This window comes from Tamlana crocina (genome assembly GCA_040429635.1).
Lineage (GTDB): Bacteria > Bacteroidota > Bacteroidia > Flavobacteriales > Flavobacteriaceae > Flavisericum > Flavisericum crocinum.
Genome location: CP158972.1, coordinates 2,670,147 through 2,727,817, shown reverse-complemented (window position 1 = coordinate 2,727,817; position 57,671 = coordinate 2,670,147). Strand labels below are relative to the sequence as shown.

Sequence of the window (57,671 nt, the reverse complement as noted above, 5' to 3'; positions counted from 1 at the left end):
CGCTAACATGTAATTCAAAAACAAACCCTTCAACCATTGAAAGTGAGCAGCCGTTGTTTTCATGGGTGGTTAATGCCGAAGGGTATAACAAATCGCAGACGGCTTATCATATTTTGGTAGCATCTTCTGAAGATAAGCTAAACGAAAATGAGGCTGATATTTGGGACTCCTCAAAGATTGAAAGTGATAAATCCTCCTTTGTTAAATTTCAAGGAAATTCCTTAGAGCCATTAAAAACCTATTATTGGCAGGTTAAGATTTGGGACGAAAATGGAAACGCTTCCAAATGGTCCGATGTCCAAACTTTTCAAATGGGATTAAAGAGCAAAGCCAATTGGGGCGAGGCCAAATGGATAACCCTAAACAAAGATACCCGAACCTCACCTTATCGCTTTAGGGATTACAAAACCGGAAGTATGGAAGAAGCCCAAGCGGTAGAAGGCTTTGCGGCAAGTTATTTTAGAAAGGAATTAGAATTCGATAAAACCATAAAAAATGCACAAGCTTACATTTGCGGATTAGGCTATTATGAACTGTACTTAAACGGAAAAAAAGTGGGCGACCACGTGTTGGATCCCGCGCCATCAAATTACGATAAGCAGGCTTATTATGTGCATTACGATATCACAGAAACCCTTCAATCTGGAAAAAATGCCTTCGGAATAATTTTGGGCAATGGCTTTTACGGACAAAATATTTCATGGAAACGCGACCCAGAGTCTGAAAGGGATTTGGCCTATGGACCGCCTACGGTGAAATTGCTGGTTAAGGTAGCATATGAAGATGGCACTGAAACCGATTTTTATACCGATGGTTCTTGGAAAGAATCCACTGGTCCCATTGTGTTTAACAATATATACGGAGGCGATACTTACGATGCCCGATACGAAATTAATGGTTGGAATACTTTAGGCTATAACGATAGCGAATGGGGCAATGCGAAAGAAGCTTCTCCAAAAATTACGAACATTAGCGCACAGCAAATTCCGCCAATTAAAAAACTGAAAGAATTTCATCCTCAAAGAGTTTTTAAAGGTACTGATGGCGAATGGATTGTAGATTTTGGTCAAAATATAGCGGGTTGGGTTAAGTTAAATGTAAAAGAAAAAGAAGGTCAGTTTATTGAAATTATAACTACCGAGGCCTTGCTTACCAACGGAAATGATATTTATCAAGGTTCTACTGGAGGCGGTGCCAACGGTATGCCACAAATTTATGAGTACATCTGTAAAGGAGATGGTTTGGAATCTTGGGAACCCAAGTTTAGTTACCACGGGTTTCGTTATGCCAAAATAAAAGGGGTGTCTAGAAAACCTGATGCCGACATGATTAAAGCTGTTTTGGTGGCTACCGATATTCAGGAAACAGGTAGTTTTGAATGTTCTGATGAATTGTTCAATAACATGCATAGCATTAGCAAATGGACAATTGTTGATAATATTCACGGTATTCCAGAAGATTGTCCGCATCGCGAAAAATGCGGTTGGTTGGGCGATGCTCATGCGTTTTGCGAATACGCCTTGTACAATTACGATATGTACGATTTCTATAAGAAATATATGGAAGATATCCGCACCCAAATGCGACCTACAAAAGGCTACAATAATCCAGAAATAAAATATCAGGTGCCTACTATGATTGCGCCTGGAAAACGCACGTCTACCTATGCGAAAATTGACTGGGGAGTGGCCACCATGTATTTACCATGGTACAATTACAAGTTTTATGGCGATGATGCCATTGTAAAAGAGTATTACCCAGAAATGAAAGAATTGACCAATTTTTACCTCGATTTTAAAGGCGAAAATGGCATTATGCAAGATGGTATGGGCGATTGGTGTCCGCCACGCTGGGATCGAAGAAAAAATCCAAGTGCGATGGAATGCGACCCTATTATTTCTGCCAATGCTTATTTTTACGATGTGTTGGGTATTATGGAGCGCTTTGCAAAAATGAACGAAGATGCTGATTTTGAAGCAAAAATGAAACAAGAAAAAGAGGCTTTAAAAGAAGCGTTTAACAGAGAATTTTTGGTTGAAGTTTCAGGTACAAAACACAAATGGTATCAAAGCCAAACCGCTATGGTACAAGCCTTGCAATTCGGTATGGTTCCAGATGATGAAATTGAAGCTGTGGTTAATGGCTTGGCTTACGATATTGTTGAGGTTAAGGGAGGTCATCATTCAACGGGTATTCATGGTAACCGATACATTTACACGGTATTGTCTAAATACGGAAAGGCAGATTTAGCATACAATATTTTAACCACTCCAGATTTTCCTAGCCAAACGTATGTGATGAATTCTGGCTTCACTACATGGCCAGAACGTCAGTTTGAATGGGAAAAGATGGAAGGCCCTAGCAATTCATTGAACCACCCGATGCACAGTGGTTTTGCTGCTTACTTTTTTGAGTCTTTAGGCGGAATAAAATCTGCTGAAAATGAGGTGGGCTATAAGCAGATTATTGTTGACCCTGAGTTTCCTTCTGCAATTACCCACACAAAAGTGAGTGTGCCTTCGCCTTATGGAGCTATTAAAAACGACTGGTCAATAAATGAAGGTATATTAACCATGAACCTTGAAGTGCCCTTTAATACTAAAGCTAAACTCGTTTTAAGTCAGAATGAATTGGAAACCCTTAAAGTCAATGGAAAATCTTTTGACGATTTTCAAAAAGAAGGTCGTTCTGAAATTGTAGGGACTACAAATGTACTTTTGGGCTCAGGAGATTATAATATTGAATATAAAAAGTTATAAAGTGAACGATTTATACCTTTTAACCTGAAACAAGAGTAACCAACTAATTTAGAGATAAACAACATTAAAATTATTTCTGAACGATAAAAAAAACGGATGAAAAGCTTAAAGAAATCATTATATGGTTTTATAGCCTTGGCTTTCTTGGCTTGTAAAAACAAACCCTCGGATGCAACTTCCTCTCAAAAAAAACCTAATATATTATTCATTTTGGTAGATGATTTAGGCTACCATGATTTGGGAGTAACGGGAAGTGAATTTTACGAAACCCCCAATGTAGATAAGTTGGCCAACGAGGGTGTCATATTTACCAATGGCTATGCAGCAAGCAGGGTTTGCAGTCCTTCAAGAGCAAGTATCATGACCGGTAAATTCACAGCACGGCATGGCATAACAGATTGGATAGGAGCCAAAACAGGAGAAGACTGGCACAGCCGACAAAGGCACGATAAGTTATTGCCAGCTGATTATGTACATGAGCTACCTCACAAAGACATAACCATAGCCGAAGCGTTCAGGTCGAACGGCTACAAAACGTTTTTTGCAGGAAAATGGCATTTGGGCGGCCAAGGTTCTTTACCTGAAGACCATGGGTTCGATATCAATATAGCAGGGATTGATGCAGGAAGTCCAAGAGGTGGTTTTTTTTCACCATGGAACAATCCTAGGCTAAAAAATAAGCATAAGGGAGAAAACTTAACAATGCGATTGGCAGAGGAAACAGCCCATTTTATTTCCAAACATAAAGATTCTGCATTTTTCGCTTTTCTTTCGTTTTATGCCGTACATGCGCCCATACAAACTACTGAGGATAAATGGCGAAAATACCGTGATAAGGCCGATAGTTTAGGAATAGCCAAAAAGGGTTACGACATGGAGCGTGTATTGCCAATAAGAACAGTTCAGGATAACCCTGTTTATGGTGGTTTGGTTGAAACTATGGACGACGCAGTTGGGGTGGTTTTAAAGGCTTTAAAAGACAACGGTATAGATGATAACACTATTGTCGTTTTTACTTCCGACAATGGGGGGGTGGCTTCTGGTGATAATTACGCAACAAGTAACCTGCCCTTAAGAGGCGGAAAAGGTTACCAATGGGAAGGAGGCATTAAAGAGCCGTTTTTTATAAAAGCACCGGGATTAAAGAATAGTATAAAAACAACAGAAGAGCCTGTGGTAAGTACCGATTTATATCCTACACTGTTAGATTTGGCTAATTTGCCTTTAAGAAAAGAGCAGCATTTAGATGGGGTAAGTTTAAAACCGTTGCTTGAAGGAAAAAGTATGGATATGGATAGACCATTATATTGGCACTATCCACATTATGGCAATCAAGGAGGAGAGCCTGCTTCAATAATACAAAAAGACGGTTGGAAACTTATACACTACTGGGAGGATGGGCATCAAGAACTATATCAATTGCCTTCAGCAGAGCATGATAGCTTAAATTTGGTTAACGTGTACCCCGACAAAGCCAAAATTCTCAGTAAACAGCTTATGGAATGGCTGCAGAGTGTAGGGGCCAAATACCCTATTAAGGATTCAGAGTTTAATCCAGTCAAAGCCCAACAGCGCTATTTAAACACAGTTAATAAGAAGTGGCCTTCGTTGGAACAACAGCGTTTAGAAGTGTTGGGTGAAAACTTCGTGCCAAATGAAACTTGGTGGAAAAGTAAAGTGCTTATCAAAGATTGACAGTATTGACCAGTTGTCAGTAAATGGAAAAACAACCTTGACTACCCAAAAATTCAAATGAATAAAAAAGCTGATAAACCAACCATGAAATTAGATTTGGTAGCCTACACAGTTTTACTGGTTGAATATATTCCTTAATTAACCCTAAATAATAGTTAAGGCTACCATGAGATACAGTTTTTTCTTTTAGGGTTCACTTAAACTTGTTCTTGTTTAGGTTATTGGCTGAGCACATTTTTATAAACTGAACCCTACAAAACAGGACAGGCAAGTATACTACGCTCCTTAAATTTAAAAAATATAAATCAACAAACTAAATATTTATGAATTTAAAAACTAAACTAGAACCACTTTCAGGTTACATGAAAACTTGGATGTGTGCGGTTTTGATTATGTCGTGTATAGCCATGGCAAAAGCTCAAACCGTATCGGGCACAGTTGTTGCTGATGGGCAGCCATTGCCGGGAGCAGCTGTAATTATTAAAGGAACATCTAAGGGTACAACAACCGATTTTGACGGTAACTTTACCATTGAAGCAGGGCCTCAGGCTGTGTTGTCCATTTCCTATGTAGGGTATTCTACTAAAGAGGTTACCGTGGGCAACCAAACACAAATTAACGTTACCTTAGTTGAAGACAATAAACTTGATGAAGTAGTTGTAATTGGATACGGTACGCAACGAAAATCAGATTTAACAGGGTCGGTGTCTTCAGTGAGTTCAGAAGATTTAACCGCTGTGCCAGTTTCTAGGGTGGATCAAGCCTTACAGGGTAGGGCCTCTGGGGTGCAGGTGACTCAAGTAAACGGTGCTCCAGGTGCTGGGACAGTTATAAGGGTAAGAGGGGGAAACTCCATAACAGGTAGTAATGAGCCGCTATGGGTTATAGATGGTATTGTAGTTGGTACTAACTTTAACTTAAACAACATTAATAGTAATGATATCAAATCTATTGAAATCTTAAAGGATGCTTCTTCTATTGCCATCTATGGATCTAGAGGAGCAAATGGTGTGGTGTTGGTAACTACTAAAAATGGTAAAGGTGCAGGAGCAGGTAAGCCAGAAGTAAGTGTAAATCTTTACACAAGTTTACAAAGCGTTCCAGAATTACCAGATATGCTTTCTCAGAGGGAGCAAATAGAGTATACTAACGAAAGTGCTAGATTTAGAGGGGTAACAGAACCGTTTCCAAACGATCCATCAACTTACCCAGATAATGATTGGTTTGATCTTTTAATGCGTACTGCACCAATACATAGTGCAGATGTTTCTATTTCAGGAGCAACAGATAACGTAAACTACTATAATTCTTTGAGTTATTTTAATCAAGAAGGTATCATAAGAAGCTCTGGTATTGAAAAATTTATTTTTAGGTCTAATTTAGACTATAAATTAAGTGAAAAAATAAAGGCAGGTTTTAGAGTGAATTATTCTAGAATTAAGCAAGATAATGGTGTTGTTGGTTTTGGAGATGCTTTTGGTACACTTCCCTCACAGCCTATATTTAATGATGATGGATCTTATAATGGATTTAATGAAGTTGTTGGAGCTCCATTTAATAACCCTTTAGCTGCTATAGATTTGAATACAAATGAGACGTATAGCAATAATTTGTTAGCAACAGTATACTTAGAGTATAGCCCAATAGAGAATTTAATTATTCGTTCAACTTTTAGTCCAGAAATCAACAATTCTAAGCAAAATAGATTTTTTTCCAGTCAATCACCAAGTAATCTTGCAATAGATGTACTTAATGGAGGTTTTGCAAGTGTAGAAACAATAGCTACTAATGGTTGGAATAATGAAAATACAATCCAGTACCAATTCGATGTAAATGAAGATCATAGTATAACAACACTTGCTGGAGCTTCTTTTCAAAAAGTAGAGACAGAAACAACTTTTGCAGAAGCCTTAGGTATTTATAGTGATGCTACTGGTTTTAATAATTTAGGGTTTTCTAATCCTGCTAGGTCTCTAGTTTCTAGTGATTTTAGTGGATTCCAAATTGCCTCTTTTTTCGGAAGGATAAACTACGCTTTTAAAGATAAATACCTATTAACTTTAGTAGGTAGAACAGATGGTAGTTCTCGTTTTGCTCCAGGAAATAAATATGAGTTTTATCCTTCTATAGCAGGTGCTTGGAAAATTTCAGAAGAGTCTTTTATGCAAAATCAAAATGTGTTTCAAGATTTGAAATTAAGAGCAAGTTGGGGTAAATCTGGTAATCAGGCCATTGAAGAGTATAGAACATTAAGTGCCTTAACAGAGGCTAATACAACTTTTGGAGGATCTGAAATACCAGGAATAACAATTGGTAGACCTGCCAACCCTAATTTAAAATGGGAAACCACAAGTTCTTTTGATATTGCTTTAGAAGCTTCACTTTTTGGAGGGAAAGTATTTACAGAGCTAAATTATTATTATAAGAAAACAGAAGATTTGTTATTAGATGTAACAATTCCTAGACAATCAGGTTTCTCAAGTCAATTACAAAATATTGGATCTTTGGAGAATAAAGGTTGGGAGTTATTGATAAATTCAACTAACATAAATAAAGGAGACTTTACTTGGGGGTCTACAGTAACATTATCTGCTAACAGAAACAAAATATTAGATTTAGGAGATGTAGATTTTATCGATGTTACCGTTGATGAGATTTTAGGTTCTGGTAATACACGTTTAATCGTTGGTCAACCTGTTCCAGTATATACAGGTGTTAGATATTTAGGAACTTGGAAAAGCCAAGAAGAAATTGATGCATCAGGTTTTCTTGATAACGCCATTGTGGGAGGTGCAAGATTTGAAGATATAAGTGGACCAAATGGAGTACCAGACGGTAGAATTTCACAAGATGATTATGTGGTGCTAGGAGATCCAACTCCAGACTTAATATTTGGATTTGAAAACAATTTTTCTTACAAAAATTGGGATTTATCATTTTACTTTCAAGGAACTACAGGAAATGAAGTATTCAATTTAACCATGCGTAATAATTATTTTAACCGAGGCGAAACCACTAAATATGCTGATTTAGCTGACCGCTGGATAGAAGGTGTTAATGAAACATCTGATATTCCAAGAGCTGGACAAGATACTGTAACAGGTACACCTCCAAACTCTGAATACGTGGAAGATGGTTCGCACATACGTCTTAAAACATTAAGGTTAGCTTACAATGTACCGGTTAAAGATTGGGGATTAGATGGGATTAAGAATGCCTCTATTTATTTTTCAGGAAATAATTTATTATTATTCTCTGATTTTAGATTGATTGATCCCGAAGCCAGTAGGTTTGGGAGAGATGGAATTGGTAATATAGCCCAAGGGTATCATAATGGTTCATATCCAAACCCACGTGTTATAACACTTGGCCTTAACGTAACATTTTAAAAAAAAATAGATATGAAAACAAAGAATATATTTTTATACATCTTCATGATTATCTCATGTTTTTCATGTGAGAAGTTTTTAGAAGAAGACCCGAGAGCCATTATCTTATCAGATACATTTTTAGCATCTAAAAGTGAGGTTGAGGCATTTAGAACAGGATATTATGCTATTTTAAAGAATAATTCTATTTACGGACAAGTTGGATTAGATGTATTTTATGATAACGGAGCCGATATTATAGAGCCTAATAGACAAGCTGGTTTCTTTGAACCAATGGGAAACTATTCCCTTACCGAAGCATCAGCAGATGTATCCACTCAAAAAATGAGTGTATCTGACACTTGGAAAGATTTATATAGAGTAATAAAAAATGTAAATATTTTAATTAATAGAGTTTCTGTTAATGAGGTGATTTCAGAAGAAGATAAAACAGATTTTATTGCAGATGCTAGATTTGTTAGAGCATTATGTTATTGGCATATTACTAACCTTTGGGGTGATGCACCATATTATACTGAAGAACTTGCACTTGAAGAAGCTGTTGTCTTAGGAAGAACAGATGAAGCAATAATAATAGAAGGTATCTTAGATGATTTAGAATTTGCACAAGCAAATCTAAAAGATGAATATACTGGTGATGCTGCTGGAAGAGCTTCAAAGTGGGCCGCTGCATTAATTGAGGCAAAAATTCTTATGCAGCAGCAAAAATGGCAAGAAGGTCTGGATAAATGTCTAGAGATTATTAATCAATCGCCACATGCATTACTACCAACTTATGCTGAGGTTTTTGACCCAAATAATGAATATAATGCAGAAATTATTTGGTCGTTAGATTTTGCCAAAGACATTATAGGCCAGTTCGAACTTGGTGTTCAAGATGCTGATGGGAACTTACCTAATTTTGCAAGAGATTCCAATGGAAACTGGAGACCAAGTATGTTTAATCCGCGTTTAAGGGATGAACCTAAAAATGCTGAAGATTTAGAACCTTTGAAGGCTGCTTTAGCTGCTAATGGAGAGTCGTTTAATGGTACTGGTTTACAAATAGCATCAAAAGATTTTGCTGAAAAGTTTCCTATGAATGATTTAAGAAGGCCTCTAAATGTTAATGATATGTATGAAGGTATTCAACTAAATCATACCTATATGCCAAAGTTTATGAATTTGAACTTGGCAACGTCACCACGTTTCAACCATTCTGACAACCGATTAGTATTCCGTATGGCTGATGTGCATTTGATGGCTGCTGAATGTGAGAATGAGCGTCCTGGTGGTAATCCAAATGATGCTTTCGAGTATATTAGGCAAATTAGAGAACGTGCTTATGCTACCGTTCCAGAAGCTGAAGCAATTTTAGGCTTAAGTCAGCAACAATTTAGAGAAGCAATCTATGACGAGCGTAAATGGGAATTAGCTGGTGAGGCTTGGAGAAGATATGATTTAATTCGATGGGGTATTTTGTTTGATGTAGTGGAAAATTTAGAATATCGTTTCTGGGACCCAGCAAACAATATTCAACCTTGGCATGTTAAATTGCCAATTCCATTGCAAGAAATTATAAATAATCCAGCATTATTGGAATCGGATCCAACCAATAACGGATATAGATAATAGTGTTTGTTAAAGTCAGTTACTTGTATTAAGGTCGAAATAATTTTATTTCGGCCTTAATGCTTATTACATATAATAAAGTTTTTACCTGTTAAATGATCCTAAAAAAACAAGTTATAAAGTTTGTAATTATAGCCTTTATCTTGCCGTTGGCCTTAAAAGCCCAGATTAAGCATGGTTTAAGGGATGGGCAAGGTAGGCATATAATACCTAGGGGCTTCGTGGTTAATACTAACGACCATAAAGGTGAAGTGTTTTTTAATAGCGACGACTATGCCCGTATGGTTAGAATGGGGGCGAACTATCAAGTTATACGTTTAGAACTTGGTAAACTCAGTGAATTTCCAGGAGGAAAGCTAGAGCCCAATTATTTAAAAAAACTAGATACCCTTGTTGCTTTAGGGAGAAATCATGGTATAAAAACTGTTTTCAAAATGACGGTTTATGGTATCAAAAAATTTGTATGGGAGGAGTTTTGGTTGAATAAAAATAACGAGTATGATACCTATATTGATGCTTGGAAAGTCATTTGGAAGCGCTATGCAAATAATAATGCTGTGGTAGGATATGATGTGGTGAACGAACCGCGAAAACTTACTATGGATATTTCATATAATAAACTCACCGAAAAATACCTGATTCCGTTGTATCAAAAAATTATTGATGAAAGCCAAAAGATTGATGCGAATAAAAAAATACTCATCCAATCTATATTTATGAATAAAGGCGAAGCCATTGATAATAACCAGTATGCCGAAATTACTGCTCCTATAAAACGTGAAAATGTGATTTTTGCTCCCCATATATATCAAGATAACATAGATTTAGTAAAACCTGTAATGGATCGGTTCGATAAAGAGTCTGATTTGTTAAATGCTCCAATACTTATAGGCGAATGGGGCTTTCCTACATTTGCAAAAACAGATACTTTAATTAGTGGTAGGTTGGGGCAATTAAAATACAGAGAACTCTACATTAAAACGGCAGAGGTTTTCGACCAAATGGGTGTAGGGTCAATAAAGGCATGGTTTTTGGGAAATCGAAGTATGCAAAACTTCCTCCCGGGCGGTCCTTCTACTTGGGCTATTTTTAGTGATAGTACTGATGCTGGAACGGTAGAACGTAAGTATATAACCGATGTTATTGCTAGACCATACCCGCAGGTTATAGCCGGAACGATAGAAAATTTTATGTTCAATCATGCCACTCGAACACTAAACTTGAATGTTGAAACCGATAATAGCAAAGGAGCGTCTACTATTTTCGTGGGAGCCAACAGGCATTATCCGGATGGTTTTTCGGTTATTGTAAACGATGATTTGGTGTTGTACTATAACCCATTGAAAAATGTAGGTTTAGAAACCTATAAATGTCCTGAAAACGCAAGTCCAACAGATTTTATTTGGGATGTTCATACCCAAAAATTAACAGTTCTAAAGTGGCCTCAGGATAAGGCCAACTTACAAGTAAAAATAGTTCCTGGAATTCGAAATTTTGAATAATTAATATATAAAGTCCAATGAAAAAGTTATGGTTAGCCGGTTTGATGTTTGCTGCATTGATAAATGTTTATGCACAAACAGATAGCGAACAATTAAAAACAAAAAAAGAGGCAGAGATAGAAAAAAAGGTAGCTGCATTATTAAGCCAAATGACCTTAGAGGAGAAAATTGCCGAAATGACGCAAGATGCTCCTGCCAATGAGCGATTGGGTATTCCTGTTATGAAATACGGTGAAGCATTGCACGGCTTATGGCTTGTTCTTGATTATTATGGTAATACAACAGTTTATCCACAAGCGGTAGCTTGTGCTTCAACTTGGGAGCCTGAGCTCATAAAAAAAATGGCGTCTCAAACAGCACTGGAGGCTCGCGCTTTAGGGGTTACCCATTGTTACTCTCCTAATTTAGATGTTTACGCAGGAGATGCGCGTTATGGTCGTGTTGAAGAATCTTATGGAGAGGACCCTTATTTGGTTTCGCGAATGGGGGTAGCCTTTATTGAAGGATTGCAGGGTACAGGAGAGGAACAATTTGATGAAAATCATGTTATTGCAACGGCAAAACATTTTGTTGGATACCCCGAAAACCGTCGTGGTATAAATGGCGGGTTCAGCGATATGTCTGAGCGTCGCTTACGAGAGGTTTACCTTCCTCCATTCGAGGCCGCAGTAAAGGAAGCAGGCGTAGGCTGTGTGATGCCAGGTCATCAAGATTTTAACGGCGTGCCTTGTCATATGAATACCTGGTTGTTAAAGGATATTTTAAGAGACGAGCTAGGTTTTGATGGTTTTATAGTTTCTGATAATAACGATGTTGGCAGACTGGAAACCATGCATTTTATTGCTGAAAACAGAACTGAAGCCGCTATCTTAGGATTAAAAGCAGGGGTTGATATGGACTTAGTAATTGGGAAAAACGTTGATCTGGCAACGTATCATACCAATATTTTGAAGGATACCGTAATGCAAGACCCTTCATTGGTAAAATACATAGACAAAGCCGTATCACGTAACTTAACCGCGAAATATAAATTAGGCCTATTCGATATAGAGCCTAAAGAGATTGACACGGAAACTGTAGAAGCTGGTAACGATGAACATCGTGAGTTTGCATTGGAAATTGCAGAAAAATCTATTATCATGTTAAAGAATGATAACAATCTCTTACCGCTTGATGTATCAAAAATAAAATCTTTGGCCGTTATTGGGCCCAACGCCCACGAAGAAAGACCTGAAAAAGGAACCTATAAACTATTAGGAGGTTATTCTGGATTGCCACCATATTATGTTTCGGTATTAGATGGATTAAAGAAAAAAGTGGGCGATAACGTAAAGATAAACTACGCCAAAGGCTGTGATATCGATAGTTTTTCAAAAGAAGGATTTCCTGAGGCTATATCTGCAGCAAAAAAATCGGATGCTGTTGTTTTAGTCGTGGGTAGTTCTCATAAAACTTGTGGAGAAGGTGGCGATCGTGCCGATCTTGATTTATACGGTGTCCAAAATGAGTTGGTGGAAGCCATTCATAAAACAGGAAAACCTGTAATTGTGGTTTTAATTAATGGTCGCCCATTGAGCATAAATTATATCGCTGAAAAGATACCATCAGTACTTGAAACGTGGTATGGAGGCATGAGAGCTGGCGATGCGGTTGCCAATGTACTTTTTGGCGATGTGAATCCGGGTGGTAAACTAACCATGTCTTTTCCTCGCGATGTAGGCCAAGTGCCTGTAACGTATTTGGAGCGTCCGGACTTTATTGGGTCTGGAAAAGGGCAATACCGATTTAGTGATAAATCACCTTTGTTTCCATTTGGCTATGGCTTAAGCTACACCTCTTTTCAATACGGTGAACCGACGCTTGAAAATGCTGTTATCAATGCTGGCGAAGCAACAACGGTTTCAATTGAAGTGACCAATACAGGAGAAGTAGAAGGCGATGAGGTTGTACAAATGTACGTACGTGACGATTTTGCTTCAGTAGGCCGCTATCTCAAACTGTTAAAAGGCTTTGAACGCATTACATTAAAGCCCGGTGAAACAAAAACGGTTAGATTTAAATTAGGTTTTGATGAGCTAAATATCTTGAACCAAGATATGAAGAAGGTCGTTGAACCAGGAACTTTTACAATATCGGTTGGGGCGTCTTCTAAAGCAGAGGATTTAAAAACAGTTTTGTTGACTGTAAAATAACAACCTCATGAAAGAAAGAAAAGGTGCTGCTTTACTATTGTTGTTACCATGGTTAGGTTTAATGTTGAATGCGCAAACATTTAATTTAAACCAACCCATAGTTTCCCAAGACCTTGTTTTTGAAGAAAAAAATGGACTTGTAGCTGTTGAAGCAGAGTATTTTTACCAACAAACCCATGCCGAAATTAGGCAATGGTACCGAACAACAAAAGACAGTATAGCTGTTGTGGGGCGGGACGAAGATGCTAATCATTATCTAAATGCCAGTAACAGTAGCTACATCGAAATACTGCCAGATACCCGGGTAGCGCATTCCGATAAGTTAGTTCAGGGAGAAAATTTTTCCAATGAACCCGGTCAAATGGCAGTAGTGAGCTATAAGATTAAATTCAATTCTCCAGGCCGTTATTATGTGTGGGTACGCGCCATGAGCACAGGGAGTGAAGATAATGGTCTTCACGTTGGTCTTAACGGGGTTTGGCCAAAACATGGGCAACGCATGCAGTGGTGTAAAGGGAAAAAATATTGGATGTGGGAAAGCAAGCAACGTACCAAAGAAGAGCACTGTGGTGTGCCATATGCGATTTATTTAGATGTCCCAGAGCCCGGTATTCATGATGTGCAATTTAGCATGCGGGAAGATGGATTTGAGTTCGATAAGTTTGTGTTAACCTCCAATGTTAATTATGTTCCTATTGATAAGGGGCCAAATATGGCATTGGCTGAAGGCAGCTTGCCTAGTTCGTATAATTCCAAAACGGAACTATCATATTTTAATACCATTGCCCGAAAACTTCCGGAAAACAAATTTATAGCTTCACAGGAGTTTCCTATTGATGGAACCAACTTTTACAAGAACGGTAAAAATTGGTTGGCAATAAATCCAGAGAAATACAAACAGGCAAGGACATCAAAAACCTTTGATTTTGAAAGCGGTAAATATGATGTCATTTTTGTTGGTGTTGGTGAAAACGATGGGCGTTCAACGTTTCGCATTTTAATTAATAACAAAGAGTTAGGAACTTATAAGCCGCCCTTAACCCATATGCTTTGGGAAGAAGGAAAAGCATTCAATGGTTTTTGGAACAATGTAAAGCTTAAAACGGGCGATAAAATTACCGTTGAAGTCCATGTGGCTACAGATGGTAATGAATGGACCCGTGGGCGTTGGGCGGGTTTTGTTTTTGCACCTGTGGGCCATGGGAAAGCCTTACAAGAGGCGCCATCAACATACATTTTTGAGAAATAGAACAAAAAGAATTAAAAAAAATAGAAATGAATAAATTAACCTTACTATTACTTACTACCTTAACAACTACTTTGGTAACAGCCCAAGCGATTATTAAACCACCTAAAGGACGCATAGCCATAGTAGCAGATGGCAACTCTCCCGATCCAGATGATTTGGGCGGTACAGCTATTTCTATAGCACTGCTTCGAGCCGCTGGATTAGAAGATAGACTGGTACATTATTCACATAGTTGCGATTTGGTGCGTGTAAATCGAATATCGGAAGCAGCCGAATACGAAAGACATGCCATGATGCAAACGGCCTGTGATGGAACTGCCAGACGTTGGGGAGGTTTTGAAAACCTAACTTTTTTTGATGCCAAATGGCAGCTTGATGAAACGATTAAGGATTTATGCGAAGCCATAAACGCTTCTTCAGAAAACGATCCGCTTTGGATCATTGAAGCGGGCGAGCCCGATATTATTGGTTTTGCCCTAGATGCTACGCCAAAAGAAAAACATCAATTTATAAAAGTTGTAACCCACCACCCGGCAAATGATGATGCTGGCGATTTTTATACTTGGCAGGATATTTTGGATTTTGGCGTAGAAGAAGTGCGTATACCCGACCAAAACATTAATTTAAAGGTTGACGAAGCAGAATGGGACTGGGCAAAAATACACCCAGACCATCGTATGCAATTTGTATGGCTAATGGGTAAAATGGCAGAGATTGATGATGTGGTAAAATTTCAAAAAGGAAAATGGGATTGCTCAGATGCAGGAATGGTACTTTACTGGATGACCGGAGCTACAAATGGAGGTTTAAAGCAAGGCTCAGTAGAACAGGTAAAAGCTATTATGGAAAAGTACATAGCTAATAACCCTTAAAGTTTGAAGAGAGGTTTGCTAGCGATTCTAAGCTTAGAATGTAATCGAGATGATGGTTAAACTAAATTTTATATTGAAATAACTGGCGGTAATAGATTCAATGTTTACCCCGACAAAACAGGACAGAAACATTTTTGTAATGAATTAAGTTTATGAAATCTAACTTGATAACAGTTTAGATTAAATAATTATTAACTAATTAAAACTATTTTATTTATGAAAAAAATTACTTTAAAAATTAGTGTATTCTTACTATTTTTTATGTTTGCACTTCAAGTACAAGCTCAACCATGTCCTGAGCTATATCAAGAAGCTGGTGTTTATAAGATTGCTACTTGTGGGTTGACTCCAGAACTTTACATGACCATTAATGGAGGTACAGGCCAGTTAGAGTGGGCTGCCGAAATAACATCCTCACCAGCTGATGCAACACAACTTTGGACTATACAAGAGCATAGAGAGCCATCTTCAGGTGGTTATGTAGAAATTACAGCAGACCTCTCTGGTCTTGGTGCTGGTCCTTTTACCATGGTTGTAGATCAAGCAAGTTTTAATGGGGGAACCCCAGCAGATGATCAAATTAGAATTACAGCTAGACCTGGTCTTCCAATAAGTGATACAGGTGATGTAAACTACGGTTATGACCAGTTTCAAAGAAGAAAAGCGACAGGTTGGTCAGGTGCTGGAAATAATGCGTTGTTCGCGAAACCACCAGGACAAGGAAATTTAAGATATGGTTTGGTCCCAACTGCTGCAGGAGAGGATGTTATTTTTTGGGATGGTGCGGATCCTAATAATGTTCCACTTTCAATTAACGCACTACGATTAATCTTTGTTTCTACATTAAGTACTACAGACTTTGATACAAGTTCAATTTTTGTTTCTAACCCAGTTAACAATGAATTAAGTGTTAAAGGGCTTGCTGCCAATGTAAACCACCTTTCTGTGTTTTCTTTACTCGGTAAGGAAGTTTTGAGTAGAGATATTAACTCAGAATCAGTAAATATTGATGTTAGTTCTTTAACTAGTGGAATGTATTTAGTTAAACTGAGTAGCGATAAAGGTTCTTTCACTAAAAAGTTTGTGAAGCAATAACAGCTTTCATACATAATATTATTTCTTTCTAAAACATTCTGTCTTGAATAAAGATGGAATGTTTTTTTTACTAATAAATAATTAAACTGCCATACATGCAAAGATTAGCATTTAAAATGAAATTGAATAAAGATCAAAAGGAAGCCTATAAAAAAAGGCATGATCAAATTTGGCCAGAGTTAAAGCAACTGCTTAAAGAAAGTGGTGTGAGTGAATACTCTATTTTCTTAGATGAAGAAACTAGTACACTTTTTGCGTTTCAAAAGGTATCTGGTAAAGGAGGCTCCCAAGATTTGGCTAATAATGAAATAGTAAAAAAATGGTGGGATTTTATGGCAGATATCATGGAGGTAAATCCAGATAATTCACCAGTATCGATACCTCTAGAAGAAGTATTTTACTTAGAGTGACACTGCGATATTATACTAAAATGGGGTTTGACCCCTGCAAAGCAGTATATAGATTTCATGGTATCACTTTACTTTTATAAGTCAACTAAAAACATTAAACTGCTTAAAAATGAAAAAGAACTACATTAGTGGTATAATTGGAGCGTTTAAACCGCTTCAATTATACCTTTTTTTATTATGTGCGTTTTGTTCTCGTGCACAAGTCGTTCTCGAGAATGAAATAAAGATTACCAATTTTGGGTTGCATTTCGATGGAAGCAAGGTAAATGGTGGTGCATCAAATACTGGAGACAATGCACCCTACGATTACTTTTTTGGTCGCAATATTTCTGCTCATGGCGATGCTGTAAAGTCTTTTGGGAATTACGTGTTTTTGACTTGGTATCGGGGTGGGAAGGCAGACCGCCATTTAATGCTTTCACGCTACAATAAAGTAACAGGTGTTGTTGCTACTATTGAATTTCCACATAGGCACACCGGGTATCAAAACCAGTATTGGATTGGCGAATCACATAATACATGCGCCGTTGGTATAAGCCCTAAAGACGGAACCATCCATATGTTATACGATATGCATGCCTATAGCGCATCTAGGCCATCTAATGGAAGTTTAGCCAATGATTATTTTAGATATTCCTATTCGGTTCCAAATGCTGCAACCGTGTCAGATAATGAATTTACATTGGGCCTATTTGTTAAAGACAACGGAGTGGATGGAGATTACAAACATTTGCGAACACCAGGAAGCGTGGCGCAATCTGAATTTGTAGCATTGACCTATCCTAGCTTTTTTCTGAATGACCAAGGAGATCTTCTGTTTTTTATGCGAGAAGGCGGAAATAACAATGGCATGTATAAATTTAGCAAGTATGATGCAACGTCTGGAACTTGGGGGGATTTTATCGATTTTAATAGATTAAATGCTAAAAGTCAACCAGGTATAACATACAACTGGGGGTTATATGGTGATATTAAATATGTAAATGGAAAAATACGTATAGGTTTTCAACGTAGATTATCCAATAATGATGATAAATATCAATATCAAAACGGAATTTATTATGCCTACTCAGATGATCCAAGTGGTGCAACTGGTTGGAAAAATTATAAAGGAGAGTCTTTTGCACTACCTCTAAATGATGCGGATTTTATAAAAGTTATGGAACCCGGAGATTATGTGGCAACAACGCAAACAAGCAAAGTGCATATAGTAGGTGATTTTGATTGGACTGTAACCGCCAATGGAGATGTACATTTTATAAGCCGAGTGAAAGACAATGAAAACAATGTAACGAAGTATTTGCACACGTATCAACCGTCAGGAGAGGGAGATTTTATTACCTCAGAAGATTTTTCTGGAGGTTCAGCGTTGTACACATCTGGTAATGATGTATATATGATAGGCCTGCAGAATGGAAGGGTTTTTGTGGAAAAAACCGAAGGAGGCACTAATAACTTTACAAGAATATACGAAGCAACATCGGGCAAAACATTTGACCATGGCGTGGTACATATTGATGATGGTAAGGTTTACTATTATTTAATGGAAAACAAAACGGGCAATGCCCAACCTCTATACTTGCAAATTATTGATTTAGATATTGAGCCCACAGACCCAACATTACCTAATAATTTTACCATTGAAGCTATTGGAGAAACTTGCACGGGGATGGACAATGGAAAATTGGTTATAAATGGTGCGGCGTCCCATGAATATGTAGCCACAATTGATGGTGTGGATTATGAATTTACAAAAAGCAAAACCATAGAAAGTTTAGCTCCAGGTATTTATAGTTTGTGTATTGATGTTGTTGGGAAAAATTTTCAGCACTGTTACCAAGTAGAAATAGTCGAAGCCGAGTCACTCAGTGCAAAAATAAGTGTAAAGAGCAAACAATCGGCAGAAATAAATGTAGCTTCCGGAACGGCTCCCTACACAGTTATTAAGAATGGAGAAGCTGTTTTACAAACCAATCAAACTACCTTTTCCGTAGATGTTCGGGATGGTGATCTAATTCAAATAAAGAGTAATGAAGCTTGCCAAGGAGAAATGTCAAAAACGATAAATCTGTTTGATAGTGTTAAGGCCTATCCAAACCCGTCCAGCGGTATATTTGAACTAAATATACCTAGTGGCATAGATCAAGTAGATTTAGCGGTATATAATATTCATTCTCAGATGATAAGTGCAAGCACGATTAAGGTGAACGCTGGAAAAGTGAGATTGGATATAGCTAACAAACCCAACGGCATATACTTCGTAAAAATAAACTCAAAAAAGCCAAAATTTATTAAACTAATTAAAAAATAGCATGAAATGAGCCATAACAATTAAGTTGATACCAACCGAAATGTTTAATGGCAAATTGCATCTGACCAATTAAAAACAAATAAAATAAACAGATGAAAAAGTCATATTTATATTTAACCGCGATTTTGTTTACCAGTATTATTTTATCCTGCAGCAGCGGCGGTAACGATGATAATTCGGGTTCAGGTAACGAGACCGAAAACACAGCGCCCACTGTACCAGTGCAGGTTTACCCATTGAGCAACACGTTGTGCATCGACAACAACGTGGTCTTCGAATGGGATACATCAACAGATAAAGAGGGCGATGCGGTAAGCTATCAGGTAGAGGTATCTGAAAAGAGCGATTTTTCAACACTGGCACACGATGTTTCCAGTTCATCGACTTCACGAGTGCTCACTCTAGAAAAAGGGAAGTCTTATTATTGGAGGCTCAAAGCGAAAGATACTAAAGGGGATGAGAGTGCTTATTCTTCTGCCAATCAATTTTTAACCGAAGGAGACGGAGTTTCCAACCATTTGCCCTTTGCTCCAGAATTAGTGTCTCCTGCATTAAATTCAGAAATAGATGGTACGAGTTCCATATTAAGTTGGACAGCCAGTGATGTAGATGGAGATACCCTAAGCTATGATGTGTATTTAGATACTAACAGCGATTTAACAACAAAAGTATCAGAAGATCAATCAGGAACTACTTATGAAGCTACAGGGCTAACCGCGGCATCTACCTATTATTTCAAGATAGTAGCTAAAGATGGTAACGGAGGCGTTACCATTGGACAGGTTTGGAGTTTTACTACGAAATAATTAAATAGATGTTATTTGTACGATATACTAATAGTGGAATTAAATTTATACTAATAAAGGTTTCTTTTTTGAAAAATTGCTTAGGCGTTTTTATTTTACTAGATGTTTATGTTAGTGCTCAAAACACAGAAGCCCTTCATGGATTGACTTTGCAGAGAAAAAGTTAACTGGGAATCTATCCGAAGCAATCTTAAATGATTTCTCTTATACAGGATACCATTTTTCAGAAAAAGAATTACCGGATGTCTCTAATTGGAATACGATAAGCGTAACCGATTATGGAGCAATTCCAGATGATACTGGTTATGACGATGCAGGAATTCAGGCGGCTATTGATGCCGCTGAGGCTAGTAATCAACCAACCGTTGCTTTTTTTCCGGCAGGCAGGTGTATCGTTTCCGGTGAAACCACAAAAACAAAACCTATTACGATTAGTGGGAGCAATATTGTTTTAAAAGGAGCTGGAAAGGGAACTGGAGGAATTGAGATATATGCCGACAAATTCAACGAAAATAAGTTCGGTAGTGGTGCTGCCCATTACCGGTTTATGTTCATACTTTCTAATACGGAGTCCAGCGATATTACTCAAGTTACTTTAGAAATAAAGAAAGGTGATTTTGAAATTCAGGTGGCAAGTACGGCGAATTTAGTCGTAGGGCAATATGTAGATTTGTACCAAAGAACTACGGCTAATTTCGGTTACAGAGGTTGTGTGCACCATTACCGTGTCTTAACAAAAACAATTTTAAAGATAGAACAGGACAGAGTTGTGGTAAAAATAATGCACATTGCCCTTTTAAATTGTTTAATATTTCATTTAACCCATAAACACGGCTTTAAAGCGTTTTTGTATACTATTTAATTTATTATGAAAAAGTTTAAATTACTTTTTGCAGCTTATTTTGTTTTAAGTTTTTTTCTGTACTCATGCGATGAACAAACGGTAGGGGCTCCAGTTTCTTTAACACTTTCTGAGGGCTTCAAAAATCCTTTGGGTTTTTACACTGCCAAACCATCCTTTTCGTGGCAACTTCCTGTTGCTAATGATATCAAGTCGCAATCTGCATATCAAATTATAGTAGCTTCCAGTGAAGAATTATTGCCAAATAATCCTGATTTGTGGGATTCTAAAAAACAAGAAAGTTCACAGTCCAGCTTTGTAAAATACGAGGGAGTCGATTTAAAATCCCGTCAAAAAGTGTATTGGCAGGTTAGATTTTGGAATCAAGATGGTATCCCATCAGCATGGAGTGAAATTAATTCCTTTGAATTAGGATTGTTAAATAACTCTGACTGGAAAGCAAAATGGGCTGGTTTGGATACTGCAAAAGATAGCATAAAAGGGGTACATGATTTTTTAATGCACAGGCCTCAATATTTGCGAAAAGGGTTCGATTTGCCATCAGATATAGCATCAGCAAGATTATACATTACCTCGAAAGGCGTTTTTGATGTGCATTTGAACGGAAAAGATGTTAGTGATGATGTGTTAACACCGGGCTGGACACCCTATAACAAACGTTTTGAAACACTAACCTATGATGTAACCGATATGTTATCTTCAGGAAAAAACGCAATTGCTGTAGAATTGGCATCTGGTTGGCATTCAGGAAGAATTACCAGAGGAACAGCTATTTATGACTTTTTAGCATCTCCAAAAGTGTTATGCCAGTTAGAAATCACTTTAAAAGATGGTTCAAAGAAAACCATTATTTCGGATGAAACTTGGAAAGGCACAACAAATGGGCCAATACGATTAGCAGGTCTGTTCGATGGAGAAGTATATGATGCCAATTTGGAAATGCCCAATTGGACAATGAATACGTTTGATGATGCCTCTTGGAAAAATACAGAAATAGAACCCATAGCTGATACTGTAACCTTAGAACCAAAACGTCATGAAACTGTAAAAACAATGACAGTTATTGAGGATGCAGAAATTGTATCGTCCACAACATCTTCTGTAATTTTCAATTTGAAACAGAATATGGTTGGTGTGCCAAAAGTAACAGTGCCAATGAAAAAAGGCGATACTTTAAAGATTCGCTTTTCAGAAATGTTATTGTCTGATGGTACGTTTTATACAACAAATTACCGCTCAGCAAAATCAACAGATTATTATATCGCATCAAAAGATGGTCTTATCGAGTACACGCCAAAATTCACCTTTCACGGATTTCAATATTTAGAATTGTCAGGATTTGATACCTCGGCAACTCCAAATTCAACTTGGGTAAAAGGATTGGTGCAACATTCTAATTTTGAAAAAAATGGAACGTTTACATCATCACATGATAAATTAAATCAACTGCAAAAAAACATCACTTGGGGTTTAAGAGACAACCTTTTAGATATACCAACCGATTGCCCGCAACGTGATGAGCGTTTGGGTTGGACTGGTGATGCGCAAGTGATTTCGCCAACAGCCATGTTTAATTTTAAAGGGCATGCGTTTTGGACAGCATGGTTGCAAAGTATGCGCGAAACCCAATCTGAACACGATAATGGTTTAGTACCATTTGTTATCCCTGATATATTGCAAAGAAATAGTGCCAGTTCTGGGTGGGGCGATGCCTGTGTTATTATTCCTTGGGATATTTACAATATCACAGGGGATACATCAGTTTTGGAAGAGAATTATGATATGGGAAAAAAATGGGTTGGTTACTATCAATCTAAATCAAAAGATTTTATTCCCAATATTTACTCCTATACAGATTGGTTACAGCCTTACCCATCAAAATCTGGAAAAGAAGGTAATAAAGGCGATACACCAAGATTATTTGTAAATACAGCGTATTTTGCCCATTCGGCGCACTTGGTTTCGAAAATGGCGGGAGTTCTTGGTAAAACTAAAGACGAAAAAAAATACAAGGACTTATATAAAGAAATCGCTCTAGCTTTTGAAAACAAGTTTTTTGATACTAACGGAAAATTTATAAATGAAAAACAAACCCAAACTAGCTATTTATTAGCCATATATTTTGATTTGCTTCAACCAGCAACCAAAGTAAAAGCGCAACAGCATTTATTAGAAGAAATTAAAAAAGCAGACAATCATTTAGGAACTGGATTTTTAGGAACGCCCATTTTGCCTAAGGTGTTGGATGATATGGGAGAAATTGATTTGATGTATGAAATTCTGTTTAAGGAAACCTATCCATCTTGGTTTTACTCCATAAATCAAGGCGCTACCACCATGTGGGAACGCTGGAACAGTTATAGTATAGAAGGAGGCTATAATAAACAACCAATGAATAGTTTAAACCATTACGCCTACGGGGCTATTGGACAATGGATGTACGAACGTATTGCAGGTATTGCACCTTTAGCACCGGGTTATAAAAAAATAAAAATTGCACCTGTGCCCAATGTAAATTTCTTAACATCGACATCGGCCAGCGTAAATACACCTTACGGCAAAGCATCATCTTCTTGGGAAGTAAAGGACAATCTGTTTAATTTAGAGGTAATAATTCCTCCTAACACATCAGCTGAAATTCACCTTCCATATACTTCTAAAAACGAAACCCAAAAACTAAAAAACGTAGGTGCAGGTACCCATAAATTTCAAACGAAACTAAATTAAAATCTAATGAATATTCAATCCAGACAAAAGGCATTTTTACTAACCCTTTTAAGTATTGTTTTTTTAAGTTTTATTTCTTGTGAAGAAAAGAAAACCATAGAAAAAGCAAACGATTTAACGGTTTCTGAAGGGTTTAAAAATCCTTTAGGTTTTTATGATGCTACTCCAACATTTTCTTGGAAACTGCCAGTTGCTGAAGGTGTTAAACATCAGTCAGCCTACCACATTGTGGTGGCCTCCAGTGAAGACTTGTTGCCCGATAATGCCGATTTATGGGATTCTGGTAAACAAATGACAGACCAGTCTGTTTGGGTAAAATATGAGGGCAAACCGCTACAGTCTCGCCAAAAAGTATATTGGCAGGTAAAGTATTGGAATCAAGATGAAGATGTTTCAGCGTGGAGTGCTATAAATCATTTTGAATTAGGATTACTGAATAACAATGATTGGAAAGCAAAGTGGATTGGTTTAGATACTAAAAAAGAAAAAGTATTAGGAAGTCAAGATAATATTATTCATCGTCCGCAATATTTAAGAAAAGGTTTTGAGCTATCTAACGATGTGGAATCTGCAAGATTATATTTAACAGCAAAAGGGGTTTTTGATGTTGCCATTAATGGGGAAGATGTAAGTGATGATGTTATGCCTCCCGGATACACACCTTACAAAGAACGCATAGAAACCATTACTTATGATGTTGGCGATTTAATTGAATCAGGTCAGAATACTATTGGAGTAGAATTAGCTTCAGGTTGGCATTCTAGTAGATTAGGATGGAAAAAAGAATTGTGGGTTGATACAGAAACGCCTAAAATATTATGTCAGCTAGAGTTAACAATGAAAGATGGTTCTAAAGAAGTAATTGTATCTGATGAAAGTTGGAAAGCTACAACCAACGGCCCAATAAGACTTTCAGAAATTTATGATGGCGAAACTTACGATGCTAATTTAGAAATGCCTAATTGGACAACCAATAATTTTAGTGATAAAAATTGGGAAACGGTTAATACATTTCCTGTAACAGATGCTATTCGTTTAGAACCAAAAAGACACACTACTGTAAAATCTAAAATTGAATTAAAAGCGAAGGAAGTTGTAGAAAAAGATGGTGCTTTTATTTTCGATTTTCAGCAAAATATGGTTGGTGTACCATTGCTTAAAGTGCCAATGAAAAAGGGGGAGATACTTAAAATTCGTTTTGCAGAAAAGTTGTCTCCAGATGGTTCGTTTTATACAAAAAACTATAGAACAGCTTTGTCCACAAACTATTATACAGCATCAAAAGATGGCGTTATAGAGTGGATGCCAAAATTTACATTTCATGGATTTCAGTATGTGGAACTAAGCGGATTTGATACCTCAAAAACCCCATCAACTGATTGGGTAACAGGTTTGGTGCAGTATTCAGATTTTGAAGAAAATGGCTCATTTACATCCTCTCACGAAAAATTAAATCAATTACAAAGTAATATTGTTTGGGGCTTAAGAGGAAACTTTTTTGACATCCCCACAGATTGTCCACAACGTGATGAACGCATGGGATGGACTGCTGATGCACAGGTATTTGGTCCAACTTCTATTTTTAATGCCGATGTGTATAAGTTTTGGGCAAGTTGGTTACAAAGTGTTCGTGAATCACAGTATGATAATGGCGGAATTCCTTGGGTAGTGCCAGATGTACTTTTTAACAATAAAGTAAGTGCAGGGTGGGGAGATGCTTGTGCAATAATCCCTTGGGATATATACAACAGAACTGGGGATAAAAGAATTCTTGAAGAAAACTTTGAAACCATGAAGGGTTGGGTAGCATATCATGAGGCTACTACCAAAAATTATATTTCTTCTATGGGATTTTTTGCAGATTGGTTGCAACCGCTTCCTAAAAACGGCAATAATAAAGGGGACACCTCTAAAAGCTTAATTGGAACGGCTTTTTTTGCACATTCAGCTAAATTAACAGCGCAAACTGCTGAGGTATTAGGTAAAAAAGAAGAGCAAGCTAAATATGAGGCTTTATTTAAGACAGTTGCAAATGCTTTTGAAAATAAGTTTTTTGATGAAACGGGAAAAGTAAAAGGCGTTGAAGAAACACAAACCTCATATTTATTAGCATTGGCTTATGATTTATTGTCTGAAGGTAAAAGAGAAAATGCTAAAAAGTATTTATTACAAAAAATTGAGGAAGCCGATAATCATTTAAGAACAGGCTTTTTAGGTACACCACTATTATCACGAGTTTTGGACGAAATGGGGGATACAGATTTAATGTATAAACTACTGTTTAACGAAACCTATCCATCGTGGTTCTATTCCATCAACCAAGGTGCCACAACTATTTGGGAACGTTGGAACAGCTATAGTAAGGCAGAGGGTTTTAACCCTCAAAAAATGAATAGCTTAAATCATTATGCTTACGGAGCGATAGGCGAATGGGTGTATGAACGAATAGGAGGCATTGAACCATTAGAGGCGGGTTATAAAGTCATTCGTATTGCTCCAGAACCTAAAAGTCCATTAACATCAGCATCGGCTGAATTAAATACACCATATGGGAAAGTTGCTTCTTCATGGAAAATTAATGAAGGCACTTTTACTTTAAATGTAACTATTCCACCAAATACAACAGCAAAAGTTATATTACCAGGAACTGCAGAATCGATTGAAGATACAAACGATATAAAAACGATAAGCTCAGACACTGACGATACTGAATTATTGGTACAACCAGGAACCTACACGTTTAAGTCTAAATTATAATGAAACAAGGATTTCAAATAGTTGTTGTTTTGATATTTGGTTTATCCTTGGTAAGCTGTAAAAATGAAAAAAAAGAACAGGGAGCTAATCCAGCGGTTGAAGTAAAATCCTCGGTACACAATGAAGGCAACAATCCTGTAATTCGTCATATTCGAACTGCAGACCCATCGGCTCATATCTGGAACGATGGTAAAGTGTGGATGTACACCTCTCGTGATATGGAGGACGCCACATTTTACGATTCTATGGATGGGTATCGTGCGTTTTCATCAACAGATATGGTAAATTGGATAGACCATGGCGAAGTATTACATTCCAGAGATATTCCTTGGGGTGCAAAAGGCTGGATGTGGGCACCAACTGCCATTTACAAAAACAATAAATACTATTTATTATATCCACATTCTGTAAAAGGTTCAAAAGACGATATGCGATGCGGTGTTGCCGTTAGTGATGTTCCAGAAGGCCCGTTTAAAGACATCGGTTGGATTGAAGGTGTTGAAGGCCAATGGCTAGACCCCTGTGTGTTTGAGGATGATGATGGAAAAGTCTATTTATACTGGGGCGTCAGAACACCTAAAGTTGCACGCTTAAAAGACAATCTTTTAGAGTTAGCGGAAGCACCAAGAACCATTGAATATGGCGCTAAAAATTTCTTTGAAGCCAGTTACATGCACAAACGCAATGGAAAATATTATTTCTCGTATAATACTGGTTTAGGTGGTTTTTATGGGATGGCAGACAATCCTTATGGGCCTTTTGAATACAAAGGTGCTATCAACCCTAAACAAAGACAAGACCATCATTCTATTGTAAACTACAAAGGGCAAGATTACTTTTTTTATCATTGGCAAAATTGGAATGGCGGTTCAAAGTTTAGTAGAAACACTTGTATAGAATATTTGTATTACAATGAAGATGGTACTATACAAGAAATTGTTGCCACAGAGGAAGGCGTGAAAAAAGTAGAATAAAAATATCTAACACCATAAAATGAAAAAAATAGTTTTATTAATCTGTGTTACAATTGCTAACATAAGTTTTATACATTCTCAAGAAAAAGACTCACCAAATATCTTAGTGTTTTACATAGATGATTTAAGAGCAGAATTAGGATGTTACGGAAGTGAAACAGCAATTACTCCGAATATTGATAAGTTGGCATCAGAAGGTATAATGTTTAACAAAGCCTATACCCAACAAGCCATTTGTGCCCCTTCAAGAATGAGCACCTTAACGGGTTTAAGACCCGAAACCTTGGGTATCTATAGCATTTTTACACCTTTACGTAAAGTTCATCAAGAAGTCGTTACGCTTCCGCAATTGTTTAAGCAAAACGGATACAAAACAATTAGCACGGGTAAAGTGTATCATCATTTTGTAGATGATAAAGAAAGTTGGACAGAACTTGTAAAAAGGCCTTCTAATATATATTTAAAACCAGAGAGCCTTGAGGCTATGGCTGGAAAACGTGCCAAAGGTCCAGCTTATGAAGATGCGGACGTAGCTGATGACGGCTATAAAGATGGCATTGTTGCAAACGATGCCATTAGAATGTTGCATCAATATAAGGATGACAAATTTTTAATGTTTGTTGGTTTAATGAAACCGCATTTGCCTTTTAATGCACCAAAAAAATATTGGGATTTGCATGATAAAGGCAAGTTTGAAATTCCATCAAAGGAAAAACCAGAAGGGATGTATCGTTTGGCTTTAAGTAAATGGGGAGAATTAAAAGGATATCACGGTATACCTAAAGAAGACCCTTTAAACGATGACATTACAAGAACTCTAATTCATGGGTATCACGCTTGTGTAAGCTATATGGATGCTCAGGTTGGTAAAGTCATGCAAACGCTTGAAGAATTGGATTTGAAAAAAAGTACTATGATAGTTTTTATGAGCGACCACGGTTATAAAATTGGTGAGTACGGTGCGTGGTGCAAACACTCAAACGTAGAGATTGATGTTCGTGTGCCTTTAATTATCAGTAGGGAAACCAATGATAAAAAACGACAATCAGGAGTCATTTCAAATGCCTTGGTGGAGAATGTCGATATCTTTTCAACACTTATAGATATTTGTGGTTTTGAGGTCCCAAAATCTGACGGGAAAAGTTTAGTGCCCGTTATTGATAATCCTGAAGCATCTTGGGATGAGGTAGCTACAAGCGTTTTTCCTAGAGGAAAAAATATTATGGGGTGTACCGCAACCGACGGGGAGTGGCGATATACCGAATGGCGAGATTCGGTCACCCACGAAATACTAGGCTCAGAGTTATACGAGCATAAAAATAGCTTACTGTCTTTTGAAAACTTATCAGGGCATGAAAAATACCAAGCAGTAGAAAAACGCATGAAGGCCTTGTTGGAATCGCAATTTCCCAGAGATGGAGCGCCTTTTCCACAAAACGATATACCCAGAAAATAATAAACAATTTTAAAAATGTATAAAATGTCAATAAAACATCAACTACAAACTATTTGCAGTATCTTCTTTATAATGGTTTCGGCAACTTGCTTTTCCCAGCGAACGGTGTCAAACTTTAACAACGATTGGCGATTTATTCTAGATGTAGATAAAACAGAGTTTTCACAAAAATCGATGGACGATAGTGCATGGCAGCAATTAGATGTACCCCACGATTGGTCTTTCGAAAAAGGTGTTAGAAAGGGCGGCGACCAAGGTCAAGGCGGAGGTTATCATGATGGAGGTATAGGCTGGTACCGTAAATACTTTCAAGTTTCAAAAGAAAGCCTTTCAAAAGTAACTTACATCAATTTTGATGGTGTTTACATGAACAGTGAGGTTTGGGTAAATGGTAACCGATTGGGCAAAAGGCCTTATGGGTACATAAGTTTTAGATATAATATTTCGAAATATTTAAAAGCAGGCAAAAATACCATTGCTGTTCGTGTAGATAACAGTTTAGAGCCTTCTGCACGTTGGTACCATCCTTGTGGTATTTATGCGGCAGTTTCTTTAATAGAAGTGAACCCAACGCATTTTAAACCGAATACTATTTTTATAAAAACACCTTCAATTCAAAAAGAAAAAGGAATTGTTACGATTGATGCAGAAATTAATGGAGATATAAATGGCTTAAAATATGATGTTAAACTACTGTCTGCCGATGGTAGTGTTTTATCCAATTATAGCCAAAAACTAAAATCAAATTCACCAAGTGTTGAATTGGAGGTTAAGTCGCCCAAGCTTTGGAGTCCTGAAACGCCAAATATGTATAAAGCCGTCACGAAAATACTGGATGGAAAAAAGGTGATAGATGAAAAAATCACCACATTTGGTTTTAGAACCATAGAATGGAAAACCGAAACGGGCTTTTGGTTAAATGGTGAAAATGTGAAACTAAAAGGGGTTTGTGAGCACTGGGAAGGCGGACCTGTTGGTGGTGCTTGGACCAAGCCCATGTTACGTTGGAAGCTGGAACTACTAAAGGGTATGGGCATAAACGCCATTCGTCCGTCACACAACCCAGCACCTCCTATGTTTTATGATATTTGTGATGAAATTGGATTGTTGGTCATGGATGAAATTTTTGATGGTTGGCATAAAAAAGCACCGCAAGATTACGGAAAACAAGCCTTTGATGAATGGTGGCAAGCAGATGTAAAAGAGTGGATTACAAGAGACCGAAACCACCCCAGTATCTTTGTATGGAGTTTAGGTAACGAAACCCATAGTGATGTGGCCCCAGAATTGGTAGCATTCGGAAAAAGCTTAGATCCAACCCGATTATTTACTTCTGGTGCTGGAAACCCAGAAGATATGGATATTCAGGGCGTTAATGGAGGTTCTGAAACCAAATCGTTTATAGACAGACAAAACGAAAATGAACTAGAAAAACCATTCATTTCTACAGAAGCCCCTCATACTTGGCAAACAAGAGGTTATTATAGAACGCATACTTGGTGGAGAGATAACGAATTGCCAGGTACCTATGAATTGCCAAACTTAACAGAAAAAGAAATTTTCTTCTACGAAGGTTTAAACCCAAAAGACTGGAAGAACAGAAAGCAACGTTTTAATTCCTCATACGATAATGCCACAGTGCGTGTTTCGGCAAGAAAATATTGGGAAGTGATGCGCGATACACCTTGGCATAGTGGGCATTTCCGTTGGACAGGTTTCGATTATTACGGAGAAGCCGGTTTAGTACACGGCGGGTTGCCATTTAACTTGTTTATGGGAGGCGCCATAGATGTAGCTGGTTTTGAAAAAGATTTATACTATTTCTATCAGAGTCAATGGACAGAAGAACCCATGATTCACATGCTACCGCATTGGACGCACCCAAGAATGGAAAAAGGTACCGAAATTCCAGTTTGGGTGTATTCTAATACCGATGAGGTTGAGCTGTTTTTAAACGGAAAATCATTAGGTAAAGATAAACCCGGAACCGTTTGGAACGAAATGCAATGCGAGTGGCTCGTGCCGTACGAAGAAGGTACCATAGAAGCAGTTGGTTACATTGATGGAAAAGAGGTAAACAGAACGTCGTTTTCAACAGCCAAACAACCATCAACTTTACAGAATACAGTAACTAAATTAGAGGCAGAAGGCGATTTTAGAGCGAGTTATATTCTAACTTCAGAAGGAATGGATGCCAATAATAATTTGAATCCTTATGCCGAAAACAGGGTGTACTATAACATCGTTGGTGATGTGGATAAAGTGTCCATGGAAAATGGAAATCCCATAGACCCTACCAGCAGAACAAAAGCCGATTACAGAAGTTTGTTTTTCGGTAAAACCAGATTGTTTTTGGAGGAAGGTCAAAACGCAAAAGAGGCCTCTGTAATTGTAGGTTCAATTCTAGGAGATAAAGCTTTATATGTTTCTGATGAAATTACTATTGATGTGCAATCCGTATGGTTATTTGGAAATAATAACTCCAATGATTTTGAAGTGCTTTATACAATAGATGGCAAAAACCCTGAAACGGATGGTGTGGCTTACACCGAGCCTTTTAAAGTTGAAGACGGTACAACTGTAAAAGCTGTCGTAAAACAAAACGGAGTTCTTGTTTTAACTATGGAAGAAACATTTGGTAAAAACGAAGGGCTTTTCTGGGGAGATGAACATTCTGCTGATATGTGGATTGGTAGAGGTGTTAATATTTCTGCGGAAGATGGTCTTTTAACAGGTTCTGCTAAACCTAGTAGAGATGCACACCGTTTTAAAGGTTCTGGTTTTGTTGATTTTAAAGGAGGCGAAGGCTCAATCACTTGGTATCAAGAAAACGATGGCGAGCGCGGTGATTATAGCATTCGTTTTAGATATATGCACAACAATGAGGGTAAATTATACCCCATGAAATTATACGTCAATGACGAGTATGTGCGAGATATGGAGTTTCCTGCAACTGGCGGTTGGGAAAAAGAATGGAAGTTTGTACCGACCATTATTGTACTGCAATCTGGAGCTAATAATATCAGATTAGAAACCACAGGAGAGAGCGCACCTTACATTGACGAGTTGTTTATAGATTAATCTTAAGTAATAGATATGGGGTTTGTATATGTAATTGCAGTTTTATTGGTTTTAAATATTCTGTTATTTAGGTTTAGTTGTAATAGAAATAGTAAATAAATGAACATTGATTTCAGTTTTAGTATAAAACAGGTGGTGTTACTATTCTGTTTGATTTCAATTTTAACGTCTTGCCAAAACCAGAAAGATAACAGCAATTCAGAAAACAAAGTCAGCCTTGAAGCAGGTTTTGAAAGCCCACCAAACCAAGCTAAAGCTAGAACATGGTGGCATTGGATAAGTGGTAACGTCTCTAAATCTGGAATTACCAAAGATTTAGAAGCTATGAAAGCTGTTGGTATTCAGGAGGCACAATTGTTTAATGTGCATTTAGGTTTTCCACAAGGGCCAGTGAAATATTTAAGTGAGGAATGGTTAGACTTGTTTAAGTTTTCTGCAGAAGAAGCACAACGTTTAGGTTTAGAAATGGCATTTCATAACAGTGCAGGTTGGTCCTCTTCTGGAGGGCCTTGGGTGACTGAAGAACATGCGATGCAAACGGTGGTATCTAGTGAGCTTGCAATTCAAGGCGGAAAAACAATAACCCAAAAATTACCACGACCAGAAACCAAATTCGATTACTATAAAGACATCGCGGTTTTAGCTTTCCCTAAGCCTAAACAAACCATAAAAATTGATGGTTTAGACTATAAAATGCTTTCTGAACGTGTTCGAAATCATTTGTTACCCGATATTAAAGCAATTTCAAAAGAGGCTATTATTCAAAAAGGAACCATTATTAATTTAACTTCAAAACTATCTGAAGATGGGGTGTTAAACTGGGAAGTACCTAAAGGCGATTGGGTTATTTTACGTTTAGGACATACACCAATAGGAACAACCAACAGACCGGCACCACCAGAAGCCAAAGGTTTAGAGGTGGATAAAATGAGTAAAAAAGCCCTAGATGCCTATTGGGAAGCCGGTGTACAACCCATTATTGATAAGTTAGGCGATTTAGTAGGCACAACGGTTAACAATTGTTTAATTGATAGTTATGAAGTAGAAACCACAAATTGGACCACTGGATTCGATACGCAATTTGAAAGTTTAAGAGGTTATGATTTAACGGCATATTTACCAACTTTAGCTGGCTATTATGTGGAAAGTGGAGAAGTTTCAGAACGATTTCTTTGGGATTTTAGAAGAACTATTGGCGACTTAATCGCAGAGAATTATTATGGTCACTTTGCAGACTTATGCCATAAAAATGGACTGAAATTTTCTGTAGAACCCTATTGGGGACCTTTTGATAATATGCAAGTAGGAGCTCAAGGCGATATAGTCATGTGCGAATTTTGGAGTGGTGGTTATCCCTTTTTCGATTCGCCAAAATTTGTATCATCCATAGCACACTTAAACGGTAGCACCATTGTTGGAGCAGAATCTTTTACAGGTATTGGTGGTTGGGACAAGCACCCAGCAAACATAAAATCGATTGGAGATAAAGCTTGGGCAGAGGGAATTACACGATTTATTTTCCATACTTATGTGCATCAACCTTGGGATGTGGCGCCAGGTTTGGCCTTAAGTTATCATGGTTTTGATTTTAACCGATTAAACACCTGGTGGTCGCAAAGTAAGGGTTATATGGATTACGTAGCTCGTTCACAATATTTATTGCAACAAGGTAAAAATGTAGCCGATGTTTTGGTATTTACAGGGGAATCATCACCAAATACAGGGTTTATAAAACCTGAAATCAGAGAAATGGGTTTTGATTATGATTTGATTGGAGCAAATAAATTAAAAGACCTAACCGTTAAAAATGGAGCAATATATTCATCCGTAGGCAATACATATAAGCTTTTGGTCTTACCCGAATCAGACTTTATCAAACCAGAAACTCTTCAAAAAGTAAAAGAATTGGTTTATGGTGGCGCAAAAGTAATTGGTAAAAAACCGGTGCAATCACCAAGTTTAAGCAATTATCCAAATTGTGATAAAGAAGTTGAAACCTATGTTGATGATTTATGGGGAAGTGGTTCGATAAAAGATATGACTATTTCAAAAGCTTTGAGTAATAAAACACCAGATTTTAAAATTGAAAGTAGTGACAATACAGATTTGAGTTTTATACACAGAAAGACAGCTGATGCAGATATCTATTTTATAGCGAATGCTAGAAAAGAAGCCAGAGACATTACAGCGCGTTTTCGAGTTTCAGGAAAGCAACCAGAACTTTGGAACTCAGAAAAAGGCACTACAAAAGATGTGGTAGTTTTTAAAGAAAATGATGATGGAACTACAACAATTCCGTTATCCTTAGGAATGGAAGAATCGGTTTTTATAATCTTTAAAAAGCCTTTGAATATTAATCATTTATTAGAAGTTTCAACAGAACTAGAAACTGCTCAAGTAGAACCACTTTCTAATTTAGAAATTGTAAAAGCTGAATATGGTACCTTTTTGCAAGAAGGCTTAATTGATATTACCGATAGAGTAAATAAAGCTATCAAAAATGGCACTTTAGATTTTAAAATGAGTAGAGCTTTTTGCGATTGCGACCCTGCGATGGGCTATAAAAAAGAGTTCAGAATGGAATACCAAATAGGTGATACCAAAAAGCAGATTTATGCTGAAGAACGTGAGCATATTCATATTGACGCTGGAGATAAATCTCTAAAAGTTTTAAAAGCGGTATTTGGAAAATTTAAAGGAGAAACAACGGGTATTCCTCAGCATTATAAAACTTTTGATGTTACCAAAACGATTAAAAAGATAGTAAATTCTGGAACTTATGATATTTTGGTGACTAATAAATTAATAGGTAATCAAATTCCTGAAGGCGATAAAACTGTTTTAAAAATTAGCTATAAAACTGATGGAGAAGAACGCACTCTATTTATTCCGAAAGGACAGTTTTTAAAATTGTCTAAAGACATATCAAAACCAAAATTAGAATTTAAAAATGATGCCATAAGTTGGACAACACCTTATGCAGGAAAGATAAATTACAAGACATCATCAGGAGGAACAAAAACCGCAGAAGTGACATCCGTTTCAAAGCCTATGGAGTTATCAGGTGCTTGGGAAGTTTCTTTTCCAATAAACTCAGAAGCTTCAAAAAAAGAGACGTTTCCTGATTTGATTTCGTGGACCGATGTGCAAGACGAGTCGATTCAACATTTTTCAGGAACAGCATCTTATAAAAAAGAGTTTGTGTTATCCGAAGAGATGATACAGCCGAATAAAAGTGTAACCTTAGATTTAGGCAGTGTATCCGTTATTGCAGAAGTCATAGTTAACGGCAATAATATTGTATCTTTATGGAAGGCCCCTTTTAGAGTAAATATTGATGAATTTGTGAAAGAAGGGAAGAATACTTTAGAAGTTAAGGTGACCAATTTATGGCCCAATCGATTAATTGGTGACGAAAAACTAAAATTGGATTATCCAAGACAAGGTAAACGCGCAAAACCACTTCCAGATTGGTTATTAAACGAAACAGAACGACCATCTAAAAGAACAACATTTGCCAGTTGGAATCATTATAACCAGAATGATGATTTGCTAAAGTCTGGTCTCCTAGGGCCTGTGAAACTTACATTTTTTGAAACTGTAAAGCTAGAGAACTAATGACTAAATATTTTTATGTAAACCTTTTTATTTGTTTTTGTTTGTTGGGTTGTGTCAATAAAGTCAAAGAACAAAAGACAATTAACGCGGGTAGCCAAATGGTAGATTACTTTGCCGATAATGGTTTTGGTAATGCAGTGGCCATTGTGCAACATCCATCAGGTGTATATCATAAAGGCATTACTTATATAGCTTATCAAGGTGCTTTAGAAGATCCTTATGTAGCGTCTTACAATCATACTACTAAAGAATGGAAAGGTCCGTTCAAAGCGGGAGTTAGTGAAATGGGTAAGGACCCTAATAGAAAGAAAAAAATAGACAATCATGGTAAACCGGCATTGCTTATTGACGATGCAGGATATATTCATATTGCGTTTGGAGGTCATGGTGGAACACCCGATGATGGTAAAAACCCATTAGGAAATCATCACTATGGTAAAAATTTACATGCAGTTTCTAAAAACCCATTAGACATTTCTGAGTGGGAGACATTAGATAACATTTCATTATTTGGAACCTACAGTCAGTTTATAAAAATGGATAATGGCGATATGTATCTGTTTTATCGTCATGGAGCACACAGAAGCAATTGGGTGTATCAAAAATCAACCGATAATGGAAAAACATTTGATGAGCCAGTTTCCTTTTTAAAGCATAAAAGAAGAACTGATATAGAAGCCGAAGATTCTTGGTATCCTTGGCTTTCTAAAGGGAATGGAGACGATATTATTGTAGCATTTGATTATCATATTTGTAGAGACAAAAAAAATGCGCAAGACCCACGAGGTCATATCCCAGAACGACATAATTTATATTATATGGTTTTTGATACAAAAACAGGTGTCTGGAAAAATGTTAAAAACGAACCTTTAGCAATGCCTTTAACCAAAGAAATGGCAGACGAAAAAACTTTGGTTAAGCAAATACCCAATGATTGGACATTTCAAGCTATAGCAGATATAGATTCCAATGGGAATCCTCAAGTTGGTGTAATGGTTGGCCCAGATGTAGGAGCTAAAAGAAGTGGTACTAAGCGCATACAGCATTTTAGATGGGATGGACAAGAGTGGTTACAAGGAAATACCGATAATTTACCGAAAGGGGATGCAGATATTGAAGTGAAATCTACCTCTGAAGTAAGCTTATATTTAGAAAGTCAAACTCCAGCAGATGTTGGAGAAATTAGTAGATGGGATAGTTTTGATGGCGGAAAAACATTTAAAAAGAACTCCGTTTATTTAAGTCGAAAGAATTCCGGTTTTATCATATCTGCGCTTATCGATAATCCACATCCAGATGCTAGAATAGTAGTAGCACAAAAAGAAAAAGGTTCAGATTTTAGAAAAATGTACCTTTTAGGAGATAGTGGTCCAATACAACGTTTACAAACAGAAACTAAAGTTTTAAAAAATAATTAAATAACTGAATAAATAAGCAACAACTATGAATAAATTGAACAAACTGGGTTATATCGTATTATTAGTGATATGTTTTTCCTGTGGAAATAAAACCAAAACATCAGAAGCGAAAGCACAAGCCCCTCAGGAGATAAACCAGACCCCGAATATCGTTTTTATTTTGTCTGACGATCAAGCTTGGACAGACTATAGTTTTATGGGTCATGAGCATATTGATACACCTCGTTTAGACCAGTTCGCTTCAGAAAGCTTAACCTTTACTAGAGGCTATGTGCCAACACCGTTGTGTTCACCATCTTTGGCAACAATCATTACAGGCTTATATCCAAAAGATCATGGTATTTTAGGAAATGATAAGGTCTATGATCGTGGAAATATCCGCGGAAAAGAAAGAGCTGAAGCCTATAAACCCGTTATTTCTGCTTTTGAAAAACAAACCACACTTCCCGATATGTTGAAAGAAAAAGGTTATTTATCGTTTCAAACCGGTAAATGGTGGCATGGTAACCACAAAATTGGAGGTTTTGATTATGGTATGACGCACGGTGACCCAGAACGTGGCGGTCGTCATGGTGATTTTGGTTTGCAAATAGGTAGAAAAGGTTTAGACACCATTAATAGCTATTTAAATTTAGCTGCTGAAAAGAAGAATCCCTTCTTTTTATGGTATGCACCATTCTTGCCACATGCACCTCATAACCCGCCACAACGTTTGTTGGATAAATATTTACCAAAAGCACCTACCGAATATGTTGCTAAATACTGGGCAATGTGTGAGTGGTTTGATGAAACTTGCGGACAGTTGTTTGATATGATTGAAGCCAAAGGACAAATGGAAAACACCTTATTTGTTTATGTGTGCGATAATGGCTGGGTACAAGAACCCAATAAAAGTACATACGTGAAAACCTCAAAAAGAGCGCCTTATGATTTAGGTATTAGAACACCAATTATGTACAAATGGAAAGGTAAAATCACACCAAAAATGGATGATTCTACCATTACAAGTAGTATAGATATGGTGCCAACAGTTTTAGATATTTTGGGTATTGAAAAACCTGCAAATTTACCTGGAGTTAGTGTTTTGGATGAAACAGCATTAACCCAGCGTAAAGGTGTTTTTGGAGAAGTGTATGCGCACGATTTTGATACCATAGAAAATAGTATGTTCTACAACATGGCCATTTTTCCTCCTTACAAAATTATCATTCCAGACCCTGAAAGGAAAAAGAATGAGGTAGTACAACTATTCAATATTGAAGAAGACCCATTTGAGCAAAATAATATTGCAGACGCAAATCCTAATATCGTTGAGGATTTAACCGTAAAAATTACAGCATTTAGAGCGGAATAATTCAAATTGTTTCCAAAATAATATTCAGATGAAGCGTAGAGATTTTATTCAATTATCAACAATAACTGGTGTTGGGTTGTCATTATCAGCGACTAGCTTTTTGAATTCATGTGCCAAAGGTGTAAAAGACATACATTCATCTGAATATAGGACCTTAGTTTTTAATTTATTGAAAGAATGGTGTGATGGCATGATTAAAATTCAAATCATAAATCCATCAGACCCAACAGTACATGGGCAATTTAAATGCCCAACTGGATGGATGCACGGTCGTGTTATCGATGCCGTGTATCCATTTTTTTGTATGGCTAAAATTACTGGCGAACAAAAATATTTAGATGCAGGTATTGCCGTTTTTGAATGGGGTAAAAATGTAACCAAACCCAATGGGGCTTGGACTAACGATGTAGACCCTAAATCCTGGGAAGGCACCACCGTTTTTGCGGCCATTGCATTAGCAGATACTTTAAAATTTCATGGCGATTTAATTGATGAAATCAGAAAAAAACGCTGGTATAAGCGTTTGGAACAGGCTATGGAGTTTGTGTATAACAGGTTTCCTGTGGTAGGTAATTCCAATATCAATTATAGTGCTACTACAATTTATGCTTTGCATTTAATAGGCAACATGCTCAACAATACAAAGTATTTAGAAAGAAGTAAGGATATGGCTAATCAGATTAAAAGCCATTTCTCTGAACCCAATGCTTTACTTTTTGGCGAAATTCAAAATAAAAATAAAAAAGCACTAAGTCCTAAAGGCTTACCGGGTATAGATTTGGGTTACAATATAGAAGAATCTCTTAATAATTTGGTACTATATGCTTTGGAGGCAAAAGATGAGGAGCTTTTGCAAATCCTAAAAAAATCATTAGACTCGCATTTACAATTTATATTACCTGATGGCGGTATAGACAATAGCTTTGGTAACCGTATGTTTAAGTGGACCTATTGGGGCAGTAGAACAAGTGATGGTATGCAATCTGCATTTTCATTTATGGCAGGCGATAATCCAGCCTTGGGAACCGCCACATTCAAGAATACAGAATTGTTAAAGCAGTGTACTAAAGATGGCTTGTTGTACGGCGGACTTAATTATGTGTCGCATGGTGTTGAGGCTAGTGTACATCACACCTTCGCACACGCCAAACCATTGGCTACCATTTTAGACCATTGGGACCATTTACCTAAAATTGATACTTCCACACCGCTTCCGAGAGCAGTAGCCAATGGCGAAACCTATTTTAAGGAGTTAGATGTTTCCCTATTTGGGAAAGGCGATTGGCGAGGAACGGTATCGGCATATGATGCCATTTACAGTACCAGAAATGATGTTAGGCAAGCTACGGGCGCATCGCTTTGTACATTATATCACATGAAAGTTGGGTTATTGTGTACCACAAGTCTGGCGATATATAAACTCTTAGAAGCCCATAATCAACAGGAGCAACCTGGAGAGGATTTTGCACTGACGCCAAGAATAGAAACCTTTAAAGATGATGCTTGGTATACCAATTTATTCGATTTAGAGGCCACTTTTACTTCAAAAGATGAGACGGATAGTTTGGAATACAATGCCAAAGTACAACTAAAAAACGAAGCTTTTGAGGCGGTAACTGAAACAGCTTCAAATTTCAATTTAGACTATACTGCAACTTCTGAAAAATTAGAAATACTTGCGACTACCAATGAGGCTATAAAAACACCAACTGCTTTTGTATTACCAATAGTATCTCCAACAGGAGAAAAAGTAACACAAGTTTCAGAACATGAAATTACTATTGAGAAACCCAACGGCGTAGTAAAAATCACTTCAAGTTCAGTTATAAAAATAAAAGATACACCAAAAGAAAGGCTATTTAATATGGTTCCAGGAGTAGAAGCAGTACCGTTAATCATGCCTTTTGAAGATAAAAAACAAGTTAGAATTACCATTAAAGTTATTTAAAATCACATGAAATATATTGTAAGCATAAGCCTGCTGTTCATTTCAATTTGCGCATTTGCGAATCAACCTTTATTACAGAATAGTTACTTAAGAAATGGACAAAGCTTAAATGGCAGGTGGCATTACATTGTAGATGTTTATGAAACTGGATATTATAACTACAGAATGGAACCACATGATGGTACCGAAAACCCTGGTTCTAGTGCGTACTTTTTAAATAAAAAACCACAAAATAAAACGGATAGGGTAGAGTACGATTTTGATACAGCACCAACTATGGTCGTTCCCGGCGATTGGAATTCACAAGAGGAAAAACTATTTTATTACGAAGGTACAGTTTGGTACAAAAAGTCTTTTAACGTTGAAAATTATGATGCTTCCAAACGTTACTATTTGCATTTTGGAGCGGTTAACTACAAAGCAGATGTGTATTTGAATGGTAAGAAACTAGGTGTTCACGTTGGCGGTTTTACGCCTTTCAATTTTGAAATGACCCATCTTTTAAAAGAAAAAGATAACTTTTTGATTGTAAAGGTTGATAACAAACGTTTTGCGGATGAAGTGCCAACTTTGAGTACAGATTGGTGGAATTACGGGGGTATAACCAGAGATGTTACCATTTATGAATTAGATGACACTTTTATCGAAGATTATAAAATTCAGCTGACTAAAAACAATAACAGAGAAGTTTCTGGATACATTCAATTGAATGGGGATAACAAGGGAAATCAAAGCGTTAGTCTTTCCATCCCAGAATTAAAAATTAATACATCATTTACAACGGATGCTAACGGATTTGTAGCGGTAAAATTTCCTGTGAAACGCGTGTCGTATTGGAGTGACACAAACCCGAAATTATACGATGTAAACATTGCCATTTCAAACGATAAGATATCTGATAAAATTGGTTTTAGAACTATTGAAACTAGTGGGAAGCAAATTTTATTAAATGGTGAAAAAATATTTCTGAAAGGCATTTCCATTCACGAAGAAAACGTCATGCGTGGTGGTAGAGCTTGGTCTATTGAAGATGCTAGGGTACTGCTAGGTTGGGCAAAAGAATTGGGTTGTAATTATGTACGTTTAGCGCACTATCCACATAATGAGAACATGATTCGTTTGGCAGACCAAATGGGTATTTTAGTTTGGGAAGAAATACCGGTGTATTGGACCATTCAATGGACGAATACAGAAACCTACAACAAAGCTGAAACGCAGTTATCAGAATTAATACAACGTGATAAAAACAGAGCCTGTTCCATCATTTGGTCAATGGCCAACGAAACGCCTACATCTAAAGAACGTTTAACTTTTTTAACCAATTTAGCAACTAAGGCTAGAAAATTAGATGACATGCGTTTAATTAGTGCCGCTTTAGAAGACCACGGCAAAAAAGAAAACAAAAACATCATGATTGTAGAAGATGAATTTGCCGAGGTTGTGGATGTGTTGAGTTTCAACCAATACTATGGTTGGTATGGAGGAAATATTGATAATATTAAAAATATCCGTTGGGAAATAGATATTGATAAGCCAGTCATTATTTCAGAATTTGGGGCGGGTGCACTTCAAGGGTATCATGCCGATAACATGACGCGTTGGAGTGAAGAATTTCAGGAATTATTATATGAAGAGACTTTACCAACCTTAGCAAAAATACCAGGAATTAGTGGTATTACACCTTGGACTTTAGTAGATTTTAGGTCACCAAGACGTACCTTAATTCCTTACCAAGATGGATGGAACAGAAAAGGTTTGATATCGGAAACAGGAAACAAGAAAAAGGCATTTTACACCTTGCAATCATTTTATAAAAACATCAAATAAGTTAAAACTTAAACATGAGGAAATTACTCGTTATAACAGCTATTTTTGGTTTATTAATTTGTTCTTGTAAAAGCAAATCATCATCAGAGCAAGTTGCTTCTGAAGTACCTTCAAAACCTAATATATTGTTCATCGCTGTGGATGATTTGAACAATATGATTGGACCAATCGATAACTTTTCAAACGTAAAAACACCAAATTTTGATAGGTTAGCAAAAATGGGGGTGACCTTTACTAATGCTCATGTTCAAGCACCACTTTGCGGGCCTTCGAGAGCCTCAATAATGACAGGGTTAAGGCCTTCCAATACTGGAATTTATGGAATGGCACCTGATAATGAAGTGCGACGGGAAGGAAATCCAGCGACCAAGGATATCACGTTTTTGCCCGAATATTTTGGAAAAAATGGATATCATACCATGGGTATTGGGAAATTGTTTCATATTCATGCGCCAGACAGTGTGTTTCATGAATCTGGTGGTCGTGTTGCAGGTTTTGGGCCATTGCCTAAAAAACGATTTGTTTGGGATGGTTTTGGTAAAGGGATTAAATGCGTACATGGAAAAACAAGTACAGACTGGGGTGCATTTCCTGAAGCTGATAGTTTGATGCCTGACCATGCTTCTGCAAATTGGGCCATTGAACGTTTACAAACAGATTATGACCAACCTTTCTTTTTGGGGGTTGGATTTTTACGCGTGCACGTTCCATTATATGTACCTCAAAAGTGGTTCGATTTATATCCTTTAGAAGACATTGAAACACCACCTTATAAAGCAGATGATTTGGCTGATATTCCCAATGTTGGTTTACAAATTAATGATTTGCCTATGATGCCTACCACAAATTGGGCGATTGAAAGTGGTGAGTGGAAAAAAATTGTACAAGCCTATTTGGCCTGTATTAGTTTTGTAGATAACCAATTAGGGCGTGTTTTAGATGCTTTAGAAAATAGCAAATATGCCGATAATACGGTAATTGTATTATGGTCAGACCACGGGTATCGTCTGGGTGAGAAAGAAACTTTTGCCAAACACGGATTATGGGAAACCGCTACCAAAGCACCATTAATGTTCGCTGGACCAGATTTACCAAAAGGTAAAAAGATTGACGCACCAGTGGAGTTTTTATCCATTTACCCAACGTTATTAGAACTTAGTGATTTACCGGCGTATTCAAGAAATGAAGGTAAAAGTTTAGTATCTATGATGACCAACGATGAAGGTGTTGAAGACGCTTATGCATTAACAACTTATGGTATGAATAACCATGCGGTAAGAACCAATCAGTTTAGATACATTCAATATGAAGATGGTACACAAGAATTGTACGACCACAGTAACGACCCTAACGAGTGGACGAATGTTGCAGGAAAAGAGGAGTACAATGAAAAAATTGAGGAATTAAAACAATTATTACCTACTACGAATGTAAAATGGGATGAAAAATCTAAGTATACATTTCAACCTTATTTTGTGGAGCAGAAGGCGAGAACGAGTGGTGAGTATTAAGATAGGTGTAGTTTAGTCAACTCTAAATTTTAAAATTATAAATTGTAAAAAATAAACCTATTAACATGCTTAAAATCATTAGATATACTTTCATTTTCCTTTTTGTATTGGTGTCCTGTAAAAATGAAAAGAAGCATACTGAAGTTGAAGTAGCTAAAGAAACGAAACCCAAAAACATCTTATTCATCGCAGTTGATGATTTACGTCCAGAATTGAATTTTTACGGTGCCAACCATATCCAATCTCCAAATTTAGATAAATTAGCCAGTGAGAGTTTGGTGTTTAATAGGGCCTATTGTAATGTACCTGTTTGTGGTGCTTCAAGAGCAAGCTTGCTTACGGGTGCAAGACCAACACGTCATCGTTTTATTGATGCTAAAACGGAAAAAGACCATGATTACCCAGAGGCAGTTTCATTGCCCCTGCTTTTAAAACAGAATGGATATAAAACAATATCAACTGGTAAAATATACCACGGAGGCAAAGACGATAATGCCGCTTGGGATTCTAGATGGTTCCCTAAAGGAAATGTTAGAGACTATCAATTAGCTGAAAGTTTAAAGCAAGCAATCGCCACAGGTTATGGGCCGCCTTTTGAAAATATTGATGTAGAAGACGATGCTTATTTCGATGGCAAAATTGCCCAAAAAGGGATAGAAGACTTACAAAAACTAAAAGAAGGAAATCAACCCTTTTTTCTGGCACTTGGTTTTATGAAACCACATCTGCCATTCAATGCTCCGAAAAAATATTGGGATTTGTACGATAGAAGTGCCATTGAACTTCCTGAAAGCTACGTGCAGCCAAAAACGACACCCAAACAGGCCTTTCATAAATTTGGAGAATTACGAAAATACCATAATATCCCTAAAAATGGCGATGTGCCAGAGGAAATGGCTAAAGAATTGATTCATGGCTATTATGCCTGTGTAAGCTATGTGGATGCACAAATTGGTTTGGTTCTGGATGAGTTAAAGCGTTTAGAGTTAGAAGACGATACCATCGTAGTTTTATGGGGCGACCATGGTTGGAATTTAGGTGACCATAAATTATGGTGCAAGCATGTCACTTTTGAAACCGCTTTAAGGACACCGCTCACCATAAAAGTTCCAGGTAAAACCAGTGGGCAACAAACCGATGCTATAACGGAGTACATAGATGTTTATCCTAGTTTAGCGGAATTAGTTGGTTTAGATAGTCCTGAAACCGTTGAAGGACAAAGTTTTGTGCCCATTATAAATGGAGAATCCCCACAAAAGGACTGGGCGGTATCTAAATTTAAAGATATGGTTACCTTAATAAAAGGCGATTTGTTTTATACGGAATGGGTTAAAGATGATGGGATAGCTTATGCCCGTATGTTATTCAACCATAAAACAGACCCTTTAGAATTAGATAACTTAGCTGAAAAGCCAGAATATCAAGATACTGTCAATCAACTTGCTGTGGAGCTAAGAGAAAAATGGGGGAAAGACTTCTTAAGTAAATAGTGTTTATGAAGTGGGATGTATTTTTATTAGTGTTTTTAGTCCTTGTGGTTTCTTGTAAAACAAAAAAGCCTCTTAACGAAAAGATCAGCAATACCCAAGAGGATTGGAAATTGACTTTCCAAGACGATTGTACCAAAGATTGGTCTAAACAATGGACTTTAGATGGCTTGATAGCTACGGTTGAAAACACTGAAGAAGGCATGCATTTTAAAGCAGGTCCTGAAGCCGAGAATGATGCACATCATGCGGTTTTATGGACAAAAGATTCCTATAGTGGAGATATAAAAATTGAGTTTGATTACATAAAAACAGATGACGCCAATAAGTATGTAAATATTCTATATATTCAAGCAACTGGTGACGAAGAAGGTGTTTATGAGAAAGATATTGACAAATGGAAGCACTTACGAGAGATTCCTAAAATGAAGCTGTATTTCGAAAACATGAACGCGTTTCATATCAGTTTTTCAGCTTTTGGAAATAAAGGTGATGGTTTACATTATGTTCGCGCACGTCGCTACCCCAAGCCAGATGATAAACCCTTTAATAGTATTGTAGTTGAACCATCATACGATATGCAGGGTTTATTTGAAAAAGGAAAAACCTATCATATAACCGCCATTAAAACTTCAAAAAAACTAAGTTTTAAAATGGAGCACGAAGGTAAAGAACAATATTTTGAATGGGATATTACCAAAGTAGCTCCAATTTCAGAGGGGCGAATCGGGTTACGGCACATGTACACGCGTTCGGCTATCTACAAGAACTTTAAAGTTTATTCAAAAAAGTAAAATAGAATACAAATTTTTAAACTAATAAATAGAGTAGATGTTAAAGAAGAGTAGAGGATTTAGTATTGTTTTAATATTAATATTTGGGATGCAATTTAGCACATCCCAATCCTTAAAACATCCTGTTATTTGGGTAACTCAAGAAGAAAAACAGCATGTTTTAAATCTTATAGAGGAATACGATTGGGCTAAAACAATGTTCGATGATTTAAAAGCCGTAGTCAACAACAAAGTTAATAGGCACCAAATGACTCCAGAGGCAATATTGTCAGCCATTCCAGAGATTCCAGTCGACGATAACCTAACCGAATTTGAGGCTGTAACCGTTGAAAAACATACGGAAATATTAACAAATGCCTCATACGCAGCAATGCTTTATTTTTTAACCGAAGACAAACAGTATGCTCAGTTTTCAGCAGATATTCTTTGGCATTATGCTGCTATTTTGTCTAAACGAACTCCTGAAACTACTACGATTTGCGGTAATCACTTTTATGATCCACGAACCACCTACGGCCAGTTCGCTTTGGCCTACGATTTTATTTATAATTTTTTACAGGATTCAGAAACTAAAGTTTTTAAAAGTTCAACTAATAAGAGGGAAGAATTTGATAAATCGGTTTTTCAAGAGGCCATTTCGAATATGGTTGGAAACACCTTGCAGGAATACGGTCGACCGGACGAGCATGGCAAGTTTATTTCAAATCACCCGGTTTTAACTGCACCAGGAGTACTTTTTGGTATTCTTTGCGTTGATGATGATAAAGAAAGGGAGCGGCTATTTAACGTGTTTTGGGAAAAGGGTACGGCCCATCAAAATTCGTTTAAGAATACCATTTTGCCCATGTTTGGTAAGCAAGGTGTTTGGCCAGAATCTACTAGTTATAGCTTTATGTCTCCAGTAAGCTTGGTATTAAATGTTATAGATCGGGTATACCCTGAAATGCACGTAACGAAAGGATATAAAAACATTTTTAAAGGGAACTTTTTATTTGACAATTTAAGAATGCCCGATGGCCGTTTTGTACGTTACGGAGATTCTAAAAGAGAGCATGATGGCACTGAAAAATTATATAGATATACGCTTCATTTGGCGCAACGTCGCGGTTATACAAATTTAGAAAAACAAGCCAAAGTAGCGCTAAGGCAAGCCTACAATCGTCGAGGAGGACATCAACCTAAAATAGGAGTTTCAACTTTCAATAATTATGATCCCTTAAAGCTATTTTGGGGCGTACCTGTCCCAGAGGAAATAAATACACAGATAGATTTTAAAACACCAACAGTTTTGGTGGAGCATGCAGGCATCGCTTTACAGCGTAATTATGTCGATTCAAATAACGAATTGTATGGCTTATGTGGTATTATTGGAGGTGCGCATTATGTGCATTCGCATGTAACAGGAATAACTATGGAACTCTATGGTGCGGGCTATGTTATGGCTCCTAATGCAGGCTTGCCGCCTACAGTAAAGGAACGAAGAATCCCTCTACATGAAAACTATTTTAGACTTTATGCGGGAAACAATACGGTAATCGTTAACGGAACTTCCCATGGTGCCCAGCCCGGGTCGTGGAAAAGTGGGGCGCATGTTTGGCAAAATACTGTTGTGAATATCGCATCAGAACCCAAACATTTGGAAAATCCGATTAGCGAGCATTTTAACTTTGCAACTCAACAGCTAAAAGACACTGTTAATAACTGCATTCAAGAACGTACATTGAGCATAATTCGTACCAGCGATAAAACCGCATATTATTTGGATGTGTTTCGCTCTAAATCTTTAAATGAAAATAAGTTTCACGACTACATTTACCACAATATAGGAGATGCCGTAACACTAGAAAATGATAAAGGAAAAACTTTAAAAACTCATATTACCAATCGCTATCAAACAGATATTGGTGATCCCGTTCAATCACCAGGTTGGCGTTACTTTGAGGGTACGAAAACAACCAAAGCAACCAAGAACGGAGTTAGAGCAAAATTTCACATAAACTTCGATAACCGTTTAATGCACATGTTCGTTCCAAAAGGAACCGAACGAAGTTACACTACGGCTCTAGCCCCAGCAACAAGAGAAGCTAAAAATAGCTATGAAGAAAAAGCAACACAAGTTTTGACCATAAGACAGCAAGGCGAGGCTTGGGAACGGCCTTTTGTAGCTGTTTTTGAACCTTCTGTTAACAAAAAACCGAGTGTGCAAAGTGTAACGCCTTTAATGGATGGAAATGAAGTAGTAGGTGCCACTATAATTTCAAAAGTTGATGATAAAACTATTACGGATTATGTAATTTCTTTAAACAGTTTAGAAGAAAGTTATTCCAATACTAAATTGGGTATAACTTTTAAGGGGCGTTTTGGGGTTGTAAGAGTAGAGGACATTGATAAGAAACAAAGAACAACCCTTTACATTGGTGAAGGTGTTAAGCTGAAATTTAATGATTATAATTTAGTAAGCAACAAAGAAAGAAGGGCGATTGAATTATTTGGGGTATTTTAGCAGGTAATACCATTTATTATGTACTTTTGTAATTTACGAGTAAGTAAAAAAAAAAGAGAGTATTATCATGATGTTTTTTTTGGGAATGATGTAATGGAGTGGTGTTTTGTATATAGCCATTTACGGTAGTTCCCTAATGTTTAAAATACGAATTAAGTTGTAATTTACATATAGTGATTTATAAAATAAAGTTAAAATTCAATGAGTAAAGTAGTAGTATTAACAGGAGCAGGAGGTGTTTTGTGCAGTACAATGGCCAAAGCTTTTGCCCAACAAGGACATAAAATAGCGGTCTTGGACTTGAAGAAAGAATCTGCTGACAAAGTAGCGAATGACATTGTTTCCGAAGGCGGAACAGCTATAGGTATAGCATCCAATGTTTTAGAGGTAGAGTCCTTAAAATTGGCAAAACAAGAGATTAATGAAAAGTTAGGTCTTTGCGATATTTTAATTAACGGTGCAGGAGGGAACCACCCTTTAGGGACTACCACAAATCCACATTTGCTTGAAGAGGATATGGATAATAAAATAGAAGGGTTTAAAACCTTTTTTGATTTGGATCCTGAGGGCATAAAATTTGTTTTCGACTTGAATTTTATTGGTACATTATTGCCAACACAAGTCTTTGCAAAAGATATGGTTGGGCGCACAGGGTGCTCTGTATTAAATATTTCTTCAATGAACGCCTATACGCCTTTAACAAAAATACCAGCTTATAGTGCGGCTAAAGCGGCAGTTTCTAATTTCACCCAATGGTTGGCTGTTCATTTATCTAAAGTAGGAGTGCGGGTTAATGCTTTGGCTCCAGGCTTTTTCTTGACCGAACAAAATAGGGCACTATTAACTAACCCAGACGGAAGCTTAACGCAAAGAGGACAACAAATTATAGATCAAACCCCAATGGGACGCTATGGAAAACCTGAAGATTTAGTAAGTACAACACTGTTTCTTTGCGACGATAATTCCTCGTTTGTTACCGGTGTGGTAATACCGATTGACGGAGGATTTTCTGCGTATAGTGGAGTGTAATTGAATTAATAGTATTATAAATGGAACAAACATGGAGATGGTACGGGCCAAAAGATCCCGTTTCCTTAAGCGATATAAAACAGGCCGGAGCAACAGGTATTGTTTCTGCTTTACATCATGTGCCAAATGGAGAGATTTGGACAATTGATGAAATTCAGAAAAGAAAAAAAACAATAGAAGCACATGGGCTTAGATGGAGTGTGGTGGAAAGTATACCTGTACATGAAAACATTAAAACACGCACAGGTCAATATGAATTCTTTATAGAGAACTATAAAAAAAGTATCGAAAATTTAGCTAGCTGTGGAATTGGAGTGGTATGTTACAATTTTATGCCAGTATTAGATTGGACACGTACAGATTTAGAATTCGAGGTAGAGGATGGTTCTAAAGCATTACGCTTTGATGTTATTGCATTTGCCGCTTTTGAATTGTATTTGCTAAAACGTCCGGGTGCTCAAGATTCCTATTCGGAAGATCAAAAAGCCCAAGCAAAAGCTTATTTAGAAAAGTGCTCTGAGGAGGAAAAGCGAAAATTAATCAATAACATAATAGCGGGACTTCCTGGAGCAGAAGAGGGGTATACTTTAGAACAATTTCAAGGTATTTTGGATACCTACAAAAACATCGATGCCCAGAAATTGCGCGAAAATCTAGTAGACTTTTTAAAAGAAATCATTCCGGTCGCTACAAAAAACAATGTGCTGATGTGTATCCACCCAGATGATCCACCATATCCTATTTTAGGCTTGCCTAGAGTTGTAAGCACTGAAGAAGATTATGCTTATTTGTTTTCTCAAGTTCCTGATAGATCTAATGGTATTACGTACTGTACTGGTTCGTTAGGGGTAAGAGCCGATAACGAATTGGTTAATATTTTTAAAAGGTTTGCTGATAGAGTTCATTTTTTACATCTAAGGAGTACCAAACGAGACGCTAATGGTAATTTTTATGAGGCCAATCATTTGGAAGGGGACGTTGATATGTTCAGCGTTGTAAAAGTAGTAATTCAGGAGGAGGCCAAGCGTGCCGCTGCAGGAGCAAAAGATGCTAAAATACCTATGCGTCCAGACCATGGTCATCAAATGTTGGACGATTTATCTAAAAAGACAAACCCAGGTTATTCTGGTATTGGAAGATTGAGAGGATTGGCGGAATTAAGAGGGCTTGAAATGGGAATAGCGAAATTGTTGATCGATAATAAATAAACATATTTTATTTAAGTCTAAAAGACCACCGTCTTTGACGGTGGTCTTTTTTTAAAGGCTCTGCCATTTTTAGGTTTACCATCTAAAACTTTTTTAAGATGAGTAAATATAGAAAATTAATACATGTGTTATAAAATGTGACTATCATATCGAATTCACGCCCAAATGTGTTTCCGAGTCCAAGAGGCCATGGTAAAATCGCTCGTGAAATATAATTTACAAGTAAGCAGCACTTCAAAGGATGTCATTATTCAAGAAATGAACGTAAAAAAAGACCATGTCATTTAAATAAAAATCAAAGCCTCCGCTTTGAACGGAGGTTTTTTACTTTGTACAGGACCCTTGCCAGTAGAGGAGAAAATAGAGTTGATCCTTTCGGTTTGAACTTTTCCATTCAGCTTTATCGTAACCTATTTCGGAAAGAAAAACCAGATTGTGGATTTTGTTTAGTAAAATAAAAGTCTAAATTTAAAAGTTGCATTTTCGGTTATGTTGTCCCGACGAAAGAGATAATAAAGCAAAAAAACTTAATATATAAAACAAAAAAAACAGTAATTTTTTTGCTGTTTTTTTTGTGTCCATTTTTTGTTGCAAGCACAGATTAAACAGAAATTTGTTACTAAAACTTTATCCTTTAAAGATTTAAATCATTTGTTGTTAAAAATATTTGAATTAGTTACTCAAGTTTGAGCAAAAAAAATATTAGAGGGCTGGGAACAAGCTAGCTCTTTTATTAAAAGTATCTTAAATAGAATGGTGCAGAATTTTAAACATTTATTTTTAAACATTAAACAATTAAAATCAGTGATGATGATTTAAGCAAAATAAGAACCAACTTTTTAAAGGAGCACGAACAGGCTGAAGATAAAAATGGATTCGATATGCAATTGTTGACGAATTATTTTAGATTTAACAAAAATATAAACGCCCCTAAGCATTTTGAAGATATAGTAAAAAATGACCCCAAAAAACATTCAAAATATGGCAGAGAAAGTCCTCACCGATGGAACATCTTATAATATGGAGTTTAAACCTAAACAATAATATATAAACCTACCAAATATGAAGAAGACAGTTGTATTTTGTATGCTTTTAATGGCCTTAGTGGGCAAAGCCCAAATATTGGAGCCAGTAAAATGGGACACATCAGTTGAGAAACTATCGGATTCAGAATTCAACTTAATAACAAAAGCACGAATTCCATCTGGTTTTCACCTGTATTCTCAGAATATATCAGATGGAGGTCCCATACCAACCTCGTTTATTTATGATGACAGTCTAGGTAATTTTAAAATTATTGGAAAGACCCAAGAGGAGGAAGGGCAAACGGTAAACGACCAGGTGTTTGAAATGGAAATTAAGTATTTTGAGAATACGGCCATTTTTAAGCAAAAAATAGAAATTATAGGAGAGGTTCCAAAAATTCGAGCGTTTGTAGAGTACATGATTTGTGATGATACTAGGTGCTCTCCTCCCACTGAAGACGAGTTAGTTTTTCGTATTAGTGGTAGCAGCTCATCAACAGATACGGGAACTTCTGAAAGTACAGAACCCATAGATAATTCGGTAGCTAATAAAATGCTTTACGGAATAACCGCTGATGATATAAACAGGGCAGAAGCCAATTGTGCAGGAGAAAATGTAATGGTTCCGGAGGCCGATAGCAAAACAAAGTCATTATTTAGTATTTTTGGTTTAGGTTTTTTAGGGGGGCTGCTGGCTTTGTTAACTCCTTGTGTGTTCCCAATGATACCACTTACAGTTAGTTTTTTCACAAAAAAGAGTGGCAAGGGTAAATCGGCCGGAATTTCAAAAGCATTGCTTTATGGCTTTTTTATTTTTGCGGTGTACATACTTTTAAGTGTGCCTTTTCATTTATTGGATTCTGTAAATCCAGATATTTTAAATGAAGTATCCACCAACGTTTGGCTTAACATTGTTTTCTTTGCCATATTCGTGTTTTTTGCTTTTTCGTTTTTCGGATATTACGAATTAACCTTACCTGCCAGTTGGATAAATAAAACTTCTAGAGGAGAGGATGCAGGTGGTTTAATAGGCATATTTTTCATGGCATTAACCTTGGCCATTGTATCGTTTTCGTGTACAGGCCCTATATTAGGGTCGCTACTGGCTGGTTCGTTAACTGCAGATGGAGGGGCTTGGCAGCTCACCGCAGGTATGGCTGGTTTTGGAGTGTCTTTGGGCTTGCCTTTCGCTTTATTTGCTATGTTTCCCAATATGATGAACGCTTTGCCGAAATCAGGCGGATGGCTTAATACCACAAAAGTTATTTTAGGTTTTTTAGAGCTTGCATTGGCGTTTAAGTTTTTATCAAATGCCGATTTGGTTCAGCACTGGAATTTGTTAAAAATAGAACCCTTTTTAATTATATGGATTGTTATTTTTGCCGGGTTGGCATTGTATCTCTTCGGAAAAATAAGGTTTCCTCATGATACGCCTATTAGAAAAATGTCTTTGGTAAGATTGGCAGGAGGGGTATTGGTGGCATCTTTTGTTATTTATCTGGCTTCTGGCTTTAGGTTTAATAAAGAAACGAACACCTTTACCTCGTTAACTTTGTTAAGTGGTTTGGCGCCGCCAGTTACTTATAGTTTTATTTATCCTCAAGATTGTCCTAATAATTTAGAGTGCTTTAAGGATTTAAAAACCGGTATCGCTTATGCACAAAAAGTCAATAAACCCATTATGTTGGATTTTACGGGATATGCTTGCGTTAATTGCAGAAAGATGGAAGAACACGTATGGTCTGAAAAGCGCATCGATAATTATTTGCGTAATGATTATGTGCTAATTTCATTATATGTTGATGATAAAAAAGAGTTGCCCCAAGAGCAGCAAATATTGGTAAACCGAATTAATGGAGGGAAAAGAAAATTGGAAAACTACGGACATAAATGGGCCAATTTTCAAACCCAATATTTTCAGACCAACTCACAGCCTTACTATGTGCTTTTAAACCCCGATGGCACTAAAATATTAAATGAACCTGTAGGGTATATGCCCAGCGAAAACGATTATGCTAAATTCTTGGAATGTGGACTCGAGGTTTTTGAAGCACTTTAGAATCAATAAGACTTTAAAATAGCTAGTTGATTTTCATAATGAAAAATAAACTGTCGTTATTAAAAATCAATTTCCAAGCAGTGCAGCTTATCAATAAAAAAGTACTTATCTGTAATATCGGTGATTTCAATAGAAGATCTGGTGCCGCGTAATAAAATAGATTTAATCGGGGAGTTTTGTAATTGCGCAATTTGCGATGTGGATATGCGTCCCTTAAAAGAAAAATTACCACATTCAACACCCCAAGAATGATAAAAGGAAACGGTTTGGTTGTTTTCCAATTTAACCTTTACACTCGAACGATTATGAGACATGTAGCTGGCACAGCCTAAGCTTTCGGATAGATTAAAAAAAATGTTCAATTTTCTGCCATGCCTGTATAATTCTATATTTAAGTTTTTACTAAGCGAATAAGGCTCGGTTTGTATGTTTTTTATTTTGTAAAAGTCGTCGTATTCATTAATCAAGTAATTGCACGAAGTACTTCGGGTAGCTTCTTCGGGAGCAGGTTTGCTGATTTCTTTTGGTTCAACAGTAACTGCGGTTTTTTGTTCTTCTTCAATTTTTAACTGCGTTTCGTGCTCTGCCTTGGCTTTGGAGAGGTATTCCTGACTTTTTAATTTTTGAAGTTTTTTTCTTTCCGCTTCAACCTTCGCAACGGAATCCAGTCGTTGTTTTTCCAATAATGCCAAACGCTTCTGTTCTTCGGCCTTGGCGATGGAATCTCTTTTTCTTTGAGCCGCAATAGCCTTGCGAACAATTTCTTCAATTTTAGCAATGGAATCGGCTCTTTTTTGAGCCAAGAGTTTTAGCCTCTCGGTTTCTTTGATTTTCGCTAGTGAATCCTTTTTCCGTTGGGTAATCAATGCTAATCGCTTTTGCTCTTCAACTTTTGCGATGGAGTCTAATCGTTGTTTTTCGAGAAGTGCCAACCGTTGTTGTGCTTTGATTTCTGCAATGGAATCGGCTCTTCTCTGTGCAAAGAGTTCCAATCTTTGAATCTCTTTGATTTTCGCTAACGAATCCTTTTTCCGTTGGGTAATCAGTGCTAAACGTTTTTGTTCTTCAACTTTTGCGATGGAGTCCAATCTTTGTTTTTCGAGAAGCGCCAATCGTTGTTGTTCTTTGGTTCTGGCAACGGAATCGGCTCGTTTTTGCGCCAAGAGTTTTAGCTTTTCGGTTTCTTTTATTTTGTCTAACGAATCCTTTTTTCGCTGGGCAATCAGTGCTAATCGTTTTTGTTCTTCAGCTTTTGCGATGGAGTCTAATCGTTGTTTTTCGAGCAGCGCCAATCGTTGTTGTTCTTTGATTTTGGCAACGGAATCGGCTCTTTTTTGAGCCAAGAGTTCCAATCTTTCGGTTTCTTTTATTTTGTCTAATGAATCCTTTTTCCACTGGGCAATCAGTGCCAAACGTTTTTGTTTTTCAACTTTTGAGATGGAGTCCAGTCGCTGCTTTTCAAGCAGGGCCAATCGTTGTTGTTCCTTGATTTCTGCAATGGAATCGGCTCTTTTTTGAGCCAAGAGTTTTAGCCTCTCGGTTTCTTTGATTTTCGCTAGTGAATCCTTTTTCCGTTGGGCAATCAATGCTAATCGCTTTTGCTCTTCAACTTTTGTGATGGAGTCTAATCGTTGTTGTTCTTTGATTTCAGCAATGGAATCGGCTCTTTTTTGAGCCAAGAGTTTTAGCCTCTCGGTTTCTTTGATTTTCGCTAGTGAATCCTTTTTCCGTTGGGCAATCAATGCTAATCGCTTTTGCTCTTCAACTTTTGCGATGGAGTCTAATCGTTGTTGTTCTTTGATTTCAGCAATGGAATCGGCTCTTTTTTGAGCCAAGAGTTTTAGCCTCTCGGTTTCTTTGATTTTCGCTAATGAATCCTTTTTTCGTTGCGCAATGAGTGCCAAACGTTTTTGTTTTTCAACTTTTGCGATGGAGTCTAATCGCTGCTTTTCTAGAAGTGCCAACCGTTGTTGTGCTTTGATTTCAGCAATGGAATCGGCGCGTTTTTGGGCCAAGAGTTTCAATCTTTCGGTTTCTTTGATTTTCGCTAATGAATCCTTTTTCCGCTGGGCAATAAGTGCCAAACGTTTCTGTTCTTCTGCTTTTGCAATGGAATCCCCGATTTTTTCAGAGTCTTTAACCAAGTCATTTTCTTTCTGCTTTCTTTCTTCAATGGCCCGTTGTTTGGCTTCGTCTTGAAAAGCATAGTAAAGGTCCATCATGCTCTCGTTAACTTCAAGGTCATCAACCGAAACATAACCTATTTTTCCTTTATGCCTAATTTTGTAAATGTCTTTTCCTAAATATTCAAGAACAATACAAACGTCGTTTTGATTGAATTCGGCAATGGTTTCAGAAAAATCGTTTTGATGTTTAGATAAAAAACCATCCTGATAAAATGTGGTGCGCACCGTTTTATTCTGTGCATTTAAATACGGCACAAAAAACAGCGAACAAATAAAAAGGACTATAATTTTATGCATAGGTTTTAGTAGGATTTGGGCTAATGTAAACATAATGAAACTTAAACATATCAAAGATAACTAATCTAACGTATTTTTGGTAACATACCAGCGCCAACCAATTATGGCCATTTGTAGCTTTGTGGCTTTCGATAAGTCCAATTGTCGTTTTGAATAGCTTGGCAAGATAGCTTTGTTGACTTTTGCCAATAATTTAAAAACTTGTTTCTTCATGTTGCTTTTTCAGTCTTTTTTGAAGACGAAGCAGCATTTAAGTTGCTTTTTTTAAAATGAGCAGAAACCTAAAATGATGCTTGCTGTTACAAAAATAGTAAAACTTATTCTAGACTAAGTTTTACATATTTTAAGTTAAATAATTGAAATGATGTAAAGAATTATTCCAATTAAGAGTTTGGCAAGTGTAATCATATTTTTAGGTTTAAAAGGTTAGTTTACAAACGGTTTTTTGTTTGTGTTTTTTGAAGATATGGGTTTGCCAAACTGTTTGCCAAATGTTTTGATTGAAATCGATGAATTTGAATACTGGTTTGTAAGTGAAAAAATAGTTTTTGTTTTAAAAAGAAATATATTCTCTTTTATTTGGTTTATAAATGAAATAAAATTTGATTCATTTTATGAATTTTGAAATATATCAAGGTCATTTTTACTGCTGGTTTTAAAAGCCAAGGGGCATTTCATTTTCAAAAAGGCGTTTTTTGCCCAATTCATCTTTTTTGGATATTTCAGGAAACAAGTTTCTCTTAATGAATTTGAAACTAAAATTAAGCAAAAACTAAAATTCGTATTCTTAAACAGATTTAGATATTTAGTTTCATTTATATTCGCAAAAAAAAATGTTATGAGTCTGTTATTGGTAATCCTCGGATTTGTTTTATTGGTTGTTGGTGGCGAATTTTTGGTGCGTTCTTCAGTAGCGCTGTCATTTAAGTTTAATATCTCAAAAATGGTTATCGGGATGACGGTAGTTTCTTTTGCCACTTCGGCTCCAGAATTATTGGTGAGTCTTCAGGCAGCTTTATCAGGTTCGCCGGCCATTGCTATAAACAACGTTGTGGGGTCTAATATTGCCAACATAGGTTTGGTTTTAGGCGTAACTGCTATGGTTGGAGCCATAGCGGTAGATTCATCTTTTTACAAGCTTAACTGGCCGGTAATGATGGTATTTTCCATAGCGCTTTATTATTTTTTGTTTAATGACAGCTTGCTTTCAGCGTTTGAAGGCTCCATTCTGTTTATTGGATTGTTGTTATTTTTGGCCATACTTATTAAGAACACCAAAAAATATGCAGCCGCCGAGGAGGTTGACGAAACCTTGGCTATTGTGTCAAATTTCAAAATAATACTTTGGCTGCTTATCGGGGCACTTTCGCTTTATTTTGGTAGTGAATGGCTGGTTGAAGGCTCTAAGGAAATAGCGCGTGCTATCGGTGTAAGCGAGGCCGTAATTGGTGTGTCCTTAATTGCCATTGGTACCAGCGTACCAGAATTGGCGGCTTCGGTTATTGCAGCGGCCAAACAGGAAAAGGCTATTTCATTGGGTAATTTAATTGGCTCTAATATCTTTAATATTGGTTCCGTTTTGGGGTTAACGGCTTTGATAAAGCCCATTCCGGTTACCGAACTGCAAATATTAACTAACGATTTATTCTGGATGCTCGG

33 protein-coding genes and 1 pseudogene (2 of these 34 cut by a window edge) are annotated in these 57,671 nt (G+C 36.9%); 32 read left to right on the top strand and 2 right to left on the bottom strand.

All coding sequences use genetic code 11. The features are described 5' to 3' along the window. From ABI125_12020 to ABI125_11870, 31 genes and pseudogenes are all read left to right on the top strand, one after another. On the top strand, positions 1 to 2,759 hold the 3' portion of the coding sequence (locus ABI125_12020; protein XCF05449.1) for an alpha-L-rhamnosidase. It extends 100 nt beyond the left edge of the window; 2,759 of the gene's 2,859 nt are visible here — the last part of the coding sequence; its start codon lies off the left edge, out of view; its stop codon occupies positions 2,757 to 2,759. A 96-nt stretch (positions 2,760 to 2,855) separates the two neighbouring features. Next, positions 2,856 to 4,454, top strand: a complete 1,599-nt coding sequence (locus ABI125_12015) for a sulfatase (GenBank protein ID XCF05448.1) — start codon at positions 2,856 to 2,858, stop codon at positions 4,452 to 4,454. Between the two features lie 323 nt (positions 4,455 to 4,777). Beyond that, on the top strand, positions 4,778 to 7,843 hold the full coding sequence (locus ABI125_12010; protein ID XCF05447.1) for a TonB-dependent receptor: 3,066 nt from the start codon (positions 4,778 to 4,780) through the stop codon (positions 7,841 to 7,843). A gap of 12 nt (positions 7,844 to 7,855) precedes the next feature. Then, the gene (locus ABI125_12005; protein XCF05446.1) at positions 7,856 to 9,454 is read left to right on the top strand and encodes a RagB/SusD family nutrient uptake outer membrane protein; all 1,599 of its coding nucleotides are present in this window, start codon (positions 7,856 to 7,858) and stop codon (positions 9,452 to 9,454) included. 95 nt (positions 9,455 to 9,549) lie between these two features. Beyond that, a complete protein-coding gene (locus ABI125_12000) occupies positions 9,550 to 10,956 on the top strand; it encodes a cellulase family glycosylhydrolase (GenBank protein XCF05445.1) in 1,407 nt (468 codons plus the stop codon). Between the two features lie 17 nt (positions 10,957 to 10,973). Then, a complete protein-coding gene (locus ABI125_11995; protein ID XCF05444.1) occupies positions 10,974 to 13,148 on the top strand; it encodes a beta-xylosidase in 2,175 nt (724 codons plus the stop codon). Between the two features lie 7 nt (positions 13,149 to 13,155). Further along, positions 13,156 to 14,397 (top strand): hypothetical protein, encoded by a 1,242-nt coding sequence (locus ABI125_11990; GenBank protein XCF05443.1) that lies wholly within the window; start codon positions 13,156 to 13,158, stop codon positions 14,395 to 14,397. Positions 14,398 to 14,423: 26 nt separating this feature from the next. Further along, positions 14,424 to 15,269, top strand: a complete 846-nt coding sequence (locus ABI125_11985; GenBank protein ID XCF05442.1) for a hypothetical protein — start codon at positions 14,424 to 14,426, stop codon at positions 15,267 to 15,269. Between the two features lie 216 nt (positions 15,270 to 15,485). Further along, the gene (locus tag ABI125_11980; GenBank protein ID XCF05441.1) at positions 15,486 to 16,364 is read left to right on the top strand and encodes a T9SS type A sorting domain-containing protein; all 879 of its coding nucleotides are present in this window, start codon (positions 15,486 to 15,488) and stop codon (positions 16,362 to 16,364) included. A gap of 95 nt (positions 16,365 to 16,459) precedes the next feature. Further along, complete coding sequence (gene rhaM, locus ABI125_11975; GenBank protein XCF05440.1) at positions 16,460 to 16,774, top strand: L-rhamnose mutarotase; 315 nt, start codon at positions 16,460 to 16,462, stop codon at positions 16,772 to 16,774. Positions 16,775 to 16,883: 109 nt separating this feature from the next. Beyond that, positions 16,884 to 19,085 carry a BNR-4 repeat-containing protein gene (locus ABI125_11970; GenBank protein XCF05439.1) on the top strand — a complete coding sequence of 734 codons (2,202 nt, stop codon included), beginning with the start codon at positions 16,884 to 16,886 and terminating at the stop codon, positions 19,083 to 19,085. 92 nt (positions 19,086 to 19,177) lie between these two features. Continuing rightward, on the top strand, positions 19,178 to 19,891 hold the full coding sequence (locus ABI125_11965) for a fibronectin type III domain-containing protein (protein XCF05438.1): 714 nt from the start codon (positions 19,178 to 19,180) through the stop codon (positions 19,889 to 19,891). A 142-nt stretch (positions 19,892 to 20,033) separates the two neighbouring features. Further along, positions 20,034 to 20,354 (top strand): annotated as a pseudogene (locus ABI125_11960) (glycosyl hydrolase family 28-related protein). 84 nt (positions 20,355 to 20,438) lie between these two features. After that, complete coding sequence (locus ABI125_11955) at positions 20,439 to 20,753, top strand: hypothetical protein (protein ID XCF05437.1); 315 nt, start codon at positions 20,439 to 20,441, stop codon at positions 20,751 to 20,753. A 6-nt stretch (positions 20,754 to 20,759) separates the two neighbouring features. Beyond that, positions 20,760 to 23,480, top strand: coding sequence for a family 78 glycoside hydrolase catalytic domain (locus ABI125_11950; GenBank protein XCF05436.1), 2,721 nt, complete (start codon positions 20,760 to 20,762; stop codon positions 23,478 to 23,480). A 6-nt stretch (positions 23,481 to 23,486) separates the two neighbouring features. Further along, a complete protein-coding gene (locus tag ABI125_11945; GenBank protein ID XCF05435.1) occupies positions 23,487 to 26,237 on the top strand; it encodes a family 78 glycoside hydrolase catalytic domain in 2,751 nt (916 codons plus the stop codon). Continuing rightward, positions 26,237 to 27,211, top strand: coding sequence for a family 43 glycosylhydrolase (locus tag ABI125_11940; GenBank protein ID XCF05434.1), 975 nt, complete (start codon positions 26,237 to 26,239; stop codon positions 27,209 to 27,211). The genes ABI125_11945 and ABI125_11940 overlap by 1 nt, the downstream gene beginning before the upstream one ends. A 19-nt stretch (positions 27,212 to 27,230) precedes the next feature. After that, entirely contained in the window at positions 27,231 to 28,667 is a 1,437-nt protein-coding gene (locus ABI125_11935; protein ID XCF05433.1) for a sulfatase, read from the top strand. A 24-nt stretch (positions 28,668 to 28,691) separates the two neighbouring features. Beyond that, complete coding sequence (locus tag ABI125_11930; protein ID XCF05432.1) at positions 28,692 to 31,748, top strand: glycoside hydrolase family 2 TIM barrel-domain containing protein; 3,057 nt, start codon at positions 28,692 to 28,694, stop codon at positions 31,746 to 31,748. Between the two features lie 99 nt (positions 31,749 to 31,847). Continuing rightward, positions 31,848 to 35,366 (top strand): glycosyl hydrolase, encoded by a 3,519-nt coding sequence (locus ABI125_11925; protein XCF05431.1) that lies wholly within the window; start codon positions 31,848 to 31,850, stop codon positions 35,364 to 35,366. Continuing rightward, positions 35,366 to 36,784 carry a BNR-4 repeat-containing protein gene (locus tag ABI125_11920; protein XCF05430.1) on the top strand — a complete coding sequence of 473 codons (1,419 nt, stop codon included), beginning with the start codon at positions 35,366 to 35,368 and terminating at the stop codon, positions 36,782 to 36,784. Before ABI125_11925 ends, ABI125_11920 begins: the two co-directional genes overlap by 1 nt. Before the next feature lie 25 nt (positions 36,785 to 36,809). Continuing rightward, positions 36,810 to 38,138: a sulfatase-like hydrolase/transferase gene (locus ABI125_11915; GenBank protein ID XCF05429.1), complete on the top strand. Its 1,329-nt coding sequence runs from the start codon at positions 36,810 to 36,812 to the stop codon at positions 38,136 to 38,138. A 28-nt stretch (positions 38,139 to 38,166) separates the two neighbouring features. Next, complete coding sequence (locus tag ABI125_11910) at positions 38,167 to 40,086, top strand: hypothetical protein (GenBank protein XCF05428.1); 1,920 nt, start codon at positions 38,167 to 38,169, stop codon at positions 40,084 to 40,086. A gap of 6 nt (positions 40,087 to 40,092) precedes the next feature. After that, a complete protein-coding gene (locus tag ABI125_11905; GenBank protein XCF05427.1) occupies positions 40,093 to 41,913 on the top strand; it encodes a glycoside hydrolase family 2 TIM barrel-domain containing protein in 1,821 nt (606 codons plus the stop codon). 14 nt (positions 41,914 to 41,927) lie between these two features. Further along, positions 41,928 to 43,424, top strand: a complete 1,497-nt coding sequence (locus ABI125_11900; GenBank protein ID XCF05426.1) for a sulfatase — start codon at positions 41,928 to 41,930, stop codon at positions 43,422 to 43,424. Positions 43,425 to 43,489: 65 nt separating this feature from the next. After that, a complete protein-coding gene (locus ABI125_11895; protein ID XCF05425.1) occupies positions 43,490 to 44,914 on the top strand; it encodes a sulfatase in 1,425 nt (474 codons plus the stop codon). Positions 44,915 to 44,919: 5 nt separating this feature from the next. Next, positions 44,920 to 45,705: a DUF1961 family protein gene (locus tag ABI125_11890; GenBank protein XCF05424.1), complete on the top strand. Its 786-nt coding sequence runs from the start codon at positions 44,920 to 44,922 to the stop codon at positions 45,703 to 45,705. Positions 45,706 to 45,742: 37 nt separating this feature from the next. Then, complete coding sequence (locus tag ABI125_11885) at positions 45,743 to 48,208, top strand: hypothetical protein (protein ID XCF05423.1); 2,466 nt, start codon at positions 45,743 to 45,745, stop codon at positions 48,206 to 48,208. A gap of 201 nt (positions 48,209 to 48,409) precedes the next feature. Then, the gene (locus ABI125_11880) at positions 48,410 to 49,237 is read left to right on the top strand and encodes an SDR family oxidoreductase (GenBank protein ID XCF05422.1); all 828 of its coding nucleotides are present in this window, start codon (positions 48,410 to 48,412) and stop codon (positions 49,235 to 49,237) included. Positions 49,238 to 49,257: 20 nt separating this feature from the next. Then, a complete protein-coding gene (gene uxuA, locus ABI125_11875; GenBank protein ID XCF05421.1) occupies positions 49,258 to 50,445 on the top strand; it encodes a mannonate dehydratase in 1,188 nt (395 codons plus the stop codon). A 1,062-nt stretch (positions 50,446 to 51,507) separates the two neighbouring features. After that, positions 51,508 to 53,529: a cytochrome c biogenesis protein CcdA gene (locus ABI125_11870; GenBank protein ID XCF05420.1), complete on the top strand. Its 2,022-nt coding sequence runs from the start codon at positions 51,508 to 51,510 to the stop codon at positions 53,527 to 53,529. 59 nt (positions 53,530 to 53,588) lie between these two features. On the opposite strand, the gene ABI125_11865 is transcribed toward ABI125_11870, so the two are convergent. Beyond that, positions 53,589 to 56,012, bottom strand: a complete 2,424-nt coding sequence (locus ABI125_11865; GenBank protein XCF05419.1) for a hypothetical protein — start codon at positions 56,010 to 56,012, stop codon at positions 53,589 to 53,591. Positions 56,013 to 56,072: 60 nt separating this feature from the next. Continuing rightward, the gene (locus ABI125_11860) at positions 56,073 to 56,225 is read right to left on the bottom strand and encodes an SsrA-binding protein (protein XCF05418.1); all 153 of its coding nucleotides are present in this window, start codon (positions 56,223 to 56,225) and stop codon (positions 56,073 to 56,075) included. Between the two features lie 625 nt (positions 56,226 to 56,850). On the opposite strand from ABI125_11860, the gene ABI125_11855 reads away from it, so the two are divergent. Next, positions 56,851 to 57,671, top strand: the 5' portion of a protein-coding gene (locus ABI125_11855) for a calcium/sodium antiporter (GenBank protein ID XCF05417.1). 124 nt of this gene lie beyond the right edge of the window; the window shows 821 of its 945 coding nt (coding positions 1-821); it begins with the start codon at positions 56,851 to 56,853; its stop codon lies off the right edge, out of view.

Excerpts from the sequence above, each read along its gene's own strand:
- ABI125_11945 (XCF05435.1), top strand. The coding sequence starts at position 23,487 with ATGAATATTCAATCCAGACAAAAGGCATTTTTACTAACCCTTTTAAGT.
- ABI125_12010 (XCF05447.1), top strand. The coding sequence starts at position 4,778 with ATGAATTTAAAAACTAAACTAGAACCACTTTCAGGTTACATGAAAACT.
- ABI125_12015 (XCF05448.1), top strand. The coding sequence starts at position 2,856 with ATGAAAAGCTTAAAGAAATCATTATATGGTTTTATAGCCTTGGCTTTC.
- rhaM (XCF05440.1), top strand. The coding sequence starts at position 16,460 with ATGCAAAGATTAGCATTTAAAATGAAATTGAATAAAGATCAAAAGGAA.
- ABI125_11860 (XCF05418.1), bottom strand. The coding sequence starts at position 56,225 with ATGAAGAAACAAGTTTTTAAATTATTGGCAAAAGTCAACAAAGCTATC.
- ABI125_11865 (XCF05419.1), bottom strand. The coding sequence starts at position 56,012 with ATGCATAAAATTATAGTCCTTTTTATTTGTTCGCTGTTTTTTGTGCCG.
- ABI125_11935 (XCF05433.1), top strand. The coding sequence starts at position 27,231 with ATGAAAAAAATAGTTTTATTAATCTGTGTTACAATTGCTAACATAAGT.
- uxuA (XCF05421.1), top strand. The coding sequence starts at position 49,258 with ATGGAACAAACATGGAGATGGTACGGGCCAAAAGATCCCGTTTCCTTA.
- ABI125_11950 (XCF05436.1), top strand. The coding sequence starts at position 20,760 with ATGAAAAAGTTTAAATTACTTTTTGCAGCTTATTTTGTTTTAAGTTTT.
- ABI125_11990 (XCF05443.1), top strand. The coding sequence starts at position 13,156 with ATGAAAGAAAGAAAAGGTGCTGCTTTACTATTGTTGTTACCATGGTTA.
- ABI125_11880 (XCF05422.1), top strand. The coding sequence starts at position 48,410 with ATGAGTAAAGTAGTAGTATTAACAGGAGCAGGAGGTGTTTTGTGCAGT.
- ABI125_11870 (XCF05420.1), top strand. The coding sequence starts at position 51,508 with ATGAAGAAGACAGTTGTATTTTGTATGCTTTTAATGGCCTTAGTGGGC.
- ABI125_11965 (XCF05438.1), top strand. The coding sequence starts at position 19,178 with ATGAAAAAGTCATATTTATATTTAACCGCGATTTTGTTTACCAGTATT.
- ABI125_11925 (XCF05431.1), top strand. The coding sequence starts at position 31,848 with ATGAACATTGATTTCAGTTTTAGTATAAAACAGGTGGTGTTACTATTC.
- ABI125_11905 (XCF05427.1), top strand. The coding sequence starts at position 40,093 with ATGAAATATATTGTAAGCATAAGCCTGCTGTTCATTTCAATTTGCGCA.
- ABI125_11985 (XCF05442.1), top strand. The coding sequence starts at position 14,424 with ATGAATAAATTAACCTTACTATTACTTACTACCTTAACAACTACTTTG.
- ABI125_11900 (XCF05426.1), top strand. The coding sequence starts at position 41,928 with ATGAGGAAATTACTCGTTATAACAGCTATTTTTGGTTTATTAATTTGT.
- ABI125_11895 (XCF05425.1), top strand. The coding sequence starts at position 43,490 with ATGCTTAAAATCATTAGATATACTTTCATTTTCCTTTTTGTATTGGTG.
- ABI125_11955 (XCF05437.1), top strand. The coding sequence starts at position 20,439 with ATGTTCATACTTTCTAATACGGAGTCCAGCGATATTACTCAAGTTACT.
- ABI125_12005 (XCF05446.1), top strand. The coding sequence starts at position 7,856 with ATGAAAACAAAGAATATATTTTTATACATCTTCATGATTATCTCATGT.
- ABI125_11995 (XCF05444.1), top strand. The coding sequence starts at position 10,974 with ATGAAAAAGTTATGGTTAGCCGGTTTGATGTTTGCTGCATTGATAAAT.
- ABI125_11915 (XCF05429.1), top strand. The coding sequence starts at position 36,810 with ATGAATAAATTGAACAAACTGGGTTATATCGTATTATTAGTGATATGT.
- ABI125_11980 (XCF05441.1), top strand. The coding sequence starts at position 15,486 with ATGAAAAAAATTACTTTAAAAATTAGTGTATTCTTACTATTTTTTATG.
- ABI125_11920 (XCF05430.1), top strand. The coding sequence starts at position 35,366 with ATGACTAAATATTTTTATGTAAACCTTTTTATTTGTTTTTGTTTGTTG.
- ABI125_11940 (XCF05434.1), top strand. The coding sequence starts at position 26,237 with ATGAAACAAGGATTTCAAATAGTTGTTGTTTTGATATTTGGTTTATCC.
- ABI125_11890 (XCF05424.1), top strand. The coding sequence starts at position 44,920 with ATGAAGTGGGATGTATTTTTATTAGTGTTTTTAGTCCTTGTGGTTTCT.
- ABI125_12000 (XCF05445.1), top strand. The coding sequence starts at position 9,550 with ATGATCCTAAAAAAACAAGTTATAAAGTTTGTAATTATAGCCTTTATC.
- ABI125_11885 (XCF05423.1), top strand. The coding sequence starts at position 45,743 with ATGTTAAAGAAGAGTAGAGGATTTAGTATTGTTTTAATATTAATATTT.
- ABI125_11930 (XCF05432.1), top strand. The coding sequence starts at position 28,692 with ATGTCAATAAAACATCAACTACAAACTATTTGCAGTATCTTCTTTATA.
- ABI125_11970 (XCF05439.1), top strand. The coding sequence starts at position 16,884 with ATGAAAAAGAACTACATTAGTGGTATAATTGGAGCGTTTAAACCGCTT.
- ABI125_11910 (XCF05428.1), top strand. The coding sequence starts at position 38,167 with ATGAAGCGTAGAGATTTTATTCAATTATCAACAATAACTGGTGTTGGG.